The following is a 55,873-nucleotide window of genomic DNA, read 5'->3' as shown; positions in this document are numbered from 1 at the left end:
CGTCGGGGATCTTCGCGAGGAGCTCGTCCGCCGTCCTGACATGGGCCGACTCGGTCCAGGTCCGGGGGAGGACGAGCTCGTGCAGGGGGTGGGTGAAGAAGGTGACGGACGTGGTCACCGCCCCGATGACACAGGCGGGCAGCAGGGCGCGCGCGGTGACCCGGCCCGAGGCGACCGCGTGCACGGCGGCGGCGAAGGCGATGGGCATCAGGACCGCGCTGTAGTGGAAGCCCGTTCCCCAGTGGTACGGGTTGTCCGAGGTGAAGCGCCAGCCCAGGGTCGGCAGGGCGACCAGCACGATCGGGGAGCGGAGGGCGAGGAAGCCGGTGGGGGCGACGATCATCAGGACGGTGAGCCACTTGACCGGCGGCCAGAAGGCCTCGGCGGCCTGCATCAGCAGACTGGTCTCCTCCGCGGTCGGGGTCGGCCAGTAGGCGAACTTCCCGACGGGGTTGAAGTACGGCAGGATCACCAGCATTTCCAGCGCCGTCGCGGCGGCCCCGAAGGCGGCGACCGCGAGCCCCGCGAGGCGCGGCCCCTTCCAGGCCGCGTAGGCGCCGATCGCGGCGACCGTGAGCCCCAGGTCCTCCTTGACCAGGACCAGCGGCAGCGACCACAGCAGAGCCGCCCGCCACCTGCCCCGTCCGGCGGCGCAGAGCGACAGCGACAGCAGCGGTACGGCGAGGGCGACTTCGTGGAAGTCGAAGGACATCAGCTTGGCGAGGCCCCAGGAAGCGCCGTACGACACCCCGACCCAGTAGGCGAATTTCCGGCCCCGGACGTCGTGCGCCCACTTCATCAACGGGACGACGGAGAAGGCGACGAGCGCCGCCTGACAGACCAGCAGCGTGTAGGCGGAGGGAAAGACTCTGTAGAAGGGCGCGAGCAATGCCAGGATCGGGTGGAAATGATCCCCGAGGGTGTTGTAACCGGGCCCCTTGAGGGCCGAATACGGGGCGGTCAGCTCGGCGTAGGACCGCACGATCTGGGTGAAGATCCCCAGGTCGTAGCCGGTCGACAGGTTCGTCGCGTGACGCCGCGCCGAAATCAGCAGATAGACCGTGAAGAAGGCGCCGGCCACCAGCCAGGACGCCTTCGTGAATTTCCCCGCCGAGGTCTCCCGCGATTCCTCCGCGGTCCGCCCGGCACCCCATGTCCCCGTGCGCCGCTGAAGCGTGTCGACCGAGAGGCCCGGGATATTCATGTCAGCAGGGGAACCTAACAGGGAGACAAAGGTCCATCAGGGTAGCACCGGCGTCCTTCAAGGCGATCGGACCGAACCCGTCAGGACCTTCTCGCGCTCCGGCCGGTCCGCCGGGACCGGAATCCGCACCACGCCCGCCTCGGTCACCGTGTGCCGCCACAGACAGCGGCAGGCGGAGAACGCGGCGGCCACGAGCAGGCCGTTGCGCAGGAACAGGACCCCGATGCCCAGCGGATCGCTCTCGGTCACGTGCCAGAACCAGACGGGGAACTCGAACTGCGTCACCGCCGTCGCCCACAGCACCAGATGGGCCGGGCGCCGCATCCTGCTCGACCGGTAGGCCAGACAGACAGCGGCCAGGGCCACCAGCCAGATCATGTACTGCGGCGAGATCACCCGGCTCGTCACCGTGAAGAGCAGCACCGCCACGAAGGCCGCGTCCGCCGTCGTCGAGGACACGAAACGCCGGGCCTTGAACCGCCACAGCGCCAGCCAGCCGAACGCGGCGACCGTCAGCCCCATCGAGGCGGCCGACACCCACGGGACGTACGGGCCGATGAACTCCATCGAGCCGTAGTTCATCCGCGCCACGCCGTCCCAGCCGAAGTGCCGGGCCACGTGGAACACCATCGCGCCCAGCGACTCGACCTCCGTGCCCCGCTCGCTCTGGTACGAGAGGAAGGCCAGCGACCCCGGCATCCACAGCGCGCACAGCAGCAGGACCCCGGCCCCCGCGCCCGCCGCCACCGGCCAGCAGCGCCACGTCAGCGGCCCCTTCGGGGTGCCCGCGAGCAGCAGCGCGGGCCACACCTTGAGGATCGCCCCGAAACCGGCGAGCACACCGAGCGTCCGCGGACTGCGGACGGCGGCGAGGAGCGCCGCCACCGCCACGGCCGCCACCATGATGTCGTAGCGGGCGTACGCGGTCGGGCCGAGCAGCGCGACCGCCGCCAGCCACAGCCAGGCCCCCCGCATCGAACGGCCCGGCCGGCGGCCCGTGCGCACCAGGAGCCCGAAGACGAAGGCGTCGCACAGGAACGCCAGGACGAAGAACGCGGCCGAGTAGCCGAGGAACGGCAGCAGTTCGGGGGCGAGCATCGCGAACGCGGCGGCCGGCGGATACTGCCAGGTCGCGTCGGCCAGCGGATACGTGCCCGACCCCAGGACCTCGGACCAGCCCTGGTAGATCTCCCCGACCTCGCGCGTCACGTCCGGACCCGGGACCACCACCACCCTGAAGACGCACAGCAGCAGGACGACCCGGGTGAGGGCCCAGAGCACGAGCGGTAGTCGCAGGTGTACGCGGGAGCCGGTGCCCGCTGCGCCCGTCATGACCGTCCTGGTTCCTGTCCTGTCGGCTCGCTCGCGCGGAAGTGGTGAGGGAGGAAGTGGTGGTGCCGGGCGCCGGGTGTGCTCGCGGTACTGTCGGCCACGATGCACAAGACCCTGATCGTAACCAACGACTTCCCGCCCCGTCCCGGTGGAATCCAGGCCTTCCTGCACAACATGGCACTCCGCCTGGACCCGGACCGGATCGTGGTCTACGCCTCCACGTGGAAGCGTGGCCGCGAGGGGACCGAGGCGACGGCGGCGTTCGACGCCGAACAGCCTTTCACGGTCGTCCGGGATCGCACCACCATGTTGCTGCCGACCCCCCGGGTCACGGCCCGCGCCGGCGCGCTGCTCCGCGAGCACGGCTGCGAGTCGGTCTGGTTCGGCGCGGCCGCCCCGCTCGGCCTGATGGCCCCCGCCCTCCGCAAGGCGGGCGCCCGGCGGCTCGTCGCCACCACCCACGGCCACGAGGCCGGCTGGGCCCAGCTCCCCGCCGCCCGGCAGCTGCTGCGCCGCATCGGCGAGGGCACGGACACCCTCACCTACCTCGGCGAGTACACCCGCTCCCGGATCGCGTCCGCCCTCACGCCCGCCGCGGCCGGCCGCATGGTCCAGCTCCCGCCCGGCGTCGACGAGAAGACCTTCCACCCCGGCTCCGGCGGCGACGAGGTCCGCGCCCGCCTCGGGCTCAGCGACCGTCCCGTCGTCGTCTGCGTCTCCCGGCTCGTCCCCCGCAAGGGGCAGGACACCCTGATCGAGGCGATGCCGGCGATCCTCCGCCGGGTGCCGGACGCCGTCCTCCTGATCGTCGGCGGCGGCCCGTACGAGAAGGACCTGCACCGCCTCGTCGCCGAGACCGGCGTGGCCGGATCCGTGCGCTTCACCGGCGCCGTCCCCTGGTCCGAACTCCCCGCCCACTACGGCGCCGGCGACGTCTTCGCCATGCCGTGCCGCACCCGGCGCGGCGGCCTCGACGTCGAGGGCCTCGGCATCGTCTACCTCGAAGCCTCCGCCACCGGCCTCCCCGTCGTCGCCGGCGACTCCGGCGGCGCGCCCGACGCCGTCCTCGACGGCGAGACCGGCTGGGTGGTCCGCGGCGAGTCCGCCGAGGACACCGCCGACCGCGTCACCACCCTCCTCCTCGACCCCGAACTCCGCGCCCGGATGGGCGCGAGGGGCCGCGCCTGGGTCGAGGAGAAGTGGCGCTGGGACCTTCTCGCGGAACGGCTGCGCGAGCTGCTGTGAGGCGCGGAGAAAGCGGAGGGGCCCGGGGCGATCGCGTCGCCCCGGGCCCCTCTCTGTCCACCCCTACTTGGAGTAGATCGCCTCGATCTCGTCGGCGAAGTCCTTCGCGACGACGTTGCGCTTCAGCTTGAGGGACGGGGTGATGTGGCCCGCCTCCTCGGTGAACTGGGCGGGCAGGATGCGGAACTTGCGGACGGACTCGGCCTTGGAGACCGCCGCGTTGCCGTCGTCGATGGCCCGCTGGACCTCGGCCATGAGGTCGGCGTCCTCGCGGAGGGAGGCGGCGGTGGAGCCGGCGGGCTTGCCGTGCTCGGTGGCCCAGCGGCCCAGGAACTCCTCGTCGATGGTGACGAGCGCGCCGACGAACGGACGGCCGTCGCCGACCACCATGCACTCCGCGACCAGCGCGTGCGCCCGGATGCGGTCCTCGATGACGGCCGGGGCGACGTTCTTGCCGCCCGCCGTCACCAGGATCTCCTTCTTGCGGCCGGTGATGGCGAGGTAGCCGTCCTCGTCGAGGGTGCCGATGTCGCCGGTGTGGAACCAGCCGTCGGCGAGCGCCTCGGCGGTGGCCGCCTCGTTGTTCCAGTACCGCGAGAAGATGTGCTCGCCGTGCAGCAGGACCTCGCCGTCGTCGGCGATCCGGACGACCGAGCCGGGCAGCGGCTGGCCGACCGTGCCGATCTTCTGCCGGTCCCACGGGTTGAAGGCGGTCGCCGCGCACGACTCCGTCAGGCCGTAGCCCTCCAGGACGGTGAAGCCGATGCCGCGGAAGAAGTGGCCGAGCCGCTCGCCCAGCGGGGCGCCGCCGGAGATCGCGGCCTCGCCGCGCCCGCCGAGCACCGCGCGGAGCTTGCTGTAGACGAGCTTGTCGAAGACCTTGTGCTTCAGCTTGAGACCGAAGGACGGGCCTTGGGGGGTGCCGATCGCCCGGCTGTACGCGATGGCCGTGTGCGCGGCCTTGTCGAAGATCTTGCCCTTGCCGTCGGCCTGGGCCTTCGCCCGCGCCGAGTTGTAGACCTTCTCGAAGACGCGCGGCACGCCCAGAATCAGCGTCGGCCGGAACGAGGCCAGCTCGTCGGTGAGGTTCTTGATGTCCGGTACGCAGCCCAGCTTGATCGGCGCCATGATCGACGCGACCTCGACGAGCCGCCCGAAGACGTGCGCGGCCGGCAGGAAGAGCAGCACCGAGCACTCGCCGGTACGGAAGAGGGGCTTGAGGCGCTCCACCACGTTGCCGCACTCGGCGAAGAAGGCACGGTGGGACAGGACGCAGCCCTTGGGGCGGCCGGTCGTGCCCGAGGTGTAGACGATCGTCGCCGGGTCGTCCGCGTTCGCCGCCGACATGCGCTCGTCGAGCAGCTCGTCGGAGACGTCCGCGCCCTCGGCGGTGAGCCGGGCGACGGCGTCGGTGTCGATCCGCCACACGGTCGTGAGCTCCGGCAGGTTCGCCCGGACGGAGGCCACCGACTCCTCGTGCGCGCCGCTCTCCACCACGACGGCCTTCGCGCCCGAGTCGCCGAGGATCCACTGGATCTGCTCCGGCGAGCTCGTCTCGTACACCGGCACGGTGACGCCGCCCGCGCTCCAGATCGCGAAGTCGAGGAGGACCCACTCGTAGCGGGTGCGGGAGAGCAGCGCGACCCGGTCGCCCGGCTCGACGCCGGCGGCGATCAGACCCTTGGCGGCGCCGCGGACCTCGGCGAGGAACTGCGTGGCCGTGACGTCCGTCCAGGCGCCGTCGACCTTGCGCCCCATCACGGCGACGTCTGGGTGCTGGGAGGCGTTGCGGCGGATGAGATCCGTCAGGTTGCCGTCCGCGGGGACCTCGTACAGGGCCGGAAGGCTGAACTCGCGCAAGACTGCTGCTCCTCATCGGGCGCCGGCGCCACGGCTCTGTGTGATGCACCGGTGAAGTCCATGATCGGGCAGGTGCTCAGTGGGGGTGAGCACGACTGGACTGCCCGGACGTTACCCACCAGTACATGGTTCCCGATAGGGGGTCCCGGCCAGATGTTCCGTGCGTCACACATGCGTGACGGTGCTCTGCGCACAGTAATCCACCGGTTTCGCGACTCCCAAGTAACCGCAGGTGACACCCCCTAAGGTGGGGCTCATGCGAGTCCATGTGGTCAGTGACGTACACGGCAACGCCGAAGACCTCGCCCGGGCGGGGGAGGGCGCCGACGCCCTGATATGCCTCGGTGACCTGGTCCTCTTCCTCGACTACGCCGACCACAGCCGCGGCATCTTCCCCGACCTCTTCGGTACGGAGAACGCCGACCGGCTGGTCGAGCTGCGCACCGCCCGCCGCTTCGACGAGGCCCGGGACCTGGGGCGCAGCCTCTGGGCCGGACTCGACGTCGACCGGGAGACCGCCATCGAGGCCGCCGTACGCCGCCAGTACGCCGAACTCTTCGCCGCCTTCCCCACCCCCACCTACGCCACCTACGGCAACGTCGACATCCCCCGCCTCTGGCCCGAGTTCGCCGGACCCGGCACCACCGTCCTCGACGGCGAGCGCGTCGAGCTCGGCGGCCTGACCTTCGGCTTCGTCGGCGGCGGCCTGCGCACCCCGATGCGCACCCCGTACGAGATCTCCGACGAGGAGTACGCGGCCAAGGTCGAGGCGCTCGGGGACGTCGACGTCCTCTGCTCCCACATCCCGCCGGACGTGCCGGAACTGACGTACGACACCGTCGCCCGCCGCTTCGAGCGCGGCAGCCGGGCCCTGCTCGACACCATCCGCCGCACCCGGCCCCGCTACGCCCTCTTCGGCCACGTCCACCAGCCGCTCGCCCGGCGCATGCGGATCGGCTCGACCGAGTGCGTGAACGTCGGCCACTTCGCCTCGACCGGAAAGCCCTACGCCCTGGAGTGGTGACAGGGGCGCAGCCGCGGCGCGATAGCCTTCCCAAAGGCACGTCTGTGCCCTTTCACTTCCGCCGGAACGCACCGTGGAGGAGCCACAGCGATGGCCGAACACACCAGCTCGAGCATCACCATCGAGGCGGCGCCGGCCGACGTCATGGGTGTGATCGCCGACTTCGCCCGCTACCCCGAGTGGACCGGCGAGGTGAAGGAGGCCGAGGTCCTGGAGACCGACGACGCCGGCCGCGCCGAGAAGGTCAGGCTCCTCCTCGACGCCGGCGCCATCCGGGACGACCACACCCTCGCGTACACCTGGACCGGTGACAACGAGGTCAGCTGGACCCTGGTCAAGTCGCAGATGCTCCGCTCCCTCGACGGCTCCTACCTGCTCAAGCCGCTCGGCGCCGACCGCACCGAGGTCACCTACCAGCTCACCGTCGACGTCAAGATCCCCATGCTCGGCATGATCAAGCGCAAGGCCGAGAAGGTCATCATCGACCGCGCCCTCGACGGCCTGAAGAAGCGCGTCGAATCCGGCGCGTGACCCCTCGGAGGGCGCGGGTAACGTCCTCCGCATGCGGATCATCCTTGTCACAGGGCCCGGCGGCGCGGGGCGCACCACCGTCGCCGCCGCGACCGCCCTCGCGGAGGCGGGCGCGGGGAAGCGGGTCGTGCTCCTCTCCGAGGACGCCGGCGCCGGCGTCGAGGGCGAGCGGCTCACGGTGCTGCGACCCGAGCCCGCCGCCGACTTCCGCCGCGAGTTCCTCGCCTTCCAGGCCAGGTCGGGTGCCGCGCTCGACCTCCTCGGGGCCGCCCCGTTCGAGGACGCGGAACTGACGGAACTGCCCGGCAGCCGCCAGTTCGCCCTGCTGAGGTCCCTGCGCGACGCTGCCCGCGGCGACCACGACGTCGCCGTCGTCGACCTGCCGCCGCTGCGCGAGGCGCTCGCCGTCCTCGCCCTGCCCGAACAGCTCCGCCGCTACCTCCGCCGGCTGCTGCCGCCCGAACGGCAGGCCGCCCGCGCCCTGCGCCCCATGCTGGCCCAGCTCGCCGGCGTCCCGATGCCCGCCCAGTGGCTGTACGAGACCACCGCGCGCTGGGAGGCCGAGCTCGCCGCCGTCCAGGCCGCCGTCGAGGACCCCGGCACCACCGTCCGGCTCGTCCTCGAACCCGGACCCGCCGCGGGACCGGCCCTGCGCACCGCACGCCTCGGGCTCGCCCTCCAGGGCCTCGCGCTGGAAGCGGTCGTCGCCAACCGGCTGCTGCCCGCCGCGTCGGATGACCCCTGGCTCGCCGGACTCGCCACCGAGCAGCACCGGCACCTGGCGGAGCTCCGTACCGCCACCGACACCCTGTACGAGCTCCCGCACCTCGGCCGGGACCCGCGCGGGGCCGAGGACCTCGCCCTCCTCGCGCCGGTACGGCCGGACGCCCCGCCCGCCCCGGTACCGGCGTGGCCCGTCGAGGACCGGCGGGAGGAGGACGGCGTCCTGGTCTGGCACATCGCCCTCCCCGGCGCCGTCAAGGAGGAACTCTCGCTCGTCCGGCGCGGCGACGAACTGCTCCTCACCGTCGGCCCGTTCCGCCGGAGCATCCCGCTGCCGGGCGCCCTGCGCCGCTGCGCCGTCACCGGCGCCGGACTCGTCGACGGCGACCTCCGCGTCCGCTTCACCCCCGACCCGGGACTCTGGCCGCGCACCCCCTGATGGCGTGTACCGTCGAAGTACCAGCCAGTGAGGAGTGCGCCATGAGCGATTCGGACGCCTGGGCCAAGGCGTGCGCCGAAGACCTGGAGGCGGAGAAGGCCCGCCGCCGGGCGCAGCGCGGGGCCGAGCCCGGCTCACCCGCCGAGGAGTTCCGCAAGCTCTTCGAGGCCGTCGCCGACAAGGTCTCCGGCGGTTTCGGGAACCCCCTCCTCGCGGGCCAGGCCGCGCAGACCGTGCAGCAGCTCGTCAACCAGGCGAAGGCCGTCGTCGAGCCCGTCATCGAACGCAACCCGCAGGTCTTCGACCACCTCGCCGCCGCCGGAAGCGAACTGCTCGCCGCCTACCGCTCCGCCGTCGAGGGCCACGAGAACCGCTGGACCCGCGGCGGCCCCGTCGCCGAGGACGACCCGCGCCGGGACGCCGACAAGCCCGGCGAGGACGACGGCGGCCCGCGCAAGGACGACGAAGGGCCCGGAACGGGCCATCACATCGACCTCGACTGATCAGTAGGCACCCCGCCCTCGGGTACGGTGGGCCCTAGCGGGGCTCGACCGAAAACTGAGGGACACATGGGACTCACCATCGGCGTCGACATCGGCGGCACGAAGATCGCGGCCGGCGTGGTCGACGAGGACGGCAAGATCCTCGACACGCACAAGGTGCCCACCCCGCCGACCCCCGAGGGGATCGTCGACGCGATCAGCGCGGCCGTCTCCGAGGCCGGCAAGGGCCACTCGATCGAGGCCGTCGGCATCGGCGCCGCGGGCTACGTCGACGACAAGCGTGCCACCGTCCTCTTCGCGCCGAACATCGACTGGCGGCACGAGCCGCTCAAGGACAAGGTCGAGCAGCGGGTCGGCCTCCCCGTCGTCGTCGAGAACGACGCCAACGCGGCGGCCTGGGGCGAGTACAAGTTCGGCGCCGGCCAGGGCCACGAGGACGTCATCTGCATCACCCTCGGCACCGGCCTCGGCGGCGGCATCATCATCGGCAACAAGCTGCGCCGCGGACGCTTCGGCGTGGCCGCCGAGTTCGGCCACATCCGGGTCGTCCCCGACGGCCTGCTCTGCGGCTGCGGCAGCCAGGGCTGCTGGGAGCAGTACGCCTCCGGCCGCGCCCTCGTCCGGTACGCCCGGCAGCGCGCCAACGCCACCCCCGAGCGGGCGGAGATCCTGCTCGGACTCGGCAACGGCACCCCGGAGGGCATCGAGGGCAAGCACGTCAGCCAGGCCGCCCGCGCCGGCGACCCGGTGGCCGTCGACTCCTTCCGCGAGCTGGCCCGCTGGGCGGGCGCCGGTCTCGCCGACCTGGCCTCGCTCTTCGACCCCTCGGCGTTCATCGTCGGCGGCGGCGTCTCGGACGAGGGCGACCTCGTCCTCGACCCGATCCGCAAGTCCTTCCGGCGCTGGCTGATCGGCGGCCAGTGGCGTCCGCACGCCCAGGTCCTCGCCGCCCAGCTCGGCAACAAGGCCGGCCTCGTCGGCGCCGCGGACCTGGCCCGCCAGGGCTGACCGACCGCGCCGACCCGGTCCCACCGGGAGATCCACGGCACCCGCCGACCGCCCGCCGCGTCCCCACGGACCCGGCGGGCGGTCGGCGTATGTTGCCGGACATGGCGAACAGCGAGCTGCCCGACTCCCGTACCGAGGACGACGGTTCGGCCGTCCTGCGGGTCATGAGCTACAACGTCCGCTCGATGCGCGACGACGAGGACGCCCTCGCCCGGATCATCAGGGCCTGCGCCCCCGACGTCCTCTTCGTCCAGGAGGCCCCGCGCTTCTTCCGCTGGCGGGGGCACGCGGCCCGGCTCGCCGCCAAGAGCGGGCTCGTCGTCCTCGGCGGCGGCGCCCCCGCGGCCGGCCCCCTGCTCCTCTGCTCGCTCCGCGCCACCGCCGAACGCACCGAGGACGTGCTGCTGCCGCTCACCCCCGGCCTCCACCGCCGCGGCCTGGCCACCGCCGTCGTCCGCTTCGGCGGCGCCCGGGTGGGGCTGATCAGCTGCCATCTGAGCCTGCGGAAGGACGAGCGGTACGCCCAGGCCGGCATGGTCCTCGACCGGGTCGCCGCGCTGGGAACCCCGTACACCCTCGTCGCCGGTGACCTCAACGAACGCCCCGGCGGCCCCGCCTTCACCCGGCTGACCGGGGCGCTCAGGGACGGCTGGGAGGCCGCGCCCTGGGGCGGCGAGTACACCTCGATCCCCGCCGACCCGCATCAGCGCATCGACGCGATCCTGGCGACCCCCGGCGTCGAGTTCCTCGGCTGCGGCGTCCCCCCGCACCTCGACCCGGCGGACCTGCTGGCCGCCACCGACCACCTGCCGGTGCTCGCGGCGGTCCGGATCCCCGCCACGGGCTGACCGCCGGGCACCCGGCGTCCGGACCGTGGCGGGGAAGGGTCAGACGACCGCCCCGCGGCCCGGGTCGTCGAAGCCGTCGTCATCGTCGTCGTGCTTCATCCGCGCGACCAGGGTGGCGAAGCCGCCCAGGAAGCCGCCGACGCACAGGGTCGTCAGCCACCAGGTCATGTCCCACTGGAGGAGCACGGCGAGCAGCAGCAGGACCGGGCCGCCGACCACGGCGAGCCAGGCGAACCTGGTCGTCACATCGGCCTCGGGGAGCGGCGGCGGCTCCGGCGGGACGAAGTGGCCCTCGTCGGCACCGCCCGGGGCGTCGTCCTCGTCGGCGGGCGAGTAGTCCCGGGGACCGGCGGGCCGCACCCCGGGCGCGAAGACGACCGAACTGCCGAGCGCGGGCCGCTCGGGGCCGGCCTCGGCCTCGCCGTCCGCTGGGGACCCTTCGGACTCGTCCGCGGCCTCCGGCGTCTCCCCGGACTTCGGCCTCGGCTTCCAGGGCGTGCCCTCCCCGAGGGTCGGCCTCGGCCGCACGGGCCTGACCTCGCCGGCCGGCCCGTCGGCGCCCTCGTCCTCCGGCTCCGGCAGCGCCAGGTTCTGCACCGGCCGGAACGGCTTCGCGCCCGGCGGGTCCGCGGGCTCCTCGCCGTACCCGGCGACGATCGCGGCCCAGGCCGCCTCCTCGTCGATGGGCTGCGGCTCCCGCTCTCCGCCGTCCTGCTGCTCAGCCACCGCTCCTGCTCCCCTTTCCGTCGACCACACCCGGGGCGAGGCGCTCGACGAAGGCCAGGCTCTCGTCGAAGATCCGCTCCGCGTCATGGTCCAACGTCGCCACGTGGTAGCTCTGTTCCAGCAGGATCTCCCGGACGTCGGTCGAGGAGATGCGGGAGAGGATCCGGGCCGAGTCGGCCGGCGGCACGACGTGGTCCTGGGGGCTGTGCAGCAGCACCACCGGCTGGGTGACCTGGGGCAGCTCCGCGTCCACCGTCCTGAAGAACTGCCGCAGCGAGTGCGCCGCGTGCAGCGGCACCCGGTCGTAGCCGACCTCGCCCACGCCCTCCTTGGCGATGTCGCTCGCGATGCCCTTGGTGGAGGGGACCAGGTGCCGGACCACCGGCAGCGCGTGGGCCGCCAGGCCGTGCACCTTGTTGCCCGGGTTGACCAGGACGATGCCCCGCACCGCGTCCCCGTACTTCGCGGCGAGCCGCAGGGTCAGCGCCCCGCCCATGGAGAGGCCGAAGACGAAGACGGTCGCGCACCGCTCGAGCAGCTCGCGCAGGGCCCGGTCCACCTCCGCGTACCAGTCGTGCCAGGTGGTGACCTGCATGTCCTGCCAGCGGGTGCCGTGGCCGGGCAGCAGCGGCACCGACACGGTCAGCCCGCGCGCGGCCAGGTACTCGGCCCACGGGCGCATCGACTGCGGGGAACCGGTGAATCCGTGACAGAGAAGGACGCCGACCTCTCCGCCTTCATGGCGGTACGGCTCGGCTCCGGGAAGGACCGGCACCGGGGTCTCCTGTTCGCTTGCGACTCCGGCGTTCTCGGGTGCGCCGGAGCGACGGAAAATGGGGAAGGACCTTCACGGTACGCGACCGCACCGACACCGACCAGGGCCGCAGCGGGGGCCGTGTGCCGGTACGGGATAAAGTCGTGACGACGGCACACGGAAGGCATGGCGAGTTGATCTACGGCGCAATGAAGTTCTCCCTCGGAGGGTCTCTGAAGCTTGCCTTCCGGCCCTGGGTGGAGGGTCTGGAGAACATCCCCGCCGAAGGCCCGGCGATCCTGGCGAGCAACCACCTGTCGTTCTCCGACTCCTTCTTCCTGCCGGCCGTCCTCGACCGCAAGGTCACCTTCATCGCGAAGGCCGAGTACTTCACCACGCCCGGTGTGAAGGGCAAGCTCACCGCCGCCTTCTTCAAGGGCGTCGGCCAGCTCCCGGTGGACCGTTCGGGCGCCAGGGGCGCCGGCGAGGCGGCCATCAAGGCCGGCATCGAGGTCATCGAGGGCGGCGGTCTCTTCGGCATCTACCCCGAGGGCACCCGTTCGCCCGACGGCCGCCTCTACCGCGGCAAGCCCGGCGGCCTCGCCCGGGTGGCGCTCGCCACCGGCGCGCCCGTGATCCCGGTCGCCATGATCGACACCGAGAAGATCCAGCCGCCCGGCAAGGTCGTCCCCAAGCTGATGCGTCCGGGGATCCGGATCGGCAAGCCGCTGGACTTCACCCGTTACCAGGGAATGGAAGGGGACCGCTTCATCCTCCGCTCGGTGACCGACGAGGTCATGTACGAGATCATGAAGCTGTCCGGCCAGGAGTACGTCGACATCTACGCGACCGCCGCCAAGCGGCAGATCGCGGACGCGGAGAAGGCGGCCAAGGAGGCCGTCAAGGCCGAGATCGCCGCTCGGGAAGAGTCCGGCGCGTAAGTCCCCGCGAGGGGCTTTCCGGGGGGTGGGGGAGATGGCCAAGCGCGAGCGTGTCGTGCGCATGTCGGTCGAGCAGCCGCTGTGGCGGGCGCTGACCGGCTACCGCGTCCTGACCATGATCTACGCGGTCCTGCTGTTCGTCTTCGGACGGAACGCGTTCGAACGCCCCTGGATCGCCGTCGGCTACCTGGCGGTGCTCTGCGTCTGGACCCTCGCCACCCTTCCCAAGGTGGCCAACGCGGCCAGCTGCACCAAGCGCTTCCTCGTCGCCGACCTCACCGTCGCCCTCGTCGGCATCCTCCTCACCCCGCTCGCCGACGAGCAGGCCCGGTCGATCGACGGCCCCACCCTGCCGTCGATATGGACCGCCGGCGCCGTCCTCGCCTACGCGATCAAGGGCGGCTGGCGCTGGGCCGGAATCGCCTCCTCCCTCGTCGCCGTCGCCAACCTGATCGAGCGCGGCCACCCCAGCCGCGACACCCTCCACAACGTTCTCCTCGTCTGGGTGGCCTCCATCGCCATCGGATACGTCGTCGAGGTCGCCCGCGCCTCCGAGCGCACCCTCGCCCGCGCCCTGGAGATCGAGGCCGCCACCCGGGAACGCGAGCGGCTCGCCCGCGACATCCACGACGGCGTCCTCCAGGTCCTCGCCATGGTGCAGCGGCGCGGCACGGCCCTCGGCGGCGAAGCCGCCGAACTCGGCCGGATGGCGGGAGAGCAGGAGGTCGCCCTCCGCACCCTCGTCGCCGGCGGGCTCGCCAGGCCGAGCCACGTCTCCGAGGACGAGTCCGAGGGGGCGGTCGTCCGGGTCGTCGAGGTGGACGAGGAGCCCGCCGACGACACCCCCGTCGACCTGCGCCTGCTGCTCGCCCCGCGCGCCGGGGCCCGGGTCACGCTCTCCGAACCGGGCGCCCCCGTCCTGCTGCCGCCGCCCGCCGCCCGGGAGCTGGCGGCCGCGGTCGGCGCCGCCCTGGACAATGTGCGGGTGCACGCGGGCGACGAGGCCCGCGCCTGGATCCTGATCGAGGACTGGCCGGACGAGGTGATCGTCACCGTCCGGGACGACGGCCCCGGCATCCCGGAGGGCCGTCTCACCGAGGCCGAGGGCGAGGGCCGGATGGGGGTCGCCCTCTCCATCCGCGGCAGGCTGCGGGATCTGGGCGGCACGGCCGAGCTGATCTCGGTGCCGGGCCAGGGCACGGAAGTCGAATTGAAGGTTCCACGGGGGAAGGCAGGGGAGAAGTGAGCGAGCAGCAGGCCGAGCGCCGGATCAGGGTGATGGTCGTCGACGACCATCCGATGTGGCGGGACGCGGTCGCCCGCGACCTCGCCGAGGCGGGGTTCGACGTGGTCGCCACCGCCGGCGACGGGGGAGAGGCCGTGCGCCGGGCCACCGCGGCGGTGCCCGACGTCCTCGTCCTCGACCTCAACCTCCCGGTCAAGCCGGGCGTCCAGGTCTGCAAGGAGCTGGTCGGCGCGCAGCCCGCGCTGCGGGTCCTCGTCCTGTCGGCGAGCGGCGAGCACGCCGACGTCCTGGAGGCGGTCAAGTCCGGCGCCACCGGCTACCTCCTCAAGTCGGCCAGCACGGCCGAGCTCACCGACGCCGTGCGGCGCACCGCCGTCGGCGACCCCGTCTTCACCCCCGGTCTTGCCGGACTCGTCCTCGGCGAGTACCGCCGCCTCGCCTCCGAGCCCGCCCCGGCCGCCGGCACCGACGAGCCCAAGGCCCCCCAGCTCACCGAGCGCGAGACCGAGGTCCTGCGGCTCGTCGCCAAGGGGCTCAGCTACAAGCAGATCGCCGAGCGCCTCGTGATCTCGCACCGCACCGTCCAGAACCACGTCCAGAACACCCTCGGCAAGCTCCAGCTCCACAACCGCGTCGAGCTCGTCCGGTACGCCATAGAGCGCGGTCTCGACGACGCCTAGGGGGTGTCTTGCCGATCAGGCCGGGCTCGCGACGCCTGGCACCGCGCCTCGCCGCGTTGTCGTCGGTCCACAACGCTCCGCGTTGCCTCCCTCCTCCGCCTTGCGATGCACGGCACCAGACGCCGCTCCCTGATCCGGCCTGATCGACAAGACACCCCCTGGCGTCCGTGCGGGCGCCCGGTCGGGCGAGGGGCCGTATATTCGCGATATTCGTGCATATGCGGCCCATCGTGATGTTGAGGGGAAAACCGTGGAAATCCTGGCATTCGGCGTGCAGGCGGACGAGAAGCCCCTCATCGAGAAGGCCTTCGAGGGTCACCACGAGGTGCGCTGTCTGAGCGTCTTCCTCGACGAGGACACCGCCCCCATCGCCGCCGGCTACGAGATCGTCTCCACCAGCGTCAACGCCAGCCTCGACCACCGCGTCCTGCAGACCCTCGCCGCCGGCGGGACCCAGATGATCGCCCAGCGCTCCACCGGCTTCAACAACATCGACCTGGAGGTCGCCGAACGCCTCGGCCTCACCGTCGCCCGGGTCTCGTACTACTCGCCGTACTCCGTCGCAGAGTTCGCCTGGACCCTCGCGATGGCCGTCAACCGCCGGATCGTCCGCGCCTCCAACCGCACCCGCGACTTCGACTTCCGCCTCGACGGACTGATGGGCCGCGACCTCAGGGGCCGTACCGTCGGCGTGCTCGGCACCGGCAAGATCGGCGAGGCCTTCACCCGGATCGCCCACGGCTTCGGCATGAACCTGCTCGGCTGGGACGTCGCCGAGAACCCCGCCTGCGTCGAACTCGGCATGAAGTACGTCGAGAAGGAGCAGCTCCTCGCCGAGGCCGACCTCGTCAGCCTCCACGTGCCGCTGCTCCCCTCCACCCAGCACATCATCGACGCCGCCGCCCTCAAGGCCATGAAGGACGACGCCATCCTGGTGAACTCCAGCCGCGGCGGCCTCGTCGACACCGACGCCCTCGTCACCGAACTCCGCGCCGGCCGCTTCGCCGGCGTCGGCCTCGACGTCTACGAGGCCGAAGCCGGCCTCTTCTTCCTCGACAAGTCCCTCGAAGTCGTCGAGGACGACACCCTCGCCCGCCTCGTCACCTTCCCCAACGTGGTGGTGACCTCCCACCAGGCCTACTACACGGTGGACGCGGTCGGCCAGATCATCGACACCACGGTCCAGAACGTCCTCGACTACGTCGGAGGGCGGCGCAGCGAGAACGTCCTGGTACCGAGGGCCTGAGCGCCTCCCTCAGACGAGCACCCCGGCCAGCAGCGAGGCGGTCAGCGCCGCCCCCTCCAGAGTGAGCACCGACTCCGGGTGGAACTGGACGCCGGCGAAGCCCGGACCCCGCAGGGCGTGCACCTCACCCGTCTCCGCGTCCCGGCTCACCTCGATCCGGTGCAGCGCCAGCTCCTGCGCCGCCCGGTCGTCGCAGCGGGCCGTGAAGCTGTTGTAGAAGCCGACGGTCCGCTGCTGGCCGAAGAGGTCGATGTGGAGCTGGGCGCCCTGGAAGGGGGTGTGCTTGCGGACGATCTCCAGGCCCAGTTCGGCGGCGATGAGCTCGTGGCCGAGGCAGACGCCCAGGAGGCCGTGGCGGTGGTCGCGTACGAGCTCCGCCGTGAGGGCGCGCAGGAAGCGCATCTTCGGGTCGGCCGCGTCCGCCGGGTTGCCGGGGCCGGGGCCGAGGACGACCGGTCCCTCGTGGGCGAGGGCCAGCTCGCGCAGCCCCGGCTCGTCGTAGCGGAGCACCGAGACGTCGAGGCCCGAGGAGCGCAGGACGTGCGCGAGCATCGCGGTGAAGGTGTCCTCGGCGTCGATCACGAGCGCGTGCCCGCTCAGCTCCGCCGACCTGGCCTGCATCTTCAGCCAGAACGGCGCGAGGTCCGCCCGGCGCGCGTCGAGCGCGGCCCGTACCCGGGGGTCGTCGGCGAGCCGGGGCGCCGCCGGGGTGTCGGCCGGCCGGCCCTCCCGTACCCCGAGGGCGGTGAGCACCCCGGCGGCCTTCGCGTGGGTCTCGGCGACCTCGCCGTCCGGGTCGGAGTGCCGGACGAGGGTGGCGCCCACCGGCACCCGCAGCTGCCCGTCGGCGGAGATGTCCGCCGTACGGATCAGGATCGGGGAGTCGAGGGTCTGCACCCCGTTCTCGTCCGTGCCGAGCAGGGCGAGCGCGCCCGCGTAGTAGCCGCGCCCGCCGGTCTCGTGACGCTCGATCACCCGGCAGGCGTTCTGCACGGGCGAGCCGGTCACGGTCGCGGCGAACATGGTCTCCCGCAGCACCTCCCGCACGTCGAGCGAGGAGCGTCCGCGCAACTCGTACTCGGTGTGCGCGAGATGGGCCATCTCCTTCAGGCGGGGCCCGATGACGACGCCGCCCATGTCGCCGACCGTGCACATCATCTTGAGCTCCTCGTCGACGACCATCGACAGCTCCTCGGTCTCCTTGCGGTCCCCGAGGAAGGCGAGCAGGCCGTCGGCGGTCGGGGCGGCGCCGGCCGGGTAGCGGTACGTGCCGCTGATCGGGTTCATCACGACCGTCCCGCCCGACATCCGCACGTGCACCTCGGGGCTCGCCCCGACGAGCGTCCGCTCGCCGGTGTGGACGACGAACGTCCAGTACGCGCCCCGCTCGCCCGAGAGCAGCCGCCGGAACAGGGCGAGGGCGTCGGCCCGCCCGAAGCCGGGGATCTCGCCGGTGTAGGTCCGCCGGATGACGAAGTTGGCGCCTTCGCCCGAGCCGATCTCCTCCTCGATGACCCGGCGCACGGTCCCGGCGTACTCCTCGTCGGAGACGTCGAACCGGCCGCCCTCGACCCGCACCTCGTGCGCGGGGAGCTGTGCCAGGGCGTCGGCGAGCGGCAGCTCGTACGACTCCTCGGCGACGAGCACGGAGAGCGGGGTGCCGTCGTCGCGCACGTCGAAGCCGCGTTCCCTGATCTGCCGGAACGGCACCAGTGCGAGCGTCGGCAGCGCGCCCACCGGCAGCTGGGCGAGCCGCTCGGCCTCGTGGACGGGGCCGATCAGCACCTCGACGGTGTCGTGGTCGCGGCCGGGGGTGCGCCGGCGCAGCAGCGCGAAGGGAGGGCAGGAGTCGTCGAGGAGACGGGAGAGGTCCATGGGGTGCGTCGTTCCTTCCGGTGGAGTGTGGAGAGGAACGGCCCCGGGGTACGAGAAAGGCCGCCCTCGGGCGGCCTTTGCGTGTCTTCGGTGTACGCGCAGTCAGTGGGCCGCCGGATGAGCGGTCCACCACCAGTTCTGGATCTGAGGCGCGAACATGCTGAGCACAGTACCCCAGCCGGACGCGGAACGGGGCCCGTTCCGCACCGTGGACGGTGCGAACCGGGCCCCGAGGCCGTGTGCTGTGTGCCGGTCTACCTGATCAGAAGATCATGTTGTAGATCTGCCAGCCGCTGCCGACCTGCGCGCGCGGCGGGAACGGAGACAGCGGGTTGCCGTTGTTGGCGTACAGCCACAGCGCGCCCGACGCGTCCCGGGCGATGACGTCCGGACGGCCGTCCGCGTTCAGGTCGCTCGGGCCGAGGATCGTGTGGTACGTCTGCCAGCCGGTGCCGATCTTGGACCGCGGACCGAACGGCTTGTTCGCCACGCCCGTGCCCGGGTAGAGGTACAGCGCGCCCTGGGTGTCGCGGCCCATCACATCGGGCTTGCCGTCACCCGTCAGGTCACCCGTGCTGACGATGCTGTTGAACGCCTGCCAGCCCGTGCCCACCTGCACACGCGGCCCCAGCGGCGAGTCCGGCTTCCCGGTGCCCGGGTACAGCCACAGCTTGCCCGAGCTCTCCCGGCCGATCACATCGGGCTTGCCGTCGCCGGTCTGGTCCCGCACGCCGACGATCTGGTTGAACACGCCCCAGCCCGTGCCGGCCTTCACCCGCGTCTTGAACGGCTGCGCCGGGTTCCCGCTCCCCGGGTAGTACCACAGCGCCCCGTTCGGCTCCCGAGCGATCACATCGCCCGTCCCGTCCGCCCGCAGCGCCGTCAACGGCGTCACCAGGTTGTACGCGTTCCACCCCGTCCCCACCTTGTACCGCGCCAGGAACGGCCCCGCCGCCTTCCCCGTCCCCTGGTACTGCCAGAGCCCACCGGAGGTGTCACGGGCGAGGAGGTTGTAGCGGTTGTCGGTACGGACGGGCGCGGCGGCGTCCACCACCTGCACGTCCGTGGACTTCACCCACGCGATGCGGTGGTTGTAGTGGATGGGGATGAACTTCGTCGTCCCCTGGACGCGGGTGCCGTCCGTGTTGAAGGCGCTGTAGTAGTAGTCGCCGGAGACCTCGGCGCCCGCGGCGACGTACGCCTGGCCCGCGGGGATCGTGTACTTGGTCAGCGGGTCTTCGTTCTTGGTGCCCCGGCTGGAGTCGTCCTGGACGGGGACTCCGGTGCCGGTGTACGCCTCACGGTTGGGGTAGGCGCGGCCGTAGACCTTGATCGGGGTGGTGCCCGCGGGCTTCACCACGGTCTTGGCGGTGCCCACCAGGGAGGTGAACTGGCCGCCGGGGTTCTTGAACCAGGCCTTCTGCGAGCCGTACCAGATGGCGGTCCAGTCACCGGAGGTGCCCGCGACGACGTACTGGCCGCCCGCGACGACCTTGTTGCCCCAGTTGTCGCCGCTGTTCCAGGTGGCCCCGGAGATGTAGGGGTCCTTGATCGTGGCGGAGGTGGCGGACGGCTCCGTGTAGAGGTATCCGAAGTTCGTCGGCTGGGCGGGCGCGGTCTTCCGCGTCACGACCCCGTCGACCGACTCCGTGTACGTCAGAGGAGGCTGGTTCGCCGTCGTGAACGGCGGCACCACGCGGACCGTCTGGCCCGCCGTCAGCAGGCCGCCCGGGCCGCCGGCGCCGGTCGGGACGCCGACCTTGCCCATGAAGCGGTTCCAGTCCCAGAACGGGCCCGGGTCCCAGTGGACGCCGGGGGCGGCCCAGTCGAGCACGCCCGGCACCTCGTCGTGGCCGATGATGTGCTCGCGGGTCAGCGGGACCTTGTACTTGTCCGCCAGGAACTTCACCATCTCGGCGGTGGAGTCGTACTGCGACTCCTTGTACCAGTTGGCGCCGCCCTTGATGGCGTAGCCCTCGTGCTCGATGCCGATCGAGTGCATGTTGACGGTCTTGTTGCCGGCGTGGAACGCCTCGTTCTTCGTCTCGACCATCTGCGTCACGCGACCGTCGGCGCGCACGATGTAGTGGGCGCTGGCCCACTTGTCGGGGTTCTTGAAGACGCTCACGGCGCCCTCGTAGGTGCCCTCGACGTCGTGGATGACGATCTGGCGGATGTCGAAGCCGCCCTGGCCGTACGGGACGCGGCTCGCGATGTTGTAGTTGCCCTTGTCCTGGACGTACGCGGCCGGGTCGAAGGAGCAGGCCAGGCCGGCCGGGCATTCGGCCGTCGGGGCCGTCGTGGCGGTCGACGTGGCGGCGAGCGGGACGTTCGCCGGCTTGACCGGCTCCACCGTCGGGTCGGCCGGCAGGACGACCTGCTCGCCGTCCGACGTGATCGCCTTCTCGCCCGTCTTGATCGAATCGAAAACGCGCTTCGCGAACTGGTCGGCGCCCTTGCGGTCCTCGGACTGGCTGTAGCGGGCCACGGCCGGGTACCAGTCGCCCGGCTCCTCCGACAGCTCGGCGCCGGCCTGCTTCTGGTACTCGGCGAGCAGTGCCGCGCCGGCCCGGATGGAGGCGTTGGAGTCCTTCTGGACCGTGTCGGTCGAGCTGTCGATCAGCTCCGCCGCCTTGTCCAGGGTGTGCAGCTTCGGGTCGTCGGTGTCGACCTTCGCGGCCGGCAGCGGGGCCAGCAGCTTCTTCTTGTCGATCTTCTTGTCGACCGACGGGTCACCGGTGCCGTTGGCGAGGTGCTCGACGAGCTCGTTCGGATCCTCGAGGTCCTCCGGGTCGAGCTTCGTCAGGCCCATGACGTTGTAGTCACCGGTGACGCTCGGCTGCCCGTCGTGGGACTCCCACCGGGTCTGGCGGTAAGAGACCGCCATCAGAACGCTCTGCGGTACGTCGAACTCGCGGGCCGCGTTTGCGAACTGGGTCTGGAGGGAAGGGTCCGATGCGGACGGGTCGCCGGCCGCGCCGAGGAGGCTCGGGGAGGCGACCGCGATGGTGCCGATCGTGGCGGTGGCGACGACGGCGGCCGCCGCTCCGTACAAGAGTCGTTTCTTCTTGCGGTCCCTGCGGTGCCTCTGGGTCACGCCCACCCCTGTGGTTCGACTGTGTTCTTGTGAAACGGGTCGGAGGGTAACACCACTCGAAGGCATGAACGTGGCCAGGTGACATTTCGGGCACGTGTCTCAGCCACTGGTCAGACGGACAGGACCGGACGAAGAACCCCGTAGTGTTGTGCTCGTGACCGTGAACGCTGATTCCCACGCCGTCGCCAAGGCGACCTGGCGAGACCTGCCCGCGGCGCAGCAGCCCGAGTACCCCGATGCCGAGGCTCTGCGCGATGTGATCGCGGACCTCGAGTCCTATCCTCCGCTCGTCTTCGCCGGCGAGTGCGACCAGCTGCGCGCCCGGATGGGAGCCGTCGCCCGTGGCGAGGCGTTCCTGCTCCAGGGCGGCGACTGCGCCGAGGCCTTCGACGCCGTGTCCGCCGACCACATCAGGGCCAAGCTCAAGACGCTGCTCCAGATGAGCGCCGTCCTGACCTACGCGGCCTCCGTGCCCGTGGTGAAGGTCGGCCGCATCGCCGGCCAGTACTCGAAGCCCCGTTCCAAGGGCACCGAGACCCGTGACGGCGTGACCCTGCCGACGTACCGCGGCGACTCGGTCAACGGCTTCGACTTCAACGAGAAGGCCCGCATCCCGGACCCCGAGCGCCTGAAGCGGATGTACAACGCCTCCGCGTCGACGCTCAACCTGGTGCGCGCCTTCACCACCGGTGGTTACGCCGACCTGCGCCAGGTGCACGCCTGGAACCAGGACTTCGTGAAGTCGTCCCCCTCCGGCCAGCGCTACGAGCAGCTGGCCCGCGAGATCGACAACGCGCTGAACTTCATGAAGGCCTGTGGCACCGACCCGGCCGAGTTCAAGGCCGTCGAGTTCTACGCCTCGCACGAGGCGCTGCTCCTCGACTACGAGGGTGCCCTGACCCGTACGGACTCGCGCACCGGCAAGCTGTACGACACCTCCGGCCACATGGTCTGGATCGGTGAGCGCACCCGCCAGCTCGACCACGCCCACATCGAGTTCTGCTCGCAGATCGCGAACCCGATCGGCATCAAGCTGGGCCCGACGACCACGGTCGACGAGGCGCTCACCTACATCGACCGCCTCGACCCGGACCGCGAGCCGGGCCGGCTGACCTTCATCGTCCGCATGGGCGCCGACAAGGTCCGCGACAAGCTCCCCGAGCTGGTCGAGAAGGTCACCGCCTCGGGCGCGGTCGTCGCCTGGGTCACCGACCCGATGCACGGCAACACCTTCGAGGCGGCCTCCGGCCACAAGACGCGTCGCTTCGACGACGTGCTCGACGAGGTCAAGGGCTTCTTCGAGGTGCACAAGGCGCTCGGCACCCACCCGGGCGGCATCCACGTCGAGCTCACCGGTGATGACGTCACCGAGTGCGTGGGCGGCGGCGACGAGATCTTCGTCGACGACCTGCACCAGCGCTACGAGACGGCCTGCGACCCCCGCCTCAACCGGAGCCAGTCGCTCGACCTGGCGTTCCTGGTGGCGGAGATGTACCGCGATCAGTAAGTAGGTTCCTACGGAGATGGGGCGCGGATCGTTGTGATCCGCGCCCCATCGTCGTATCGGGGGCTTTTGAAGCCCCGAGCCGCCGGGTAAGGTTAGGTAAACCTAAACGATCTCGGCGGGAGGTGAACCGCGTGTACGTCTGCTCATGCTTCGGTGTCACGGAGAAGCAGGTCAAGGAGCACGCGGACGCGGGCGCCTGCACCCCCCGGCAGATCGCCTCCGCCTGCAAGGCCGGCACGGACTGCGGTTCCTGCGTCCGTCGCATTCAGGCCATTCTCGGGCGCGGCAACTGCCCGCGACGGGAGCTCCTGGACCAGGGCATGCCCGCCCTGGTCTCCGAGGCTGAAACCGTCGCGGAACTCGGCGAAGCGGCCTAGGGTCTGTCCGGTAGGGCGATCAGCTCGGCTGCTCGATGAGGGTCGAGATGTAGAGCGCCTCACCCAGGGACTCGATCAGTTCGAGCTGCGTGTCCAGGTAGTCGATGTGGTGCTCCTCGTCGGCGAGGATCTCCTCGAAGAGGTTGGCGGACGTGATGTCCCCCTTCGCGCGCATGACCTCGATCCCGCGCTTGAGGCGGTCGATCGCCTCCACCTCCACCTGGCGGTCCGCCTGGAACATCTCGGTGATCGTCTGGCCGACCCGCACGTGGAAGAGCCGCTGGTAGTTGGGCAGGCCGTCGAGCATCAGAATGCGCTCGGTCAGCTTGTCCGCGTGCTTCATCTCGTCGATGGACTCTTCGCGGGTGTACTTGGCGAGCTTCGTCCAGCCCTTGTTGTCCTGGATGCGGTAGTGCAGCCAGTACTGGTTGATGGCCGTCAGCTCGCCGGTCAGCTGCTCGTTCAGGAACTCGAGGACCTCGGGGTCGCCCTGCATTACAGAGGCTCCTTCCACTTCCACGCTGTGTGTCTACGCCGTCACTGGGCAGGATGGCCGCATCCTCGCACCCCGAATGGGGGGCGTCCAGTAAGTGCAGGCTTAGTGGGAGTTGCCCGAATCGGCCCGGGCGGGAGGTCCGCTGGTCATGACCACCCCTCGCGGTCTGTCACCATGGATGACATGGGTCAGCCGGAGAGCGGAGTACACCGGGAAGCGGGGCAGCCGGATCGTTCGCCGGATCTTCCGCCGGGCCAGCGGCTCCAGCGCGGCTGGCCGGTCACCCATTACGGGCCCGTCCCCAAGTTCAAGCCGGACCGCTGGGAGTTCCGCGTCTTCGGCGCGACGGCCGACGGTGACAAGCGCTGCTGGAACCACGAGGAGTTCTCGGCGCTGCCGTTCTCCACGGTCGTGGGCGATCTGCACTGCGTCACGAAGTTCAGCATGCTCGGCTCCGAGTGGGGCGGCGTGGCCGCCCGCACGATCCTGGAGCTCGCCCCGCCCGCGCCCTCGGTCACCCATGTGATGGTCTGGGCCGAGTACGGCTACAGCGCCAACATGCGGCTCGCCGACTTCGCCGCGGACGGCGCCATCTTCGCCACCCACAAGGACGGGGAGCTGCTCACCGCCGAGCACGGCTTCCCGCTGCGCCTCGTCGTCCCGCACCTGTACGCCTGGAAGGGCCCCAAGTGGGTCCGGGGCGTGGAGTACATGGCCGCCGACCGCCGGGGCTTCTGGGAGGAGCGCGGCTACCATAACCTCGGTGACCCCTGGACGGAGCAGCGCTACTCGTACCAGGAGGAACCGGGAGACGGCCCGGAGCTGTAGCGCTCCGGACCGTCCGTGGGGGTGCTCGAAGGTCAGTGGTGGTACTGGTGGACCACCGCGTGGCCCTTGCCGCGGCCGATCATCCACTTGTTCACCGGAGTGGTGATCACGAAGGCGGCGGCGAGCGCGATGGCGAGCACGATCCAGAACAGCGGCTCGTCGAGGTGGGCGTCCATGGCGCCGGGCCACAGGGCGATCACGCCGTTGTCGATGATCTCCATGACCGCGATGGAGAGGGTGTCGGCGGCGAGGGCGACCTTGAAGGCCGTCTTGAAGTCGACGCCGGCGGCGAGGATGCCGCGCAGGGTCAGCGCGTAACCGAAGAAGAACGCCAGGATGATCGCGAGGATCATCGTCTGCATGTTGCCCCAGCCGAGGGCGGTGCCGATGATCATGCCGAGGATCTCGCCGATGGCGCAGCCGGTGAGGCAGTGCAGCGTGGCCTTCGCGGCCATCGCCCAGGAGACCTCGCCCATGTCGTGCCCGGCGTGACCGTGGCCTTCGTGGCCGGCGTGGTCCTGGTGGGCGGTGTGCCCCTGGTGGCCCGCGTGGCCCTCGTGTCCGGCGTGAGCCGTGTGGTCGGCGTGGGCGGTGTGGTCGTGATGGGTGTGCGCGTCGTCCTGCATCGGGTGCCCCCAGGTCGGTCGGGTAGCGGTTCCTGCCCTCTCTTGGGAACCGTATACCCCCCTGGGGTATTCCTCAACGGGAAAGAGGATCATCAGCGAAGCTTCTTGAGCAGCTCCACGTCCGCGAGGTGGCCGGCCTTGCCGCCGGGCGTTTCGATGATCAACGGTACGCCGTCGGTGGCCGGGTGGCTCAGGAGGTTGCGGAAGCCGTCCTCGCCGATGTGGCCGACGCCGATGTTCGCGTGGCGGTCCTTGCGCGCGCCGACGACGTCCTGGGAGTCGTTGGCGTGGATCAGTTTCAGCCGTCCCTCGCCGACGGTCGCGACGAGCTGGTCGAGGGTCTGGGTCGCGCCGTGCGGGCCGGTGAGGTCGTGGCCCGCGGCGAAGATGTGGCAGGTGTCGAGGCAGATCCCGAGCTTGGGGTGGTGGTCGAGGGCGTCGAAGTACGGCCCGAAGTCCTCGGCGCGCGAGCAGAGCGAGAAGCCCTGGCCGGCCGTCGACTCCAGGAGGAGGTACGGGTCGTCCTCGTGGGTCAGCTCGTCGAGGAGCGGCAGCATCCGCTCCCGCACCTGGGCCAGCGCCACCGCGCGCGGGCGGCCGCCGGTGGCCGAGCCGGTGTGCACGACCACGCCCTTGGCGCCGATCTCGCGGCCGCGCCGCAGCGAGTGCCGCATCGACTCCACCGACTTCTCGACGGTGGCCTCGGTGTGGGAGCCGAAGTTGATCAGGTAGGGGGCGTGGACCCAGGCCGAGATCGACTCGGCCTCGCACTCGGCCCGGAAGCGTTCGTCCTGGGCCGGGTTGCCGACCGGGGTGGCCCAGCCGCGCGGGTTGGCGACGAAGACCTGGACGGTCTCGGCGCCGAGCTCACGGGCGTAGCCGAGGCCGGTCGTGGCGAGGCCACCGGCCACCGGGACGTGGCCGCCGACGGGGTTGCGCATCTGTCTCTACAGTCCCTTGATCGTGATGGTGATGGTGGAGCCCTCCGGGGCGGTCTCGCCGCCGTCGACGGACTGGCTCGCCACCGTGTCGCCGAGGTAGGGGAAGGACTTGTCGACCTTCACCTCGAAGCCCGCGTCCTCCAGGGCCGCGCGCGCCTCCGCGGTCGTCTCGCCCGTGACGTCCGGGACCTCGACGAGGCGCGGGCCCTTGGAGACGGTGAGGGTGATGGTGTCGCCCTCGGCGGCGCGGCTGCCCCGGGCGAGGGACTGGGCGGCGACGGAGCCGGCCTCCTCGGGGGAGTTGACCCGCTCCGGGGCGACCTTCACGGTGAGCCCGGCCTCTTCGAGGGCGGTGGTGGCGTCGGCGACCGATTCGCCGGTGACGTCGGGCACGTCGACGGGGGAGCCCTTGCTGACCACCAGGGCGATGGCCGAGTCCGGGGCGCGGTCGGTGCCGGGCTCGGGGTCGGAACGGATCACCGAGCCCTGTGCCACGGCGTCGTCGAACTCGCTGGTGATCACGCCGGCGACCAGGCCCTCGCGCTCCAGGAGCCGCTTGGCCTCGGCGAGCGGCTTGTTCCTGAGGTTGGGCACCTTCACGACCTCGGGGCCGCGGGAGAGCGTCAGGGTGACGGTGACGTTGCCCCGGACGCGCTCGCCGGGCGCCGGGTCGACGGCCATGACGGTCCCGCGCGCGTACACGTCGCTGAAGGCGCGTTTCGTCGTGCCGACGTCGAGGCCGGCGTCGGTGATCCGCTTCGTCGCGTCGGTCTCGGTCTGGCCGAGGACGGCCGGGACGCGGGTGAACTGGCCGGAATTGATGTACCAGACGCCGGCGCCGAGGCCCAGCGCGAGCAGGACGGCCAGGACGACGAGCAGCGGGCCGCGCGGGGGCCGGCGGCGGCTCACGGGGGGCGCCTCCGGAACCGGCAGGCGGTTGGTGTGCAGGACCTGTCCGGCGTCCGTCTCGGCCGGCACCGGCCGGGCGATCACGCTGGTCCGGTCGTCGGCGGTGTCCCGAGCCTCGGACCGCGCCTGCGGGGGTACGGCGTCGAGCTGCTCGTCGCCGAGCCCGGCGCGGGCCTCCCGGAGCAGGGCGAGCAGCGCCACGGCGTCGTGCGGACGGACCTCGGGGTTCCGGGCGGTGGCGGTCGCGACCAGCTCGTCGAGCTCCAGGGCGAGGCCGGGGACGGTGGCCGACGGCGCGGGCACGTCGGTGTTCAGGTGCTGGTAGAGGACCTGGGCGGGGGTGTCGCCCCCGTGCGGCTTGGCGCCGGTCAGCATCTCGTACAGCACGACACCGCAGGCGTACACGTCGGCGCGGGTGTCGGCGGTGCCGTGCTCGATCTGCTCCGGCGCGAGGTACGAGACGGTGCCGAGGACCGAGCCGGTGGTGGCGGTGGCCGAGCCCACGGCCCGTACGAGCCCGAAGTCGGCGACCTTCACGCGGCCGTCGTCCCCTATCAGGACGTTCTCGGGCTTCATGTCGCGGTGCACGAACCCGGCGCGGTGCGCGGCGCCGAGCGCGGCGAGGACCGGCTCAAGGATGTCGAGCGCGGCGCGGGGCGCGAGGGCGCCGCGCTCGCGCAGGACGTCGCGCAGGGTGCAGCCGGCGACGTACTCCATGGCCAGGTAGACGTACGCGCCCTCGGCGCCCTGGTCGAAGACGCCGACCACGTTGGGGTGGGCGAGCCGCGCCACGGACTTCGCCTCGCGGATGAAGCGCTCGACGAAGGCGGCGTCGGTGGCGAGGGCGGGGTGCATCACCTTGAGCGCGAGCACGCGGTCGAGGCGGGTGTCCACGGCCCGGTAGACCGTGGCCATGCCGCCGACGGCGATGCGCGCGTCCACGCGGTAGCGGCCGTCGAGCAGCCGTCCGACGAGGGGGTCCTGAAGGGTCGTGTCCACGGCGTCGAGTCTACGAGCCGTGGACACGGCCCCCGCCCGGACGGGCGGGTACTGCAGCGCAGCTGTGACGAGGGTCCCGGCCGGGGCTCAGAACGCGGGGCGCTCCGGGTCGAGCCGGGGCCGTCCCTCGGTGGGGGAGGAGGCTTCGGCGAAGTGGCGGCGGGGGATGCGGCCGGCGAGGTGGGCGAGGCGGCCCGCCTCGACGGCGTGCCGCATGGCGGCGGCCATGAGGACCGGCTCCTGGGCGCGGGTCACGGCGGAGGCCAGCATGACGGCCGCGCACCCGAGCTCCATGGCGAGCGCCGCGTCCGAAGCGGTGCCCGCGCCCGCGTCGAGGATGACGGGGACGCCCGCCCGCTCGGTGATGAGCTGGAAGTTGTGGGGGTTGCGGATGCCGAGGCCGGAGCCGATGGGGGAGCCGAGCGGCATGATCGCGGCGCAGCCGACGTCCTCCAGCTTGCGGGCGAGGACGGGGTCGTCGTTGGTGTAGGGGAGGACGGTGAAGCCGTCGTCGACGAGGGTCTCGGCCGCGGCGAGGAGTTCCTCGCCGTCCGGCAGGAGGGTCCGCTCGTCGGCGACGACCTCCAGCTTGATCCAGTCGGTGCCGAGCGCCTCGCGGGCGAGCCGGGCGGTGAGGACGGCCTCGCCCGCGGTGAAGCAGCCCGCGGTGTTGGGCAGCACGCGGATGCCGAGCCGTTCGAGGACGGAGAGGACGGAGCCCTGGACGGTCGGGTCCAGGCGGCGCATGGCGACCGTGGTGAGCTCGGTGCCGCTGGCGACGAGGGAGCGTTCGAGGACGTCGAGGCTGGGTGCCCCGCCGGTGCCCATGATGAGGCGGGAGGAGAACTCCGTACCGCCGAGGACGAAGGTGTCGTCGGACATGGCGCTCAGCCTCCCTGCACGGCGGTGAGGACTTCGATCCGGTCGCCCTCGGCGAGCACGGTGGTGGCCCATTCGCCGCGCGGGACGACCGTCTCGTTGAGGGCGGCGGCGACGCCGGCGCGGGCCGTGGTGAGGCTCGCCACCAGGGTGTCGAGGGACACGGGACCGGAGAGCTCGCGCGGTTCCCCGTTGACGGACACGGATACGGACAGGCTCATGCGGGCTGCTCCAGACGGACGGAGGAGAAACGGCGGGGGGTGAAGGGGCGCGCCTCGTCGGGGAGGACGCCCGTGGTGAGCACCTCGGCCATGACGTCGCCCGTGACGGGGGTGAGCAGCACCCCGTTGCGGTAGTGGCCGGTGGCCAGGTGGAGGCCGGGCAGGGCGGTGGGGCCGAGCAGCGGCGCGTTGTCGGGGGAGGCGGGGCGCAGTCCGGCCCGGGTCTCGGTGAGCGGCAGTTCGGTGATGCCGGGGACGAGCTCGTGGGCGTCCCGCAGCAGCTCGTACACCCCGCCGGCGGTGACCGTGGTGTCCCAGCCGAGCTCCTCGCTGGTGGCGCCGACGACGAGCTCGCCGTTCTCGCGGGGCACCAGGTAGACGTGGCTGCCGCGGACGACGGCCCGGACGGTCCGGGAGAGGAAGGGGGCGTACGGGGCGGGCACCCGCAGCCGCAGGACCTGGCCCTTGACCGGGCGGACCGGCGGCAGCACCTCGTCGGGCACGCCGGCGAGCCGGCCGCTGAGGCTGCCGGCGGCGAGGACGACCTGGTCGGCGGTGAGTGCGCGGCCGTCGGCGAGCACGGCGCCGCGGGCGCGGTCCCGTACCACCGTCAGCCGTTCGGCGAGGGTGCGGTGGAAGAGCACTCCGGCACGCTCGCAGGCGGTGAGGAGCGCGGTGGCGAGCCGGCGCGGGTCGACCTGGTGGTCGCCGTCCACCCGGAGCCCGCCGCGCACCCCGGGGGCGAGCATCGGTTCGAGGCGGCGGCACTCGCGTCCGCTGAGCCACTCGGAGGTGAGCCCGCAGCGGGTCTGGAGGGCGTGCAGTTCGCGCAGGTGGGCGCGGTCGTCGGCGTCGAGGGCGACGGCGAGGGTGCCGCAGGAGCGGTGGCCGACGTCGTGGCCGGTGGACTCCTCTAGTTCGGCGACGAACGCGGGATAGCGTGCGGCGGAGGCGAGGTTGAGACCGAGCAGGGTCTCCTCGCCGTAGTGGAGTTCGGTGACGGCGGCGAGCATGCCGGCCGCGACCCGCGCGGCCCCGCCGCCCGGATCGGGGTCCACGACGGCGGTGCGCAGTCCGCGCTGCGCGGCCCGCCAGGCCGTGACCAGGCCGATGATGCCGCCCCCGATGACGAGGACGTCGGACCCGGAATCGGATCCTCCATCGGACGTGAGGACATCGGAAGAACGCATGGGCGTCCAGCCCCTCCCTTCGCCGGCATGACCCGGATCAGGTTCGTACGGTCGGAGGCCGGTACAGCCTCCCTCTCAGCCCGGTCGTCCGGGCTCCCGCGAGTGCTTTACGCCCGCCAGACTAGCTTCCGCCGAGGAGGGCTCACAGACCCCTCCCTTCCTGATGGTCCGTCAGATACGTAAGGTGGTCGGGTGAGCGAGCAGAAGCAGGCCCAGGAGCGCGTGGTCATCGTGGGTGCGGGGATGGCGGGCGTCCAGACCGCCGTCGCCCTCCGGGAGCAGGGCTTCACCGGCCCCGTGACCCTCATCGGGGCCGAACCCCACCAGCCCTACGACCGGCCCCCGCTGTCCAAGGCGATCCTCCTCGGCAAGGCCGAGGACTCCGCCTTCGACATCGACTTCGAGGACCTCGGGATCGAACTCCGCCTCGGCCTCGACGTCACCGGCCTGCGCGCCGCCGACCACGAGATCGACACCGAGGCCGGGCCCGTCGGCTACGACACGCTGGTCGTCGCCACCGGCGCCCACCCGGTCACCCTGCCCGGCACCGAGGGCGTCCCCGGCGTCCACCTGCTGCGGACCCTCGACGACGCCGTCCGCCTCGGCCCGGTCCTGGAACGGCGGCACGCCGTCGTGGTCGTCGGAGCCGGCTGGATCGGCGCCGAATTCGCCACCGCCGCGCGCGAGGCCGGCTGCGAGGTCACCGTCGTCGAGGCGGCCGACCTGCCCCTCACCGGCGCCCTGCCCGCCGAGGTCGCCGCCCCCATGGCCGAGTGGTACGCGGCCGGCGGCGCCGAACTCCTCACCCACGCGCGCGTGGACCGGGTCGAACCCGGCCGGGTCGTCCTCGCCGACGGCCGCGACCTCCCCGCGGACGCCGTCGTCGTCGGCATCGGCGCCCGCCCCGCCACCGGCTGGCTCGCCGGCTCCGGCATCGCCCTCGACCCGAGCGGCGCCGTCACCGCCGACGACCGGCTGCGCACCTCGCTGCCCGATGTGTACGCCGTCGGCGACTGCGCCTCCTTCCCCTCCGCGCGCTACGGCGAGCGGCTCCTCGTCCACCACTGGGACAACGCGCTCCAGGGCCCCCGCGCCGTCGCCGCGGCGATCACCGGAGCCGCGTCGGGGCCGTACGACCCGGTGCCGTACTTCTGGTCCGAGCAGTTCGGCCGCTTCGTCCAGTACGCGGGACACCACGCGGGCGCCGACGAACTGCTCTGGCGCGGCGACCCGGCGGACGAGTCCTGGGCCGTGCTCTGGCTGCGCGCCGGGGTGCCGGTGGCCCTCCTCGCCGTCGGCCGCCCCCGCGACCTGGCCCAGGGCCGCAAGCTCATCGAGTCCGGCACGCCCGTCGACCCGGAGCGCGCCGCCGACCCGGCCGTCCCCCTGAAGGCGGCGGTCAGGTAGGGCCCGACTACCGGGTGTCAGTGCGGGATGGCAGGCTTGTCCTGTGACCGAGATTGACGTAAAGATCGATGCGCTCGTCCCCGCCTGGCTCTACGTGCCCGACATCGCGGAGGCGCTCGACATCGACGTGCTGCGTGTGCGACAGCTGATCAAGGAAGGCCAGCTCATCGCCGTACGCCGCGGCGAGAACAGGTCCCTGCAGGTTCCCGCCGCCTTCATCCAGGGCGACAAGATCGTCAAGGGCCTCGTCGGGCTCCTGACCGTCCTGCGGGACGACGGCTTCACCGACGAGGAGATGCTGGAGTGGCTCTTCACTCCGGACGAGAGCCTGCCGGGCACGCCCGCCCAGGCGCTCAACGAGAACCGCGGCACGGAGGTGAAGCGCCGCGCCCAGGCGCTCGCCCTCTGAGGCCCGGCCTCCGGCGCTCGCCCTCCGGGCGGGCGTGAGTACCGAAGACACCACCAGCGGGTGTCGCGGCGGGGACCCTTCCCGGGGTCCCCGCCGTGGCGCCGGCGACATCCGACGGGGGGAACCCACCCATGCCCACGCCTCGTGAGCGGCTCGCCGACGCCCGGCTCTACCTGTGCACCGACGCCCGGAAGCGCCAGGGCGACCTGCCCGCCTTCCTCGACGCCGTGCTCTCCTCCGGCGTGGACATCGTGCAGCTCCGCGACAAGGGCATGGAGGCCGGCGAGGAGCTGGAGCACCTGGCCGTCTTCGCCGAGGCCGCCCGCCGGCACGGCAAGCTCCTCGCGGTGAACGACCGGGCCGACGTCGCCCACGCCATCGGCTCCGACGTGCTCCACCTCGGCCAGGGCGACCTGCCCGTGCCCGCCGCCCGCGCGATCCTCGGCGGCTCCGACGACGTGCTGATCGGCCGCTCCTGCCACGCCGAGAGCGAGGCCGCCGCGGCCGCCGTCGAACCGGGCGTCGACTACTTCTGCACCGGACCCTGCTGGCCCACCCCGACCAAGCCCGGCCGCTACGCGCCGGGACTCGACCTCGTGCGGTACGCGGCCGGCCTCGCCCAGGACCGCCCCTGGTTCGCCATCGGCGGCATCGACGAGTCCAACCTGGACGAGGTCCTGGACGCGGGCGCCCGCCGGATCGTCGTCGTCCGGGCGATCACCGAGGCCGACGATCCGGCCGCCGCGACCGCCTCCCTCGCCAAGCGCGTCCGCGAGCGCGCCGGGGTCTGAGACCGCCCCCGGCGGGGGCTCGGCGGCCCTCCGGGGGCTGTCCATCATCATGTCCACCACTCGGACACGGTTGTCACGCTTCCCTGGACCCCGTCTAACCTGCCCGTATGGCCCTAGGTACTGCTTCCGTCCGATCGGACCGCGCGCGCACCGTGCGGGAGATCCTCGCCTCCGGCGGCACGTCGTACTCCTTCGAGTTCTTCGCGCCCCGGACCGAGAAGGGCGAGCAGGCCCTCTGGAACACCATGCGCCGGGTCGAGGCGGTCGGCCCCAGCTTCGTCTCCGTGACCTACGGCGCCGGCGGCTCCACCCGCGGCGGCACCGTCAAGGCCACCCAGAAGATCGCCTCCGACAGCACGCTCACCCCGGTCGCCCACCTCACGGCCGTCGACCACTCCGTCGCCGAACTCCGCAACATCCTCGGCCAGTACGCCGACGCCGGCATCCGGAACATGCTCGCCGTCCGCGGCGACCCGCCGGGCGACCCGCTGGGGGAGTGGGTCGAGCACCCCGAGGGCGTCCGGTACGCGGCCGACCTCGTCCGGCTGATCAAGGAGTCGGGCGACTTCTGCGTCGGCGTCGCGGCCTTCCCCGAGATGCACCCGCGCTCCACGGACTGGGACACGGACATCCGGCACTTCGTGGACAAGTGCCGCGCCGGCGCCGACTACGCCATCACCCAGATGTTCTTCGACCCGGAGAACTATCTGCGGCTGCGCGACAGCGTGGTGAAGGCGGGCTGCGAGACCCCGATCATCCCCGAGGTCATGCCCGTCGTGAACGTGCGGACGCTCGACCGGCTGCCCCAGCTGAGCAACGCCGCCTTCCCCGCGGATGTGAAAGAGCGCATCCTCGCCGTCAAGGACGATCCCGCCGCTGTACGCTCCATCGGTATCGAGTTCGCGACGGAGTTCTGCGCGCGTCTGCTCTCCGAGGGTGTCCCCGGACTGCACTTCATCACGCTGAACAACTCCACCGCGACGCTCGAGATCTACGAGAATCTCGGACTGCACCAGCAGTCGTGACCGGTCGTACCCGCCCCGACCCGCGGCGGTGACCGCGGAGAGGGGCGGCGGGGCATGGGGTGGACGGTCCTCTACATCGCGTTCGGCGTGGTCGCACTGTGGCTGCTGGGGGAGGTGCTCCTCCAGTACAAGGCGCGGCTGCGCTGGCGGGTTCTCGCCTTCTGCGGCTTCCTCGGCGTGGTCCTCGGCGTGCTGCTGCCCTCGGTCGCGGTCATCGTCGCCGGGGCCGTGGCCTTCGCCGTCGGCCAGACCTATGTGACGCTCTCCTTCCGCCGCGGCTTCTCCACCGGCTGGGCGATCGGCGGGAACCCGGGCGCGAGCCGCCGCCGCAGGTCCGGGGCCCCGGCCCAGGCCGGTCCCACCCTTGAGGTCACCGAGCTCTCCTACGACGACGAGGCCGCCGGGTACGACGAGGCCGCCGGGTACGACGAGGCCGCCGGGTACGGCGCGGCCGACCCGGCCGACGACTCCGCGCGCCACCAGGCCGCCGCCGAGACCACCTCGGTGTACGAGCCCGAGCCGATGCCCGAGGACACCGGCCAGTACGGGATCTACGACGGCGGCCAGGGCGCCGCGAGCGGCTACAACACCGGGTATGACCCCTACGCGCCCGGATACGAGCAGCCCGCGCACGACCCGTCCGGATACGAGCAGCCCGGCTACGGGCAGCAGCCGGCCTACGACTACGGCGCCGCCGGGCAGCAGCAGTACGCCACCTACTCCGACCCGTACATCGGCCCCGGCACCGAGGGCCAGCAGTACACCCCGTACTACACCGACCCGTACGCCCCCTCGTACACCTACGACACCCCGCCCGGCGGGGTCTGGGTCCCGCAGCAGCGCGACACCGAGCCGGACCCGCACCAGCAGCCGCAGGCCCCGTACGGCTACGAGCAGCACCCGGACGACCAGCAGCAGTACCGGTACTGAGGGCCCGAAGGCGCCCCGCGGCTCCTCACTGGGAGCCGCGGAAGCCGTCGCCCTCCACGATCAGGCCCGCGACCAGGGCGCCCGACATGCCCGCGTGGGCGAGCCCGCCGCCCGGGTGGGACCAGCCGCCCGCGAACCAGAGCCCCGGCAGCGGCGAGCGGTTGGCGGCCGGCAGGAGCTCCCCGCGGGCCCCGGCGAGTGCCGGACCCGGCACCTCGGCGGACCCGGTGTCCCGCCGTACGTCCTCCGGGGTGCGCACGTGCCGCCACAGCAGCCGCTCCGCGAGCCCCGGGATTGCCCGGCCGGCCGCCTCGACCATCCGGTCGGCGAAGGGCTCCCAGTCCTGCCCGGCGGAGGTCCGCACGGTCGCCGTGACCGTCACCGACTCGTGGGCGCCGTGCGGGCTCAGGGCCGGGTCGTCCGGCCGCAGCACGGTCACGGTCGGGCGCCCGCCCTCCGCGTGCACGACGGTCCGGTGGACCGCGTCCGGCTCGCGGGCCCCGCGCAGGGCCAGACAGACCGTCACCCGGCCCGTGCCGACCGTCTGGTGGCGCGGCCGGTCGTCCTGGCGCTCCCGGCCGACGACGTGGTCGCGGTAGAGCGCGGGGACCGGAGCCCCGGAGACGACGTGGTCGGCCTCGACCCGCTCGCCGCCGGCCAGCCGGACGCCGACCGCGCGGCCCCGCTCCTCCAGGACGTCCTCGACCGGAGTGTCGAAGACGAACTCGACCTTCCGCTTCCGGCAGCGCTCGTGCACCGCGTCGGCGAGCGCCCGCAGGCCGCCCGCCACGTACCAGCTGCCGAAGGTCTGCTCCATGTACGGCAGGACGACGGCCGAGGCCGGGGCGGTCGCCGGGTCGAAGCCGTACGACCAGGCGTACGCGTCCAGGAGCGCGGCCAGCCGGGGGTCGCCCAGTTCGCGCGCCCCGACCTGGGCGAGCGTCGTCGTCGGGCGGCGCAGCAGGCCCGCCTTGAGCGCCGGATACGGCTCGCGGGCCAGTGGCGCGGGATCGGCGGGCTGCGGCTCTTCGAGGAGCGGGCGCCGGGTCCGGTCCCAGGCCTCGCGGGCCCGCACCAGGAAGTCGCCCCACCGCTCGCCCGCGCCCGCGCCGAGCGCCGCGTCCAGGGCGGCGACGGTGCCGGCCCGGGAGGCGTTCGGCAGGTCGACGCGGGTGCCGTCGGCGAAGACGTGACGGCTCGCCGGATCGACCTGCGTCAGGGTGACGGACTCCTCCAGGGGCTCCTTGCCCGTCTTCACGAACAGGTCCCGGTAGACGGCGGGCAGATGCAGCAGCCCCGGGCCCGTGTCGAAGGCGAAGCCGTCGCGCTCGAACCGGCCGACCGCGCCGCCGTACGTCGCCCCCCGCTCGTAGACCGTCACCCGGTGGCCCGCCACGGCCAGTCGGGCCGCCGCCGCCATGGCGCCGAGTCCCGCGCCGATCACCACAATCCGTGCCATGCCGGCGAGCCTATCCGGCGGCTCGGACAGCGGCGGAGGCCCGGTGGCCGGTGGCGTCGGCGCCCGGTCGGGACGGGGTCAGAAGGGGCCCGGGCCGTCGTCGCCTGGCGGTGGATGGGCCCCCGGGCCGGTCTGGAGGGCGGCGAGTCGCTTCTCCTCGCGGCGCTGGGACCTGCGGCGCAGGAAGCGCCGGATCCGCTGGGCCAGGAAGGCCAGTATCGCCAGGCCGAGCACGAGCAGGACGGCCGCGATGACCGCCGCCGCCACCGGATGGAAGATCGCGAAGGTGACGATTCCCGCCACCCCGAGGTCCTCCGCCAGGCTCAGCGCGACGTTGGAGAACGGCTCGGGCGAGGTGTTGACGGCCATCCTCGTCCCGGCCTTGACGAGATGGCTCAGGAGCGCCGTCGAGCCGCCGACCGCGCCCGCCGCGAGCTCGGGCAGCGAACCGTTCTGCCCGGCGAGCAGGGCGCCGACGACGGCCCCCGCGATCGGCCGGATCACGGTGTGGACGGAGTCCCATATCGAGTCGACGTACGGGATCTTGTCCGCCACCGCCTCGCACAGGAACAGCACGCCCGCGACGACGAGGACGTCGGTGCGCTGGAGGGACTCGGGCACCTCGTCGGTCAGACCGGTCGCGCCGAAGACGCCGAACAGCAGGACCACCGCGTACGCGTTGATCCCGCTCGCCCAGCCGCTGGTGAACACGAGGGGGAGTACGGACACGCCCGCGATCGTAACCAGGTCTGAGTATCCGTACCTAGGGAGCGAGATGAGTAGGTGTGCGGATGGGCCCCGGCGGCCCCGGACGGAAGAGTGGAGTCCACGGAAGGGGCGCGGCTCCGGTACCGCCGGCACGGGGCTGCGGAACGGGGCCGCGCACCTGCCGGCACCGGGGGGTGCGGAAAAGCCGGTGCGGCGAGGCTCGGGGGGATCGAGCTTCGCCGCACCGGCGTTTTCGTGTTCGGTGCCTCGGCGTGTCGGACGGCCTCGGCTCCGTACGTGGGCGCTTCCGCCTCCGTACGGCGTCGTCAGCGGCCGCCGACGCGGCCGTGCAGCAGCCGGGAGAGGGCGGCGTGGACGTCGTCGAGCGAACGCTCGCTCTGGAAGGCCTGCCAGTCGAGCGCGGCCACCAGGACCATCCCGACCAGCGCGGCCGCCGTGAGCTGGACGTCGATCTCGTCGCTCAGCTCGCCCGCCGCGACGCCCTCCCGCAGCACTCCCTCGACCACCGCGACGGCTTCCTGGCGGACCACCAGGAGGGTCGAGTTCCAGGCCCGGTTGGTGCGCCAGAGCTCGGCCACGTACAGCTGGGTGAAGGCCGGGTAGCGGTCGATGAAGACGAGGCCGGCGCGGATCATCGCGTCGAGGGCGTCGATGCGGCTCCCGCCGCGCGCGGCGGTCTCCTCGGCCGCCGTGCGCAGGGAGGCGGTGAGCAGCGACACCCCGTGGCGCAGCAACTCCTCGAAGAGCTCGGTCTTGCTCTTGAAGTTGTAGTAGACCGTGCCCTTGGCCACGCCCGCCCGCTCGGCGATCTCGTCCACCGTCGTCGCGGAGAAGCCCTGCTCCGCGATGAGGGTGACGGCCGCCTCGTAGAGCTTCGCGCGCGTGGCCTGGCGTCGGGTGCTGCTGCTGTCCATGGGGTCGATTCTCACAGGTGTCGCGGGTGTCACCGGCCCCGTCTCACAGGGTCAGTTCGGGGTGGAGACGGTCGAGCGTCCAGACCTGCCGCTTGCGGGCGGAGACGGCGGTCAGCGCCAGGGCGCCCAGGGTGAACGCGGTCAGGACCGCGCAGGCCTGCCAGACCGGGCCGATCCCGCCGCCCGTGATCAGCCGGCGCAGCGCCTCGACGACGTAGGTCATCGGCAGGAAGGGGTGGATGGCGTTGAAGAAGCCGGGGCTCGTCTGGACGGGGTAGGTGCCGCCCGCCGAGGTCAGCTGGAGCATCAGGACGGCGAGGACCAGGATGCGTCCGGCCGCGCCGAAGCGGGCGTTGAGCCACTGGATGATCGCCGCGAAGCAGCAGGTGACGAGGGCGAGGAAGCCGATCGTGCCGGCGGCCCTGGTCATCTGGAGGCCGAGGCCCCAGTGCAGGACCGACATCAGGGCGGCGACCTGGAGGACGCCGATCGCGGCGACCGGGAGCCAGCCCGCCAGGGCGATCCGCCAGGCGGAGCCGCCGGCCGCGAGGGCGCGCCGGTTCAGCGGCTGGATGATCATGTACGCGACCATCGCGCCGACCCAGAGGGAGAGCGGGATGAAGTACGGGGCGAAGCCGGTGCCGTAGTTGGGCGCCTTGTGCAGCGACTGGGAGGCCAGCTTGACCGGGTCGGCCATCACCTCGGTGCGCCGGTCGCGGTCCTGCTGGTCGTAGTCGGGGATCTGGTCGACGCCGTCCTTCAGGCCGGTGGCGAGGGTGTTCGAACCGTCGGCCAGCTTGAACAGGCCGCCGTCCAGGGCGCCCGCGCCCTTCTTGAGCTTGCCGACGCCGCTGTCGAGGCTGACGGAGCCGGCCTTGGCGTCGGTGATGCCGGTGTGGAGGCGGTCGGCGCCCGCCGCGACCTTCTTGGCGCCCGCGTTGAGCTCGTTGATCTTCCTGATGGCGCCCTCGACGTCCTCGTCCAGGTGCGGGGCGCGGGCCGCCAGCTCGTCGGCCTGCTTCTTGAGCTTGGTCAGCCGCGCGTCCAGGGTCTTCAGGTCGGCGGCGTCGTCCTTGGTGAGCTCGTGCACGTCGTCGGCGATGGTGGCCACGTCGCCGGCGCTGACCGAGGCCTTCTTGAGCAGCTCGCACATCTTGGCGTCGGGCGCGGGGGTCTCCACGCAGGCCTCGCGGTGGAACTCGGCGAGACCCTCGTCGGCGGTGTGCGCGGCCGCGCGGACCAGGGGGGCCCGCCGCACCAGGTCGGCCAGGTTGTTCTGGGCGGCCGCGGTGGAGTCGGAGACGAGCCGGGCGGTGTCGCGGATCGACTTGCCGTTGTTCGCCAGGTAGGGGCGGACCTGGTCGGCCGTGCCGTTCACCTTGTCGGCGAGGGTCTGCGTGCCGTTCGCGACCTTGCGCGAGCCGCTCTCCAGGTCCTTGGCGCCCTTGTCGAGCTTCTTCAGGCCGGCGGCCAGGTCACCGCTGCCGGTCTTGGCGGTCGTGAGCCCGTCCGCCAGGTCCTTGGAGCCCTTCTTCGCCTTGTCCACGCCCTGCTTGAGGTCGCCGGCACCCTTGGCCGCCTTCGCGGTGGCGTCGTGGATGTCGGAGAAGGAGACGAAGATCTTGTCGAGGAAGCTCCGCGAGGACTTCGTCGAGGCCGCGGTGCGGACCTCGGAGAAGACCGTCCGGGAGATCTGGCCGACGATGTAGTTGTTGGCGTCGTTCGTCCGCACCCGCAGTGCCCCGGTCTCGGGGGAGTCACCGGAGCTGGAGGCGATGCGCGAGCTGAAGTCGCCGGGCATCGTCAGGGACAGGTAGTACTTCCCGCTCTCGACGCCTTCCCGTGCCTCCTCGTCGCTCACCCGGTGCCACGCGAAGGTGTTGCTCTTCAGGAGCCCCTCGGTGATGTCGTCGCCCGCGTGGACCGGCTTGCCGCCGGCGGTGGCGCCCTTGTCCTCGTTCACCAGGGCGACGGGGATCTTGTCGAGCCTGCTGTACGGGTCCCAGAACGAGTACAGGTACAGCGCGCCGTACAGCAGGGGCAGCAGCAGGATCGCGACGAGCGCGGCGCGCGGCAGCTTCCCCCTGCCGAAGCGCTTCAGCTCAAGCGCGGCCAGTTTCGGCGAGCGCATCGGCCGCCCCCTCCTCGGTCGTGGACGCGGGTGCGTCGGTGCGGGTGCCTTCGTCGGCGGCCTCGGCGGTGCCTTCGCCGGTGGTGCCGGTGGTGTCCTCGCCGGCCGGCTCCGCCGCGGTGTCCGCGACGGTGGTCAGCCGCAGGGCGTCGGCGGGGGCCTCGCTGCAGACGGCGAGGACGGTGGTGCCGGCGTCGGCGACGGAGCGCAGCAGGGCCCAGGCCTCGGCCCGGTCGGCGTCCGAGAGCTTCAGGTCGGCGTCGTCGACGGCGAGCAGCCGGGGGCGGCCCATCAGGGCCAGGGCGATCGAGAGGCGCAGGGCCTCCAGGCGCTCCAGGTCCCGTACGGAGGTCCGCTCGCCCTTCGGCAGGGCGTCGAGGTCGAGCCCCGCGGCCGCCACGGCCTCCTCGATCCGGGCCCGGGAGGCCGCCGCCCGCTCGGCGGGACGGCGCAGGAGGGCCCGCACCGCGCCGTCGTAGCGGCGCTGGAGCAGGGCCCGCTCGCGCAGGTGCTCGGCGACCGTGAAGGCGGGGTCGAGCTCGCTGACGCCGGGGACGTGGCCGAGCGCGGCGATCCGGCGCACGGCCGCCATCCGCTTGGGCAGCGGGAGGCCGCCGACCTCCGCGTGGCCCGTGTGGGACTTCATCCGCCCGGTGAGCGCGAGCAGCAGACAGGTGCGGCCCGAACCGGACGGCCCCTCGATCGCCACCAGCTCGCCGGGTGCGGCCCGGAAGGACACGTCGCTGAACACCCAGCCGCGCGGGCCCTTCAGTCCGAAGCCGTCCGCGACGACGGCGGCGCCGTGCGGCTGCTCGTCGGCTTCCGTGCTCACGGACTCACCCCCCATTCCCCTTTTTGAACTGACCAGTCAGTCCAAAAGTTACCCCTGAGTTCGATTTCAGGCAAAACCCCAGGTCAACGCGATTGTCAGTGGGGCCGGGCACGATGAACACATACGGCCACAGCGCCGTCACGCGACGACAGGAGGTTCGTCATGGCCAGCCCTTCCGAAGCCGCCGCGCCCCGGCGCGGCCCCGGAGGCCGTCCCGCACCCGCTCGTTCAGGACCCGCGTCCGACATCCACCCCGTCCCGCGCCGCGCCACCGCCCCGCCCGCCGCCCTCGACCTCCTCGCCAAGGCCACGGCCGGCCTCGCCGAGGCCGCCACCCTCGACCGCCCCCACGAGCGGTACGCCGCCGCCCACCTCGCCGCCCTCCGTGCCGCCGCCGCGGTGCTCGCCGCCCGCGCCAGACCCGAGACCGGGCCCCGCGGGCGCCGGCGGATAAGGAGCGCCTGGGAGCTCCTCGCCGAACTGGCACCCGAGCTGACCGAGTGGAGCGCCCTCTTCGCCGCGGGCGCCCCGCGCCGGGCCCGCGCCGAGGCCGGCATCGCCGCGGCCGCCACCCGGCGCGAGGCCGACGACCTGCTCAGGGACGCGGCGCTCTTCCTGCGCCTGGTCGAGCGGCTCCTCGTCCTCCAGCCGGTGCTGCCGCGCCAGCCCGGGGGCGACGAGTCCGGAGGATGATCCGAAAGCCAGGGGCGAGGCCATAGGGTGGGGAGCGTTCGCACCCGTCACCGAGGAGTCAACAGCCGTGCCGGACCCTTCCCCTGTCTTCGGCCGAGAGACGTCGTCCCGACCGTCGCGCGCCTCCCTGCGTACCGCCGTCGTCTGGGACGTCCTCAAAGACGCCCTCGACCGCCGGATCGCGGCCACCGGGAAGGACAGCCTCGACGTCCTCGACACGGGCGGCGGCTCCGGGAACTTCGCGGTGCCGGTGGCCCGCCTCGGCCACCGGGTCACCGTCGTCGACCCCAGCCCCAACGCGCTCTTCGCGCTCGGCCGCCGGGCCGCCGAGGCCGGGGTCGCCGACCTCGTCACCGGCGTCCAGGGCGACATCCGGGGCCTCTTCGACGTGGTCGGACGCGAGGGCTTCGACGCGGTGCTCTGCCACGGCGTCCTGGAGTACGTCGACGACCCCGCCGAAGGCGTGCGGAACGCGGTCGCCGCGCTCCGGCCCGCCGGCAGCCTCAGCCTCCTCGCCGCCGGACTCGGCGGAGCCGTCCTGGCCCGCGCCCTCGCCGGGCACTTCACCGAGGCCAGGACCGCGCTCTCCGACCCGGCGGGCCGCTGGGGCGCGGGCGACCCCGTGCCCCGGCGCTTCACCGCCGAGCAGCTCACCGAGCTGGCCGGCGACGCCGGACTCGAGGTCGGCGCCGTGCACGGCGTCCGGGTCTTCGCCGACCTGGTCCCCGGCGCCCTCGTCGACACCGAGCCCGGTGCCGCCGAGGCCCTCCTCAAGCTGGAGGCGGCCGCGGCCGAGCTGCCCTCCTTCCAGGCCATCGCCACCCAGCTGCACCTCCTGGGCGAGAAGCGCGGCTGAACAGGACGGCCACCCGATCGGCGGTGCGGGCCGCGGCGCTCGATGGAGTACGCCACAGCCCGCCCGGTAAGGGGCCGCGCCCCGTATGATCGGGGGACACCATCCGGCATGACGGACCAGGGGCTGGGGAATCAACGCCTCAGCAACCGATCCGCATGGCGGCCCGGATTGGCTATTCGGCATTGAGGGCGGGTTTCACGGGGGCGATTCCCTGCCTATCCTGAAAGGGCCGCAAACCGGTCGCCCCCGCGACCGACGACTAGGAGGACTCCGTGCCGCTCTCGGAGCACGAGCAGCGAATGCTCGAGCAGATGGAGCGAGCGCTGTACGCCGAAGATCCCAAGTTCGCGACAGCGCTCGAGGGAAGCGGACTGCGTACGTACACCCGACGACGGGTCTACCAAGCAGTCGCCGGCTTCCTGGTGGGTATCGCGCTCCTCATGGCCGGAATGGTCGCACAGCAGATCTGGATCAGCGTGGTGGGATTCCTCGTCATGCTGGGCTGCGCGGTCCTGGCGGTCACCGGATGGCGCAAGGCGCCCAAGCCGGGCGAGCAGCAGGCCAGGGGTGGGGTGGCGGCCCCCGGCCGTCAGACCCGGCAGCGACGCTCCATGATGAACCGCATCGAAGAGCGGTGGCAGCGCCGCCGCGACGAACAGCAGGGCGGCGGCCACTGACGGCCCCCTGAGCGGTAGCCCCGCCCCTTCCCACCCCACCGAGCCCCGCGGACCCCTGCGGGGCTCAGTCATGTGCGGTGCTCAGCCATGTGCTGGGCTCAGTCGTGTGCTGAGAAGGAACGGGATGCCCCCCGTGGACCCGGCCCCCTCCCGCGAGGCGGGGGCCGGGTCCGCCGCTCTCAGGTGGTCCTGCGGAGCGGGAGGGAGCGGAGGCGTACGGCCAGGGCCGTGTTCAGCGAGGCCCACCGGTCGGAGAACGCCCAGCGGAGACGGACCGCGGAGCGCGGGGCGAGCAGGGCGCGGAGCCGCGCCCTGCGGTCGGCCCCGGCGTGGAAGCCCGCCCGGACCCGCCCGGCGTCCTCGGCGAGACCGGCCACGGGGCTCGGGTGAGGCGCGTACAGCACCTCTTCCACGGCCCCGGCCACCCGGTGCACCGCGTCCGCCGACGCGCCGGTCAGCTCACCCAGACGGACGATCCTCGCCGCCGTGTTCCTCGGCGTCCGCGACTCGTCGGGCTCGACCCCGTAGTCCCAGGCCGTGTCGTTGATCTCCTGCCAGACCGCGAGCGTGCGCGCCGCGCTCTCCCCGGGGCCGCGCGCCCCGGCGGCACCGGCCGGACCGAGCCGTCGCGACCGGACCCGGGTCCGCCACAGCAGCGGGAGGAACGGCAGGGACAGGACGGCGAGCACCGCCAGCGAGATCAGCGTCACGGCCAGCGGGTCCGGTCCCGAACCGTCCGAGGAGGCGGTGCCCGCGGCCGCGTCGGGACCGCAGTCGCCGAGCCTCCGCTGCTGCGGGGTGCAGCTCTCCGAGGCGCTCGGCGCGGCGGACGGCTGGGCCGAGGCGCTCTGCTGGGGCCGAGCCGGGCCGGTGGCCGTGCCCGAGGGCGTGGTCTCCCGGGAGTAGGTGGGGGTGGAGCCGCGCGAGGGCGTCGGCTCGAACCGGGTCCAGCCCGCGCCCTCGAAGTACAGCTCGGGCCAGGCGTGCGCGTCCCGGATGCCGACCGAGATCGAGCCGTCGGTCTGCGTGGTGCCGGGGGTGAAGCCGACGGCCACCCGGGCCGGGATGCCGAGCGAGCGGGCCATCGCCGCCATCGAGAAGGAGAAGTGGACGCAGAAGCCCCGCTTGTCCTTCAGGAAGCGGGAGATCGCCTGCACACCAGTGCCGGACTCCACCTCGACGTCATAGCGGAAGCCGCCGTTGTCGGCGAACCAGTCCTGGAGCCGCACCGCGCGCTCGTAGTCGTTGCGCGCGCCCTTGGTGACCGTCAGGGCCGTCGCCCGCACGTCGGCGGGGAGGCTGTCGGGCACCTTGGTGTACTCGCGGCGCAGCTGCTCGGGCGCCGGCCCGGCGGCGGCCAGCTGGTCGGCCGTCGGCCGCACGTCGAGGCTGGCGACCTGGTAGCGGGCGCCCTTGGTGGTCTGCTTGTCGTCGCCGACGAGCATCCGCCCCGCCGGTTCGAACCGCCAGCGTCCGCTGATGTCGACCCGTCCCGCCGGGTACGGCATCGGCAGCCACTTCTGCTCGTACGCGTCGGAGGCGACGAAGTTGCTGGTCACCTCGGTGATCTGGACGCTCTGGGAGAGCCCCTGCGGCCAGGGCAGCTGCTTGGGGACGGCCTCGATCGGGCGGACCGAGGACTTCCAGGAGGTGCCGTCGAACTGGTCGAGCGCGACCAGCCGCAGATACAGGTCGCCGGTGTCGCGGGAGTTGGTGCGGTAGCGCAGGACCTCCCGGTCCTCCGGCTGGCGCAGGTTGTCCTGGAGGGAGACCAGCGGGTTCACGGCCGAGATCGTGCCGCCCTTGCCGGTGCCGCCCGCACCCCCTTCGCCCGCGCCGCCGCCGAAGAGCCCGCCGCTGAGGCCGGGCAGCGCGAGCGGCACGACCAGCGCGATGCCCATCGCCACGGCGCCGATCCGGCGCCCGGTGCGGGCCGGGGCGACGACCGGGCCGCCCGCGACGGAGGAGCCGGCCCGGCCGGAGCGCTGGGCGCCGCCGAAGATCCGGCCCCACTGGGAGAGCCGGTCGCGGCCCTCGGCGAGGAGCAGCAGCAGATAGCCGGAGGCGGCGAGCAGGAACCAGAGCCAGCCCGCGCCGCCGCCGGAGAGGCCGGCCGCCACCGAGTACAGGGCGAGCAGCGGCAGTCCGGCCGGGGCCGCCTTGCGGAAGGTGACGGCCAGGGTGTCCACCAGCAGCCCGATGGCGACGACACCGCCGACCAGCATGAGCCGGATGCCCTCGGTGTCGGGTGCGGGGATCGCGTACCGGCCGACGTCGTCGGCGCCCGCCTGGAACAGCTCGGCGGCGTGCTCGAAGGCCCGCGGGCCGGGGATCAGCCAGAGGATCGCCTGCTCCCGCGCGAAGATCACGGTGAGCGCGAGCAGGGCCACGGCGGTCTGGGCGAGCAGGGTCAGCGGCCGGGCCAGCGGGACCCGCCGGGCCAGCGTGCCGGCCGCGCTGACCAGGCCGAGGACGAAGGCGGCGGTGAAGATCCAGGTCGCCGGCTTCACCAGGGGGAGCAGCGCTCCGGAGGCCATCAGGGTGGCGCCCCAGGCGGCGATCGTCAGCCGTGCGCGGCCGCTCATGACCAGCCTCCGTAGGTGTCGGCGGCGGATTCCGCGCGTGTTCCGGCGGCCTGCTGCCACAGATCGGCGAACCGGGCCCCGGCCGGTACGGTCAGCGCCGTCCAGCCCGCGTCGCGCAGCTGTCCGACCCGGTCGTCGGCCGCCCCGGCGACCGCGCCGCCGGTGAGCCAGGTCCCGGAGTCCAGGACGAACGCGACGGCGCCGCCGCTCCGCCCGCGCATCCGGGCGGTGAGGGCGGCCTGTTCCTCGTCGAGGTCGCCGAGGAAGGCGATGAGGAGTCCTTCGTTCCCGCCGCGCAGCACGTCGGAGGCGCGGGAGAGCCCGCCGCCCTCGGAGTGGTCGACCACCGCGAGGGTGTCCATCAGGAGTCCGGCGGAGTCGGCCGAGTCCTGCGCCGAGCCGGCGAAGCCCTCGGAGCCGTCTCCGGGCACCGCGCTGCCGGTGTCGGTGAGCAGGCGGACCGCGTAACCGCGGGCCAGCATGTGCACCAGGGTGGAGGCGGCGGCCGAGACGGCCCATTCGAAGGCGGAGTCGGGGCCCGAGCCCTGGTAGGCGATCCGGCGGGTGTCGAGGAGCACCGTGCAGCGGGCCCGCTGCGGCTGTTCCTCGCGGCGGACCATCAGCTCGCCGTAGCGGGCGGTGGAGCGCCAGTGCACCCGGCGCAGGTCGTCGCCGTGCCGGTAGGTGCGGGGGATGACGTCGTCGTCGCCGGCCAGGGCGAGGGAACGTTGCTGCCCCTCCCCGTACCCCGAGGCCTCGCCGGTGAGCTTCACCGGCGGCAGGGGCACGGTCCGCGGGACGACGGTGAGGGTGTCGTAGGCGCTGAAGGAGCGGGTCAGCTCGCACATCCCGAAGGGGTCGTTGAGCCGCAGCTGGAGCGGGCCGAGCGGGAACCGGCCGCGCAGGTCGGAGCGGACCCGGTAGGACACCTCGCGCCGGCCGCCGGCCTCGACCCGGTCGAGGACGAAGCGGGGGCGGGGGCCCAGCATGTACGGCACGTTGTCCTGGAGCATCAGCAGCCCGGTGGGGAGCTTGGAGACGTTCTCCATGCGCAGCTGGACCCGGGCCTCGGTGCCCGCCTCCACCCGCTGGGGGGTGAGGCGGCGGGAGGCCGCGACCCGGTAGCGGGTGCGGTGCAGCACGAGGACGCAGATGAGCGGCAGTGCGGCGAGCAGCAGGCCGACGCGCAGCAGGTCGGCCTGGCCGAGGACGTACGCGCAGACGGCGGCGGCCACGCCGGCGGCGAGGAAGGACCGGCCGCGGGTGGTGAGACCGCCCAGGGCGGCCCGCAGTCCGCCCCGGTCGTCGTCCTCGCCCCGCTGCCCGTCCGGAACGGCAGCGGTCGTCATCACAGCCGCCGGGCGCCGGGCTGCTGCTGGCCGTAGAGCGGTCCCGCGGGCGGCGCCGAGGCCGGGACCGGGGTGCGCTGGAGGATGTCCTGGATGACCTGCTCGGCCGTGCGCCGGTTCAGCTGGGCCTGCGCCGTCGGCAGCAGCCGGTGGGCGAGGACGGGTGCGGCGAGGGCCTGGAGGTCGTCCGGCAGGACGTACTCGCGGCCGCTGAGCGCGGCGGAGGCCTTGGCGGCCCGCAGCAGGTGCAGCGTGGCCCGGGGCGAGGCGCCGAGCCGCAGGTCGGGGTGGGTACGGGTGGCGGCGACGAGGTCGACCGCGTACCGGCGTACGGCGTCGGCGACGTGCACCGCGCGGACCGCCTCGATCAGCTTCATGACGTCGTGGGCGTGGGCGACCGGCTGGAGGTCGTCCAGCGGGGAGACCGAGCCGTGCACGTCGAGCATCTTGAGCTCGGCGTCGGCGCTGGGGTAGCCGATGGAGACCTTGGCCATGAAGCGGTCGCGCTGGGCCTCGGGCAGCGGGTAGGTGCCCTCCATCTCGACCGGGTTCTGGGTGGCCACGACCATGAACGGGCTGGGCAGCTCGTAGGTCTGGCCGTCCACGGTGACCTGGCGCTCCTCCATGGACTCCAGGAGCGCGGACTGGGTCTTCGGCGAGGCGCGGTTGATCTCGTCGCCGATGACGATCTGGGCGAAGATCGCGCCCGGCTTGAACTCGAACTCCCGGCGCTGCTGGTCGAAGATCGACACGCCCGTGACGTCCGAGGGCAGCAGGTCGGGGGTGAACTGGATGCGGCGCACCGAGCAGTCGATGGACCGCGCCAGCGTCTTGGCCAGCATGGTCTTGCCGACGCCGGGGACATCCTCGATCAGGAGATGTCCCTCGGCGAGCAGCACGGTCAGCGAAAGCCGTACGACCTCGGGCTTGCCCTCGATCACGCTCTCCACCGACCTGCGGACTCGCTCCGCGGTGGTGGTCAGATCTGCGAGGCTCGCTCGATCGTCATAGGTCGTCACCCGGCCCTCCTCGGCCTTCCGGAACACGGACACCTGCCCCCGCGGGATGGTTCGGGGGGTGTCCACCCGGGCATTGTTGTTGCCCTGGCCGGGTCGTGTCACTTGCCCGCGGACAAGTGCGAGGGAAATGCCGGGGTTTGGGCGTTTACGCCGGGTCGATCTCGCGCAGCAGACCCGTCGTCACATCGAAGACGAAGCCCCGGACGTCGTCCGCGTGCAGCAGGAAGGGGGAGGTCCTGACCCGCTGCATGGACTGGCGGACGTCCTGGTCGACATCGCGGAAGGCCTCGACCGCCCAGGCCGGGCGCTGGCCGACCTCGTCCTCCAGCTCGTGCCGGAAGTCCTCGGTGAGCGATTCGAGACCGCAGTTCGTGTGGTGCACCAGCATCACGCTGCGGGTGCCCAGGGCGCGCTGGCTGATGGTGAGGGACCGGATCACGTCGTCGGTGACCACACCGCCCGCGTTGCGGATCGTGTGGCAGTCGCCGAGCTGGAGGCCGAGGGCCGCGTGCAGGTCGAGACGGGCGTCCATGCAGGCGACGACGGCGACGCGGAGCACGGGGCGGGCGTCCATGCCGGGGTCGGTGAAGTCGGCGGCGTAGTGCCCGTTGGCCTCGACGAGACGGTCGGTGACCGTACCGCCGGTGCGTATGGCGTCGGCAGAGGGGTGCGCGGAGGTCGACATGCTTCCGACGTTAATGGGCACAAGGAGACCGGGCCTGCTGTGAGGGAGGACAAAGAACGCCATTGAGTCTTGTTGTGAGCTAATCCACAGGCCCCGCCGTCATGGCCCCGAACGAGTGAGCCGCCCGGAATGTCCGCCGGCCCCTCCGGCGCCGTGCGACGCGCCAGCCGGTTGATTGACCGGCGCGTCCGGTGGACTAAAGTGACGCGAAGTTAACGGAGACATCGAGCGATTTCCGCGGTTTCTCCCCCGTGTGTGCGGCGGTACCTACGGCTCGGCCTCCTCCCGCGGTACGTGCCTCCGCGCCGGTTCTGAGAGGGCGCATTGAGCAACGACCGACACGTCCCGGTGATGCTCCAGCGGTGCCTGGACATGTTGGCCCCCGCACTGGAGCGCCCCGGCGCGGTCGTAGTCGACTGCACCCTGGGCCTCGGCGGCCACAGCGAGGCCCTGCTCAAGCGGTTCCCCGAGGTGCGGCTCATCGCCCTCGACCGCGACAAGGAGGCCCTGCGGCTCTCCGGCGAGCGACTCGCCCCGTACGGCGAGCGGGCCACCCTCGTCCACGCCGTGTACGACGAGCTGCCCGAGGTCCTCGACCGGCTCGGCATCCCGAAGGTCGACGGCGTCCTCTTCGACCTCGGCGTCTCCTCCATGCAGCTGGACGAGGCCGACCGCGGCTTCGCCTACGCCCAGGACGCCCCGCTCGACATGCGCATGGACCAGTCGACCGGCATCAGCGCGGCCGAGGTCCTCAACACCTACCCGGCCGGCGAGCTGGTCCGCATCCTCCGTGCCTACGGCGAGGAGAAGCAGGCCAAGCGGATCGTCTCCGCCATCGTGCGCGAGCGCGAGAAGGAGCCCTTCACCAACAGCGCCCGGCTCGTCGAGCTCATCCGCGACGCGCTGCCCCAGGCGGCCAAGCGCACCGGCGGCAACCCCGCCAAGCGGACCTTCCAGGCCCTGCGCATCGAGGTCAACCGCGAACTCGAAGCCGTCGAGAACGCGATCCCGGCGGCCGTGAAGGCCCTCGCCGTCGGCGGACGGGTCGCCGTCCTCTCGTACCAGTCCCTCGAGGACCGGATCGTCAAGGCCGTCTTCGCGGCCGGCGCGGCGACCACCGCCCCGCCCGGACTGCCCGTCGTCCCGGAGAAGTACCAGCCCCGCCTCAAGCTGCTCACCCGCGGCGCCGAGCTCCCCACCGAGGAGGAGGTCGCCGAGAACCGGCGCGCCGCCCCCGCCCGGCTCCGGGGCGTCGAGCGCATCCGGGAGGACGTGCTGTGAGCACGGCGAAGGGGCCCCTCAAAGGGCGGGCCGCGCGGCTCGGCCGGCTCATGCCGTCGGGGCCCAGCTCGGCCGCCCGCACCCCCTTCGTCCTGCTCGTCGTCGTCCTCCTCGGCGGCGGTCTCATCTCGCTGCTGCTGCTGAACTCGGCGCTCAACCAGGGCTCCTTCCAGCTCAACGAGCTCAAGACCAGGACCACCGAACTCACCGACGAGCAGCAGGCGCTCCAGCGGGACGTCGACGACTACGCCGCCCCCGACGCGCTGGAGCGCCGCGCCCGCGAACTCGGCATGGTCCCCGGCGGCAGCCCCGCCTTCCTCGGCCCCGACGGCAAGGTCCTCGGCGAAGCCTCAGCCGCGCCGTCCCCTTCGCCCACCCCGAAGCCCACGACCGCCCCGCCCGTACCCACGGGCACCCCGAAGCCGCCTGCCGGCACCGGCGCACAACCCACCGGCTCAGCCCCCACCAGCCCGGGCCCCACCGGCACCGGCCAGGCACGGACCGCGCCAGGACCAAACGCGCAGGACACCGCGCAGGAGACCGCGCAGGACCCCCAGGAACCCGCCCCGACGACCTCCGGTAGGTGACCGAGCCAGTGCCCCCCAAGGAGCCCCCGCGCCGCCGCGTCCCCGGACCCGCGCGGCCCGCGCGCCCCCGGCCGGCCTCCGCCGGAGCCAGGCCGTCCCGGCCGGCGCCGCGCCCGGCGGCCAAGCGGCCCGCGCCCAGGCCGCAGGCCCGGCAGCCCCGCACGATCCGGCTCGGCAGCCCGCGACCCCGGCTGCGGCTGGTCTCCCTGGGCCTGACGCTCGTGATGATCGCGTTCGTGGTGCGGCTGCTCCAGGTGCAGGCCGTCGACGCCAGCGCGTACGCGGCCAAGGCCGACAAGTATCGCTTCCAGGAGTACACGCTCTCGGCCGAGCGCGGTGAGATCACCGACCGCAACGGCATCGCGCTGGCCGCCAGCGTCGACGCGTACGACATCACCGCCGACCCCAAGCTCTTCACGCCCGATGAGGCCAAGGTCCCGGACGCCCCGGAGCAGGCTGCCGCCCTCCTCGCGCCGATCCTGGGCAAGGAGCCCGCGGAGCTCGCCAAGAAGCTCCGTACCCCCAAGTCCCGCTACACCCTGCTCGCCCGCAAGCAGACCCCGCAGGTCTGGAACCAGATCAAGGACCTCAAGCGGGTCTACGGGCAGAAGGCGCAGCGCTCCGCGGGCGGCAACGGCGTCAACCTCCTCGGCGGCGTCCTCAGCGAGCCCAGCACCAAGCGCGTGTACCCGAACGGCGAGCTCGCCGCCGGGATACTGGGGTACGTCAACGCCGAGGGCAAGGGCGCCGGCGGCGTCGAGTCGATGCTCGACCCCGAGCTGGCCGGCAAGGACGGCACGATCCGCTTCACCCAGTCCGGTGGCCGGCAGGTGCCGACCGCGGGCTCCCAGGGCACCCCCGCCGTCCCCGGCTCCGACATCGAGCTCACCATCGACCGGGACATCCAGTGGGCCGCCCAGAAGGCCATCACCGACCAGGTGAGGAAGTCCAAGGCCGACCGCGGCTACGTCGTCGTGCAGAACACGAAGACCGGCGAGGTCCTCGCCATGGCCAACGCCCCCGGCTTCGACCCCAACGACCTCTCCGCCGCCAACGCCGCCTCCATGGGCAACGCCGCCCTCCAGGACGCCTACGAGCCCGGCTCCACCAGCAAGGTCATGTCCATGGCCGCCGTCCTGGAGGAGGGCAAGGCGGCCCCCGACACCCACGTCACGGTCCCCAACCGGCTCCACCGCGGCGACCGGCTCTTCCAGGACGACGTCGACCACAAGACCTGGTACCTGACGCTCAACGGCGTCCTCGCCAAGTCCAGCAACATCGGCACCATCCTCGCCACCGGCCGGCTCGGCGACACCCAGCCCGAGTCCAACCGGGTCCTCTACTCCTACCTGCGCAAGTTCGGCATCGGCAGCCCCACCGGCCTCGACTACCCGGGCGAGACGGCGGGCATCCTCGCCAAGCCCGAGGACTGGTCCACCTCGCAGCAGTACACGATCCCCTTCGGCCAGGGCCTCTCGGTCAACGCCATGCAGGCCGCCTCCGTGTACTCGACCATCGCCAACAAGGGCGTACGCATCGAGCCGACCCTGGTACGCGGCACCAAGGGCCCCGACGGGCGCTTCGCCCCCGCGCCCACCCCCAAGGAGTCCAGGGTCGTCAGCGAACAGACCGCGAAGACCCTGGCGCGGATGCTGGAGTCGGTCGTCAAGGACCGCGAGGGCACCGGCACCAAGGCCGCCATCCCCGGCTACCGCGTCGCGGGCAAGACCGGCACCGCCAACCGCGTCGACCCCGAACTCGGCCGCTACAAGGGCTACACCGCGTCCTTCGCCGGCTTCGCCCCCGCCGACGACCCGCAGATCACCGTCTACTGCGCGATCCAGAACCCCACCAAGGGCAGCTACTTCGGCGGCCAGATCTGCGGACCCATCTACAAGAAGGTCATGGAGTTCGCCCTCAAGACCCTCCACGTCGCCCCCACCGGCACCGCGCCCGCCCGCCTGCCGGTCGACTTCGTCCCCACCCCGTGACCCTCCGGGAGCACCAGTGACAACGATCACCCCCCACTCCGGGAACCGGAAATCGAACTCCGGCGAGGCCCCGGGCTCTTTTGGCCCCGCGCAGGGTGCGCCCGGTACGCTCACCGCCGTGCCACACGCTGATCAGTACCGAACCGCCCCGCCCCGGCCGGAGCAGGCCCGCCCGACACCCCTGGGCGACCTGGCCGCACAGCTCGGGGTCGACGCCCCCCGTGCCGCCGAGATCTCGGGCATCACCCACGACTCGCGGGCGGTCCGCCCCGGCGACGTGTACGCGGCCCTGCCCGGCGCCCGCGCGCACGGGGCCGACTTCGTCGCCCAGGCCGCCGGCCTCGGCGCCGCCGCGATCCTCACCGACCCGGCGGGCGCCGACCGCGCCGCCGCGACCGGCCTCCCGGTCCTGGTCGTCGAGGACCCGCGCGGCCGGATGGGCGAACTCGCCGCCGAGATCTACGGGCGCCCCGGCGCCGGCCTCCTCCAGATCGGCATCACCGGCACCTCCGGCAAGACCACCACCGCCTACCTCGTCGAGGGCGGCCTGCGGGGCTCCGGACGGAAGACCGGCCTCGTCGGCACCGTCGAGATGCGGATCGGCGACGAGCGCATCAAGTCCGAGCGGACCACCCCCGAGGCCACCGACCTCCAGGCGCTCTTCGCCGTCATGCGCGAGCGGGGCGTCGAGGCCGTCGCCATGGAGGTCTCCAGCCACGCCCTTGTGCTCGGCCGGGTCGACGGCTGCGTCTTCGACGTCGCCGTCTTCAACAACCTCAGCCCGGAGCACATGGAGTTCCACTCCGACATGGAGGACTACTTCCGGGCCAAGGCCGGGCTCTTCACGCCCGAGCGCAGCCGCCTCGGCGTGGTCAACGCCGACGACGAGTACGGCCGCCGGCTCGCCAAGGAGGCCACCGTCCCGGTCGTCACCTTCTCCGCCGAAGGCCGCGCCGACGCCGACTGGCGCGCCGAGGACCTCGTCCTCGGCTCCCACGACTCGACGTTCACCGCCGTCGGCCCGGACGGCGAGCGGATCGCCGCCACCGCGCCGCTGCCCGGCCCGTTCAACGTCGCCAACACCCTCGCCGCGATCGTCACCCTCGCCGCCGCGGGCCTCGACCCGAAGGCCGCCGCCGACGGCATCGCCGCCGTCCCCGGCGTCCCCGGCCGGCTGGAGCGGGTCGAGGCGGGCCAGCCGTACCTCGCCGTCGTCGACTACGCGCACAAGACGGACGCCGTCGAATCCGTGCTGCGCTCCCTGCGCGAGGTCACCGAGGGCAAGCTGCACGTGGTCATCGGCTGCGGCGGCGACCGGGACACCACCAAGCGCGGCCCGATGGGCGCCGCCGCGGCCCGGCTCGCCGACACGGCCGTCCTGACCTCCGACAACCCGCGCTCCGAGGACCCGCTCCGGATCCTCACCGCCATGCTCACGGGCGCCGCCGAGGTCCCCGCCGAGGACCGCGGCGAGGTGCTCGTCCTCGCGGACCGGGCCGCCGCCATCGCCGCGGCCGTCGCCCGCGCACGGCCGGGCGACACCGTCCTCGTCGCCGGCAAGGGCCACGAGCAGGGCCAGGAGACCGCCGGCGTGGTCCGCCCCTTCGACGACCGCGAGGTCCTGCGCGCGGCCATCCTCGAACAGCACGCCCGGACCGCCCCGGCGGCCGAAGGCGCCGAAGCCAGCTCCGCGAACAGTCACCAGAACAGTCAGGGATGAAGCAGTGATCGCCCTCTCCCTCGCCGAGGTCGCCGCAATCGTCGGCGGGCAGGCGCACGACATACCGGATCCGGCCGCCCGGATCACCGGCCCCGTCGTCATCGACTCCCGCGAAGTGCGGGCCGGCAGTCTCTTCGCCGCCTTCGCCGGTGAGCACGTCGACGGCCACGACTACGCCCGGCGGGCCGTCGAGGCGGGCGCGGTGGCCGTGCTCGCCGCCCGGCCCGTCGGCGTCCCCGCCATCGTCGTCGACGACGTCCAGACCGCGCTCGGGACCCTCGCCCGCACGGTCGTGGAACGGCTCGGCACCGATGTCGTCGCCCTCACCGGCTCGGCCGGCAAGACGTCCACCAAGGACCTCATCGCCCAGGTCCTCGACCGCCACGCGCCCACCGTCTGGACGCCCGGCTCGCTCAACAACGAGATCGGCCTGCCGCTCACGGCGCTCCGCGCGAGCGACGAGACCCGGCACCTGGTCCTGGAGATGGGCGCCCGCGGCATCGGACACATCCGCTACCTCACGGGGCTCACCCCGCCCCGTATCGGCCTGGTCCTCAACGTCGGCACCGCCCACATCGGCGAGTTCGGCGGCCGGGAGCAGATCGCCGAGGCGAAGGGCGAGCTCGTCGAGGGCCTGCCGTCCGCCGAGGACGGCGGCATCGCGATCCTCAACGCCGACGACCCCCTCGTCCGCGCGATGGCGAGCCGCACCAAGGCCCGCGTGACCTTCTTCGGCGAAGCGGACGAAGCGGCCGTACGGGCCGAGAACGTCCGCCTCACAGAGTCCGGACAGCCTTCTTTCAGGCTTCACACACCCACCGGGTGCAGCGACGTGACCTTGCGCCTGTACGGTGAGCACCACGTGTCGAACGCGCTCGCAGCGGCCGCCGTCGCGCACGAGCTGGGCATGCCCGTCGAAGAGATCGCCACCGCGCTCTCCGAAGCGGGCACCCTGTCGCGCTGGCGCATGGAGGTCACCGAGCGTCCGGACGGCGTGACGGTCGTCAACGACGCCTACAACGCGAACCCCGAGTCCATGCGAGCCGCCCTGCGCGCGCTCGCGGCCATGGGCAGGGCCGCACAGGCCCGAGGGGCTCGCACGTGGGCGGTGCTCGGCAAGATGGCCGAGCTCGGTGACGCATCGCTCGTCGAGCACGACGCGGTCGGACGGCTCGCCGTCCGGCTCAACGTCAGCAAGCTCGTCGCGGTCGGGGACAGGGAAGCGTCCTGGCTGCAACTGGGCGCATATAACGAGGGTTCGTGGGGTGAGGAGTCGGTGCACGTGTCCGACGCGCAGGCGGCGGTCGACCTGTTGCGCAGTGAGCTGCGCCCGGGGGACGTCGTCCTTGTGAAGGCTTCGAGGTCGGTCGGTCTCGAACAGGTCGCCCTGGCACTGCTCGACACCGAGGGCGAGGTCACCGGCCGATGAGGCAGATCCTCTTCGCGGGGGCCATCGGGCTCTTCCTGACCCTGATCGGCACCCCGCTGCTGATCAAGCTCCTTGCCCGCAAGGGGTACGGGCAGTTCATCCGGGACGACGGCCCGCGC

52 protein-coding genes and 1 riboswitch (2 of these 53 running past the window's edge) are annotated in these 55,873 nt (G+C 72.6%); of the genes, 28 read left to right on the top strand and 24 right to left on the bottom strand.

From position 1 onward, the window contains the following. Both ACZ7G1_RS06715 and ACZ7G1_RS06710 read right to left on the bottom strand, forming a co-directional pair. Nucleotides 1–1,204: the 5' portion of a DUF2079 domain-containing protein gene (locus ACZ7G1_RS06715; RefSeq protein ID WP_470874429.1), read on the bottom strand. 260 nt of this gene lie to the left of the window's left edge; the window shows 1,204 of its 1,464 coding nt (coding positions 1–1,204); the start codon lies at nucleotides 1,202–1,204; its stop codon lies off the left edge, out of view. Between the two features lie 57 nt (nucleotides 1,205–1,261). Then, complete coding sequence (locus ACZ7G1_RS06710; protein WP_470874430.1) at nucleotides 1,262–2,536, bottom strand: glycosyltransferase 87 family protein; 1,275 nt, start codon at nucleotides 2,534–2,536, stop codon at nucleotides 1,262–1,264. A gap of 102 nt (nucleotides 2,537–2,638) precedes the next feature. Here ACZ7G1_RS06710 and ACZ7G1_RS06705 point away from each other — a divergent pair, with 102 nt between their 5' ends. Next, nucleotides 2,639–3,781 (top strand): glycosyltransferase family 4 protein, encoded by a 1,143-nt coding sequence (locus ACZ7G1_RS06705; protein WP_470874432.1) that lies wholly within the window; start codon nucleotides 2,639–2,641, stop codon nucleotides 3,779–3,781. A 63-nt stretch (nucleotides 3,782–3,844) separates the two neighbouring features. Here the strand turns inward: ACZ7G1_RS06705 and ACZ7G1_RS06700 are convergent, their stop codons facing one another. Next, complete coding sequence (locus ACZ7G1_RS06700) at nucleotides 3,845–5,641, bottom strand: AMP-dependent synthetase/ligase (protein ID WP_470874433.1); 1,797 nt, start codon at nucleotides 5,639–5,641, stop codon at nucleotides 3,845–3,847. 256 nt (nucleotides 5,642–5,897) lie between these two features. On the opposite strand from ACZ7G1_RS06700, the gene ACZ7G1_RS06695 reads away from it, so the two are divergent. From ACZ7G1_RS06695 to ACZ7G1_RS06670, 6 genes are all read left to right on the top strand, one after another. Continuing rightward, nucleotides 5,898–6,665, top strand: a complete 768-nt coding sequence (locus tag ACZ7G1_RS06695) for a metallophosphoesterase family protein (RefSeq protein ID WP_470874435.1) — start codon at nucleotides 5,898–5,900, stop codon at nucleotides 6,663–6,665. 90 nt (nucleotides 6,666–6,755) lie between these two features. Continuing rightward, on the top strand, nucleotides 6,756–7,196 hold the full coding sequence (locus ACZ7G1_RS06690) for an SRPBCC family protein (RefSeq protein WP_470874437.1): 441 nt from the start codon (nucleotides 6,756–6,758) through the stop codon (nucleotides 7,194–7,196). A gap of 31 nt (nucleotides 7,197–7,227) precedes the next feature. Further along, a complete protein-coding gene (locus tag ACZ7G1_RS06685; protein ID WP_470874439.1) occupies nucleotides 7,228–8,358 on the top strand; it encodes an ArsA family ATPase in 1,131 nt (376 codons plus the stop codon). Between the two features lie 41 nt (nucleotides 8,359–8,399). Next, nucleotides 8,400–8,861 carry a DUF5304 domain-containing protein gene (locus tag ACZ7G1_RS06680; protein WP_470874441.1) on the top strand — a complete coding sequence of 154 codons (462 nt, stop codon included), beginning with the start codon at nucleotides 8,400–8,402 and terminating at the stop codon, nucleotides 8,859–8,861. A gap of 66 nt (nucleotides 8,862–8,927) precedes the next feature. Next, nucleotides 8,928–9,869, top strand: a complete 942-nt coding sequence (locus tag ACZ7G1_RS06675; RefSeq protein ID WP_470874442.1) for an ROK family glucokinase — start codon at nucleotides 8,928–8,930, stop codon at nucleotides 9,867–9,869. A gap of 101 nt (nucleotides 9,870–9,970) precedes the next feature. Further along, complete coding sequence (locus tag ACZ7G1_RS06670; protein ID WP_470874444.1) at nucleotides 9,971–10,717, top strand: endonuclease/exonuclease/phosphatase family protein; 747 nt, start codon at nucleotides 9,971–9,973, stop codon at nucleotides 10,715–10,717. A gap of 39 nt (nucleotides 10,718–10,756) precedes the next feature. Here ACZ7G1_RS06670 and ACZ7G1_RS06665 read toward each other — a convergent pair whose 3' ends face one another. Together ACZ7G1_RS06665 and ACZ7G1_RS06660 are read right to left on the bottom strand one after the other, a co-directional pair. Beyond that, entirely contained in the window at nucleotides 10,757–11,443 is a 687-nt protein-coding gene (locus ACZ7G1_RS06665) for a hypothetical protein (RefSeq protein ID WP_470874446.1), read from the bottom strand. Then, nucleotides 11,436–12,218, bottom strand: coding sequence for an alpha/beta hydrolase (locus ACZ7G1_RS06660; protein ID WP_470874448.1), 783 nt, complete (start codon nucleotides 12,216–12,218; stop codon nucleotides 11,436–11,438). The genes ACZ7G1_RS06665 and ACZ7G1_RS06660 overlap by 8 nt, the downstream gene beginning before the upstream one ends. Nucleotides 12,219–12,391: 173 nt before the next feature. Between ACZ7G1_RS06660 and ACZ7G1_RS06655 the strand changes: the two genes are divergently transcribed. From ACZ7G1_RS06655 to ACZ7G1_RS06640, 4 genes are all read left to right on the top strand, one after another. Then, complete coding sequence (locus tag ACZ7G1_RS06655) at nucleotides 12,392–13,138, top strand: lysophospholipid acyltransferase family protein (RefSeq protein WP_189802228.1); 747 nt, start codon at nucleotides 12,392–12,394, stop codon at nucleotides 13,136–13,138. A gap of 34 nt (nucleotides 13,139–13,172) precedes the next feature. After that, entirely contained in the window at nucleotides 13,173–14,384 is a 1,212-nt protein-coding gene (macS, locus tag ACZ7G1_RS06650; RefSeq protein WP_470874450.1) for a MacS family sensor histidine kinase, read from the top strand. 32 nt (nucleotides 14,385–14,416) lie between these two features. Beyond that, complete coding sequence (locus ACZ7G1_RS06645) at nucleotides 14,417–15,064, top strand: response regulator (RefSeq protein WP_470874906.1); 648 nt, start codon at nucleotides 14,417–14,419, stop codon at nucleotides 15,062–15,064. 250 nt (nucleotides 15,065–15,314) lie between these two features. Beyond that, nucleotides 15,315–16,310 (top strand): 2-hydroxyacid dehydrogenase, encoded by a 996-nt coding sequence (locus ACZ7G1_RS06640; RefSeq protein ID WP_470874452.1) that lies wholly within the window; start codon nucleotides 15,315–15,317, stop codon nucleotides 16,308–16,310. A 9-nt stretch (nucleotides 16,311–16,319) separates the two neighbouring features. Here the strand turns inward: ACZ7G1_RS06640 and ACZ7G1_RS06635 are convergent, their stop codons facing one another. The 3 genes from ACZ7G1_RS06635 to ACZ7G1_RS06625 all read right to left on the bottom strand — a co-directional run bounded on the left by ACZ7G1_RS06635 (nucleotide 16,320) and on the right by ACZ7G1_RS06625 (nucleotide 21,282). Next, entirely contained in the window at nucleotides 16,320–18,185 is a 1,866-nt protein-coding gene (locus tag ACZ7G1_RS06635) for an anthranilate synthase family protein (protein WP_470874454.1), read from the bottom strand. A gap of 102 nt (nucleotides 18,186–18,287) precedes the next feature. Beyond that, complete coding sequence (locus ACZ7G1_RS06630; RefSeq protein ID WP_071892416.1) at nucleotides 18,288–18,344, bottom strand: trp operon leader peptide; 57 nt, start codon at nucleotides 18,342–18,344, stop codon at nucleotides 18,288–18,290. 103 nt (nucleotides 18,345–18,447) lie between these two features. Next, a complete protein-coding gene (locus ACZ7G1_RS06625; protein WP_470874456.1) occupies nucleotides 18,448–21,282 on the bottom strand; it encodes an N-acetylmuramoyl-L-alanine amidase in 2,835 nt (944 codons plus the stop codon). Between the two features lie 148 nt (nucleotides 21,283–21,430). Between ACZ7G1_RS06625 and ACZ7G1_RS06620 the strand changes: the two genes are divergently transcribed. Both ACZ7G1_RS06620 and ACZ7G1_RS06615 read left to right on the top strand, forming a co-directional pair. Further along, nucleotides 21,431–22,789: a class II 3-deoxy-7-phosphoheptulonate synthase gene (locus ACZ7G1_RS06620; protein ID WP_471203997.1), complete on the top strand. Its 1,359-nt coding sequence runs from the start codon at nucleotides 21,431–21,433 to the stop codon at nucleotides 22,787–22,789. A 122-nt stretch (nucleotides 22,790–22,911) separates the two neighbouring features. After that, nucleotides 22,912–23,166: a (2Fe-2S)-binding protein gene (locus ACZ7G1_RS06615; RefSeq protein WP_470874460.1), complete on the top strand. Its 255-nt coding sequence runs from the start codon at nucleotides 22,912–22,914 to the stop codon at nucleotides 23,164–23,166. A gap of 19 nt (nucleotides 23,167–23,185) precedes the next feature. Here the strand turns inward: ACZ7G1_RS06615 and bfr are convergent, their stop codons facing one another. Further along, nucleotides 23,186–23,662, bottom strand: coding sequence for a bacterioferritin (bfr, locus tag ACZ7G1_RS06610; protein ID WP_015032978.1), 477 nt, complete (start codon nucleotides 23,660–23,662; stop codon nucleotides 23,186–23,188). 183 nt (nucleotides 23,663–23,845) lie between these two features. Between bfr and ACZ7G1_RS06605 the strand changes: the two genes are divergently transcribed. Beyond that, nucleotides 23,846–24,490 (top strand): sulfite oxidase-like oxidoreductase, encoded by a 645-nt coding sequence (locus ACZ7G1_RS06605; protein WP_470874462.1) that lies wholly within the window; start codon nucleotides 23,846–23,848, stop codon nucleotides 24,488–24,490. 32 nt (nucleotides 24,491–24,522) lie between these two features. Here the strand turns inward: ACZ7G1_RS06605 and ACZ7G1_RS06600 are convergent, their stop codons facing one another. From ACZ7G1_RS06600 to thiO, 6 genes are all read right to left on the bottom strand, one after another. Next, complete coding sequence (locus tag ACZ7G1_RS06600) at nucleotides 24,523–25,116, bottom strand: DUF4396 domain-containing protein (RefSeq protein ID WP_470874464.1); 594 nt, start codon at nucleotides 25,114–25,116, stop codon at nucleotides 24,523–24,525. A gap of 92 nt (nucleotides 25,117–25,208) precedes the next feature. Further along, nucleotides 25,209–26,057, bottom strand: a complete 849-nt coding sequence (locus ACZ7G1_RS06595) for a deoxyribonuclease IV (RefSeq protein WP_470874466.1) — start codon at nucleotides 26,055–26,057, stop codon at nucleotides 25,209–25,211. 6 nt (nucleotides 26,058–26,063) lie between these two features. Continuing rightward, nucleotides 26,064–27,965, bottom strand: coding sequence for a Stk1 family PASTA domain-containing Ser/Thr kinase (pknB, locus tag ACZ7G1_RS06590; protein ID WP_470874468.1), 1,902 nt, complete (start codon nucleotides 27,963–27,965; stop codon nucleotides 26,064–26,066). Nucleotides 27,966–28,052: 87 nt separating this feature from the next. Then, the gene (locus ACZ7G1_RS06585; protein ID WP_470874470.1) at nucleotides 28,053–28,847 is read right to left on the bottom strand and encodes a thiazole synthase; all 795 of its coding nucleotides are present in this window, start codon (nucleotides 28,845–28,847) and stop codon (nucleotides 28,053–28,055) included. Between the two features lie 5 nt (nucleotides 28,848–28,852). Continuing rightward, nucleotides 28,853–29,065: a sulfur carrier protein ThiS gene (gene thiS, locus ACZ7G1_RS06580; RefSeq protein ID WP_470874472.1), complete on the bottom strand. Its 213-nt coding sequence runs from the start codon at nucleotides 29,063–29,065 to the stop codon at nucleotides 28,853–28,855. Then, entirely contained in the window at nucleotides 29,062–30,255 is a 1,194-nt protein-coding gene (gene thiO, locus ACZ7G1_RS06575; RefSeq protein WP_470874474.1) for a glycine oxidase ThiO, read from the bottom strand. The genes thiS and thiO overlap by 4 nt, the downstream gene beginning before the upstream one ends. Beyond that, a riboswitch (TPP riboswitch) is annotated at nucleotides 30,253–30,365 on the bottom strand. Its footprint overlaps the gene before it by 3 nt. A gap of 82 nt (nucleotides 30,366–30,447) precedes the next feature. On the opposite strand from thiO, the gene ACZ7G1_RS06570 reads away from it, so the two are divergent. From ACZ7G1_RS06570 to ACZ7G1_RS06550, 5 genes are all read left to right on the top strand, one after another. Continuing rightward, a complete protein-coding gene (locus ACZ7G1_RS06570) occupies nucleotides 30,448–31,662 on the top strand; it encodes an NAD(P)/FAD-dependent oxidoreductase (protein WP_470874476.1) in 1,215 nt (404 codons plus the stop codon). A 43-nt stretch (nucleotides 31,663–31,705) separates the two neighbouring features. Then, on the top strand, nucleotides 31,706–32,071 hold the full coding sequence (locus ACZ7G1_RS06565; RefSeq protein WP_470874478.1) for an Rv2175c family DNA-binding protein: 366 nt from the start codon (nucleotides 31,706–31,708) through the stop codon (nucleotides 32,069–32,071). A 131-nt stretch (nucleotides 32,072–32,202) separates the two neighbouring features. Next, entirely contained in the window at nucleotides 32,203–32,862 is a 660-nt protein-coding gene (gene thiE / locus ACZ7G1_RS06560; RefSeq protein WP_470874479.1) for a thiamine phosphate synthase, read from the top strand. A gap of 107 nt (nucleotides 32,863–32,969) precedes the next feature. After that, complete coding sequence (metF, locus tag ACZ7G1_RS06555) at nucleotides 32,970–33,887, top strand: methylenetetrahydrofolate reductase [NAD(P)H] (RefSeq protein WP_470874481.1); 918 nt, start codon at nucleotides 32,970–32,972, stop codon at nucleotides 33,885–33,887. Nucleotides 33,888–33,941: 54 nt separating this feature from the next. Then, on the top strand, nucleotides 33,942–34,817 hold the full coding sequence (locus ACZ7G1_RS06550; RefSeq protein ID WP_470874482.1) for a hypothetical protein: 876 nt from the start codon (nucleotides 33,942–33,944) through the stop codon (nucleotides 34,815–34,817). 25 nt (nucleotides 34,818–34,842) lie between these two features. On the opposite strand, the gene ACZ7G1_RS06545 is transcribed toward ACZ7G1_RS06550, so the two are convergent. The 5 genes from ACZ7G1_RS06545 to ACZ7G1_RS06525 all read right to left on the bottom strand — a co-directional run bounded on the left by ACZ7G1_RS06545 (nucleotide 34,843) and on the right by ACZ7G1_RS06525 (nucleotide 40,882). Continuing rightward, nucleotides 34,843–36,276, bottom strand: a complete 1,434-nt coding sequence (locus ACZ7G1_RS06545; RefSeq protein WP_470874484.1) for a phytoene desaturase family protein — start codon at nucleotides 36,274–36,276, stop codon at nucleotides 34,843–34,845. Between the two features lie 78 nt (nucleotides 36,277–36,354). Then, the gene (locus ACZ7G1_RS06540) at nucleotides 36,355–37,005 is read right to left on the bottom strand and encodes a DUF4126 domain-containing protein (protein ID WP_470874486.1); all 651 of its coding nucleotides are present in this window, start codon (nucleotides 37,003–37,005) and stop codon (nucleotides 36,355–36,357) included. A gap of 305 nt (nucleotides 37,006–37,310) precedes the next feature. Continuing rightward, on the bottom strand, nucleotides 37,311–37,919 hold the full coding sequence (locus ACZ7G1_RS06535; protein ID WP_470874488.1) for a TetR/AcrR family transcriptional regulator: 609 nt from the start codon (nucleotides 37,917–37,919) through the stop codon (nucleotides 37,311–37,313). Nucleotides 37,920–37,962: 43 nt separating this feature from the next. Continuing rightward, on the bottom strand, nucleotides 37,963–40,050 hold the full coding sequence (locus ACZ7G1_RS06530; protein WP_470874490.1) for a YhgE/Pip family protein: 2,088 nt from the start codon (nucleotides 40,048–40,050) through the stop codon (nucleotides 37,963–37,965). Next, a complete protein-coding gene (locus tag ACZ7G1_RS06525) occupies nucleotides 40,022–40,882 on the bottom strand; it encodes an ATP-binding cassette domain-containing protein (RefSeq protein ID WP_470874492.1) in 861 nt (286 codons plus the stop codon). The genes ACZ7G1_RS06530 and ACZ7G1_RS06525 overlap by 29 nt, the downstream gene beginning before the upstream one ends. A gap of 162 nt (nucleotides 40,883–41,044) precedes the next feature. On the opposite strand from ACZ7G1_RS06525, the gene ACZ7G1_RS06520 reads away from it, so the two are divergent. From ACZ7G1_RS06520 to ACZ7G1_RS06510, 3 genes are all read left to right on the top strand, one after another. Continuing rightward, on the top strand, nucleotides 41,045–41,575 hold the full coding sequence (locus ACZ7G1_RS06520; RefSeq protein WP_470874493.1) for an SAV_6107 family HEPN domain-containing protein: 531 nt from the start codon (nucleotides 41,045–41,047) through the stop codon (nucleotides 41,573–41,575). 67 nt (nucleotides 41,576–41,642) lie between these two features. Continuing rightward, complete coding sequence (locus ACZ7G1_RS06515; protein WP_470874495.1) at nucleotides 41,643–42,431, top strand: methyltransferase; 789 nt, start codon at nucleotides 41,643–41,645, stop codon at nucleotides 42,429–42,431. 272 nt (nucleotides 42,432–42,703) lie between these two features. After that, a complete protein-coding gene (locus ACZ7G1_RS06510) occupies nucleotides 42,704–43,108 on the top strand; it encodes a DUF3040 domain-containing protein (protein ID WP_470874497.1) in 405 nt (134 codons plus the stop codon). Nucleotides 43,109–43,287: 179 nt separating this feature from the next. Here ACZ7G1_RS06510 and ACZ7G1_RS06505 read toward each other — a convergent pair whose 3' ends face one another. The 4 genes from ACZ7G1_RS06505 to ACZ7G1_RS06490 all read right to left on the bottom strand — a co-directional run bounded on the left by ACZ7G1_RS06505 (nucleotide 43,288) and on the right by ACZ7G1_RS06490 (nucleotide 48,746). After that, nucleotides 43,288–45,693, bottom strand: a complete 2,406-nt coding sequence (locus tag ACZ7G1_RS06505; protein ID WP_470874499.1) for a transglutaminase TgpA family protein — start codon at nucleotides 45,691–45,693, stop codon at nucleotides 43,288–43,290. Beyond that, nucleotides 45,690–47,042: a DUF58 domain-containing protein gene (locus ACZ7G1_RS06500; RefSeq protein WP_470874501.1), complete on the bottom strand. Its 1,353-nt coding sequence runs from the start codon at nucleotides 47,040–47,042 to the stop codon at nucleotides 45,690–45,692. The genes ACZ7G1_RS06505 and ACZ7G1_RS06500 overlap by 4 nt, the downstream gene beginning before the upstream one ends. Further along, nucleotides 47,042–48,061: an AAA family ATPase gene (locus tag ACZ7G1_RS06495; RefSeq protein WP_470874908.1), complete on the bottom strand. Its 1,020-nt coding sequence runs from the start codon at nucleotides 48,059–48,061 to the stop codon at nucleotides 47,042–47,044. Before ACZ7G1_RS06495 ends, ACZ7G1_RS06500 begins: the two co-directional genes overlap by 1 nt. A 145-nt stretch (nucleotides 48,062–48,206) precedes the next feature. Next, entirely contained in the window at nucleotides 48,207–48,746 is a 540-nt protein-coding gene (locus ACZ7G1_RS06490; RefSeq protein ID WP_470874502.1) for a beta-class carbonic anhydrase, read from the bottom strand. A gap of 324 nt (nucleotides 48,747–49,070) precedes the next feature. On the opposite strand from ACZ7G1_RS06490, the gene rsmH reads away from it, so the two are divergent. The 6 genes in view from rsmH to mraY are tightly spaced (at most 16 nt apart) and all read left to right on the top strand, a layout consistent with a single transcriptional unit that may run on beyond the window. Continuing rightward, complete coding sequence (rsmH, locus tag ACZ7G1_RS06485; protein ID WP_470874504.1) at nucleotides 49,071–50,027, top strand: 16S rRNA (cytosine(1402)-N(4))-methyltransferase RsmH; 957 nt, start codon at nucleotides 49,071–49,073, stop codon at nucleotides 50,025–50,027. Further along, nucleotides 50,024–50,614, top strand: a complete 591-nt coding sequence (gene ftsL, locus ACZ7G1_RS06480; RefSeq protein WP_470874505.1) for a cell division protein FtsL — start codon at nucleotides 50,024–50,026, stop codon at nucleotides 50,612–50,614. The genes rsmH and ftsL overlap by 4 nt, the downstream gene beginning before the upstream one ends. Before the next feature lie 8 nt (nucleotides 50,615–50,622). Then, nucleotides 50,623–52,605, top strand: coding sequence for a peptidoglycan D,D-transpeptidase FtsI family protein (locus ACZ7G1_RS06475; RefSeq protein WP_470874910.1), 1,983 nt, complete (start codon nucleotides 50,623–50,625; stop codon nucleotides 52,603–52,605). 16 nt (nucleotides 52,606–52,621) lie between these two features. After that, nucleotides 52,622–54,325 (top strand): UDP-N-acetylmuramoyl-L-alanyl-D-glutamate--2,6-diaminopimelate ligase, encoded by a 1,704-nt coding sequence (locus ACZ7G1_RS06470; protein ID WP_470874507.1) that lies wholly within the window; start codon nucleotides 52,622–52,624, stop codon nucleotides 54,323–54,325. Nucleotides 54,326–54,329: 4 nt separating this feature from the next. After that, nucleotides 54,330–55,754, top strand: coding sequence for a UDP-N-acetylmuramoyl-tripeptide--D-alanyl-D-alanine ligase (locus ACZ7G1_RS06465; protein ID WP_470874508.1), 1,425 nt, complete (start codon nucleotides 54,330–54,332; stop codon nucleotides 55,752–55,754). Continuing rightward, nucleotides 55,751–55,873, top strand: partial view of a phospho-N-acetylmuramoyl-pentapeptide-transferase gene (gene mraY, locus ACZ7G1_RS06460; protein WP_470874509.1) — the 5' portion only. Its footprint extends 948 nt past the window's final position; only the first 123 of its 1,071 coding nucleotides appear in the window; it begins with the start codon at nucleotides 55,751–55,753; its stop codon lies beyond the right edge, outside the window. Before ACZ7G1_RS06465 ends, mraY begins: the two co-directional genes overlap by 4 nt.

The sequence above is a fragment of the Streptomyces sp. NPDC037273 genome, from assembly GCF_055603625.1.
Note: the sequence above shows the minus strand (reverse complement) of the source record. Positions and strands in the feature narration are given on the sequence as shown.

Excerpts from the sequence above, each read along its gene's own strand:
- ACZ7G1_RS06595 (WP_470874466.1), bottom strand. The coding sequence starts at position 26,057 with ATGCGCAACCCCGTCGGCGGCCACGTCCCGGTGGCCGGTGGCCTCGCC.
- ACZ7G1_RS06535 (WP_470874488.1), bottom strand. The coding sequence starts at position 37,919 with ATGGACAGCAGCAGCACCCGACGCCAGGCCACGCGCGCGAAGCTCTAC.
- macS (WP_470874450.1), top strand. The coding sequence starts at position 13,173 with ATGGCCAAGCGCGAGCGTGTCGTGCGCATGTCGGTCGAGCAGCCGCTG.
- ACZ7G1_RS06545 (WP_470874484.1), bottom strand. The coding sequence starts at position 36,276 with ATGGCACGGATTGTGGTGATCGGCGCGGGACTCGGCGCCATGGCGGCG.
- ACZ7G1_RS06695 (WP_470874435.1), top strand. The coding sequence starts at position 5,898 with ATGCGAGTCCATGTGGTCAGTGACGTACACGGCAACGCCGAAGACCTC.
- bfr (WP_015032978.1), bottom strand. The coding sequence starts at position 23,662 with ATGCAGGGCGACCCCGAGGTCCTCGAGTTCCTGAACGAGCAGCTGACC.
- ACZ7G1_RS06490 (WP_470874502.1), bottom strand. The coding sequence starts at position 48,746 with ATGTCGACCTCCGCGCACCCCTCTGCCGACGCCATACGCACCGGCGGT.
- ACZ7G1_RS06520 (WP_470874493.1), top strand. The coding sequence starts at position 41,045 with ATGGCCAGCCCTTCCGAAGCCGCCGCGCCCCGGCGCGGCCCCGGAGGC.
- ACZ7G1_RS06635 (WP_470874454.1), bottom strand. The coding sequence starts at position 18,185 with ATGGACCTCTCCCGTCTCCTCGACGACTCCTGCCCTCCCTTCGCGCTG.
- ACZ7G1_RS06645 (WP_470874906.1), top strand. The coding sequence starts at position 14,417 with ATGGTCGTCGACGACCATCCGATGTGGCGGGACGCGGTCGCCCGCGAC.
- ACZ7G1_RS06690 (WP_470874437.1), top strand. The coding sequence starts at position 6,756 with ATGGCCGAACACACCAGCTCGAGCATCACCATCGAGGCGGCGCCGGCC.
- ACZ7G1_RS06675 (WP_470874442.1), top strand. The coding sequence starts at position 8,928 with ATGGGACTCACCATCGGCGTCGACATCGGCGGCACGAAGATCGCGGCC.
- ACZ7G1_RS06680 (WP_470874441.1), top strand. The coding sequence starts at position 8,400 with ATGAGCGATTCGGACGCCTGGGCCAAGGCGTGCGCCGAAGACCTGGAG.
- ACZ7G1_RS06600 (WP_470874464.1), bottom strand. The coding sequence starts at position 25,116 with ATGCAGGACGACGCGCACACCCATCACGACCACACCGCCCACGCCGAC.
- thiS (WP_470874472.1), bottom strand. The coding sequence starts at position 29,065 with ATGAGCCTGTCCGTATCCGTGTCCGTCAACGGGGAACCGCGCGAGCTC.
- metF (WP_470874481.1), top strand. The coding sequence starts at position 32,970 with ATGGCCCTAGGTACTGCTTCCGTCCGATCGGACCGCGCGCGCACCGTG.
- ACZ7G1_RS06705 (WP_470874432.1), top strand. The coding sequence starts at position 2,639 with ATGCACAAGACCCTGATCGTAACCAACGACTTCCCGCCCCGTCCCGGT.
- thiO (WP_470874474.1), bottom strand. The coding sequence starts at position 30,255 with ATGCGTTCTTCCGATGTCCTCACGTCCGATGGAGGATCCGATTCCGGG.
- ACZ7G1_RS06585 (WP_470874470.1), bottom strand. The coding sequence starts at position 28,847 with ATGTCCGACGACACCTTCGTCCTCGGCGGTACGGAGTTCTCCTCCCGC.
- ACZ7G1_RS06550 (WP_470874482.1), top strand. The coding sequence starts at position 33,942 with ATGGGGTGGACGGTCCTCTACATCGCGTTCGGCGTGGTCGCACTGTGG.
- ACZ7G1_RS06530 (WP_470874490.1), bottom strand. The coding sequence starts at position 40,050 with ATGCGCTCGCCGAAACTGGCCGCGCTTGAGCTGAAGCGCTTCGGCAGG.
- ACZ7G1_RS06500 (WP_470874501.1), bottom strand. The coding sequence starts at position 47,042 with ATGACGACCGCTGCCGTTCCGGACGGGCAGCGGGGCGAGGACGACGAC.
- thiE (WP_470874479.1), top strand. The coding sequence starts at position 32,203 with ATGCCCACGCCTCGTGAGCGGCTCGCCGACGCCCGGCTCTACCTGTGC.
- ACZ7G1_RS06605 (WP_470874462.1), top strand. The coding sequence starts at position 23,846 with ATGGGTCAGCCGGAGAGCGGAGTACACCGGGAAGCGGGGCAGCCGGAT.
- ACZ7G1_RS06505 (WP_470874499.1), bottom strand. The coding sequence starts at position 45,693 with ATGAGCGGCCGCGCACGGCTGACGATCGCCGCCTGGGGCGCCACCCTG.
- ACZ7G1_RS06710 (WP_470874430.1), bottom strand. The coding sequence starts at position 2,536 with ATGACGGGCGCAGCGGGCACCGGCTCCCGCGTACACCTGCGACTACCG.
- ACZ7G1_RS06670 (WP_470874444.1), top strand. The coding sequence starts at position 9,971 with ATGGCGAACAGCGAGCTGCCCGACTCCCGTACCGAGGACGACGGTTCG.
- ACZ7G1_RS06685 (WP_470874439.1), top strand. The coding sequence starts at position 7,228 with ATGCGGATCATCCTTGTCACAGGGCCCGGCGGCGCGGGGCGCACCACC.